Origin of the sequence: Acinetobacter populi, assembly GCF_002174125.1 — a bacterium.
Taxonomy (GTDB): Bacteria; Pseudomonadota; Gammaproteobacteria; order Pseudomonadales; family Moraxellaceae; genus Acinetobacter; species Acinetobacter populi.
This window is the reverse complement of record NZ_NEXX01000004.1, coordinates 57,672-115,342: the sequence shown is the minus strand read 5'-3', so window position 1 is coordinate 115,342 and position 57,671 is coordinate 57,672. Positions and strand designations below refer to the sequence as shown.

General features: G+C 40.1%; 55 protein-coding genes and 1 pseudogene. 43 read left to right on the top strand and 13 right to left on the bottom strand.

Annotated elements, in window-relative coordinates; all coding sequences use genetic code 11:
* Positions 1-37: 37 nt before the first annotated feature.
* The 6 genes from CAP51_RS17620 to CAP51_RS11670 all read left to right on the top strand — a co-directional run bounded on the left by CAP51_RS17620 (position 38) and on the right by CAP51_RS11670 (position 3,488).
* The gene (locus tag CAP51_RS17620) at positions 38-169 is read left to right on the top strand and encodes a hypothetical protein (protein ID WP_281249271.1); all 132 of its coding nucleotides are present in this window, start codon (positions 38-40) and stop codon (positions 167-169) included.
* A 79-nt stretch (positions 170-248) separates the two neighbouring features.
* Positions 249-1,070 carry an ABC transporter ATP-binding protein gene (locus CAP51_RS11690; protein WP_087620941.1) on the top strand — a complete coding sequence of 274 codons (822 nt, stop codon included), beginning with the start codon at positions 249-251 and terminating at the stop codon, positions 1,068-1,070.
* Positions 1,067-1,846, top strand: a complete 780-nt coding sequence (mlaE, locus tag CAP51_RS11685; protein WP_087620940.1) for a lipid asymmetry maintenance ABC transporter permease subunit MlaE — start codon at positions 1,067-1,069, stop codon at positions 1,844-1,846. Before CAP51_RS11690 ends, mlaE begins: the two co-directional genes overlap by 4 nt.
* Complete coding sequence (locus tag CAP51_RS11680) at positions 1,847-2,545, top strand: MlaD family protein (RefSeq protein WP_087620939.1); 699 nt, start codon at positions 1,847-1,849, stop codon at positions 2,543-2,545.
* Positions 2,546-2,558: 13 nt separating this feature from the next.
* A complete protein-coding gene (locus tag CAP51_RS11675) occupies positions 2,559-3,185 on the top strand; it encodes an MlaC/ttg2D family ABC transporter substrate-binding protein (protein WP_087620938.1) in 627 nt (208 codons plus the stop codon).
* 12 nt (positions 3,186-3,197) lie between these two features.
* Positions 3,198-3,488 (top strand): STAS domain-containing protein, encoded by a 291-nt coding sequence (locus tag CAP51_RS11670; protein WP_087620937.1) that lies wholly within the window; start codon positions 3,198-3,200, stop codon positions 3,486-3,488.
* 58 nt (positions 3,489-3,546) lie between these two features.
* Here the strand turns inward: CAP51_RS11670 and CAP51_RS11665 are convergent, their stop codons facing one another.
* Positions 3,547-6,132, bottom strand: coding sequence for a penicillin-binding protein 1A (locus tag CAP51_RS11665; RefSeq protein WP_087620936.1), 2,586 nt, complete (start codon positions 6,130-6,132; stop codon positions 3,547-3,549).
* Positions 6,133-6,290: 158 nt separating this feature from the next.
* On the opposite strand from CAP51_RS11665, the gene CAP51_RS11660 reads away from it, so the two are divergent.
* The 18 genes and pseudogenes from CAP51_RS11660 to CAP51_RS11575 all read left to right on the top strand — a co-directional run bounded on the left by CAP51_RS11660 (position 6,291) and on the right by CAP51_RS11575 (position 26,727).
* Positions 6,291-7,349 carry a pilus assembly protein PilM gene (locus tag CAP51_RS11660; RefSeq protein WP_087620935.1) on the top strand — a complete coding sequence of 353 codons (1,059 nt, stop codon included), beginning with the start codon at positions 6,291-6,293 and terminating at the stop codon, positions 7,347-7,349.
* A complete protein-coding gene (locus CAP51_RS11655; RefSeq protein WP_087620934.1) occupies positions 7,349-7,969 on the top strand; it encodes a PilN domain-containing protein in 621 nt (206 codons plus the stop codon). Before CAP51_RS11660 ends, CAP51_RS11655 begins: the two co-directional genes overlap by 1 nt.
* Positions 7,966-8,658: a type IV pilus inner membrane component PilO gene (locus CAP51_RS11650; protein ID WP_087620933.1), complete on the top strand. Its 693-nt coding sequence runs from the start codon at positions 7,966-7,968 to the stop codon at positions 8,656-8,658. The genes CAP51_RS11655 and CAP51_RS11650 overlap by 4 nt, the downstream gene beginning before the upstream one ends.
* The gene (locus CAP51_RS11645; RefSeq protein WP_087620932.1) at positions 8,655-9,194 is read left to right on the top strand and encodes a pilus assembly protein PilP; all 540 of its coding nucleotides are present in this window, start codon (positions 8,655-8,657) and stop codon (positions 9,192-9,194) included. Before CAP51_RS11650 ends, CAP51_RS11645 begins: the two co-directional genes overlap by 4 nt.
* A 12-nt stretch (positions 9,195-9,206) precedes the next feature.
* Complete coding sequence (locus CAP51_RS11640) at positions 9,207-11,390, top strand: type IV pilus secretin PilQ (RefSeq protein WP_425426803.1); 2,184 nt, start codon at positions 9,207-9,209, stop codon at positions 11,388-11,390.
* Between the two features lie 40 nt (positions 11,391-11,430).
* A complete protein-coding gene (gene aroK / locus CAP51_RS11635; protein WP_281249277.1) occupies positions 11,431-11,982 on the top strand; it encodes a shikimate kinase AroK in 552 nt (183 codons plus the stop codon).
* A gap of 11 nt (positions 11,983-11,993) precedes the next feature.
* Positions 11,994-13,079 carry a 3-dehydroquinate synthase gene (gene aroB / locus CAP51_RS11630; protein ID WP_087620930.1) on the top strand — a complete coding sequence of 362 codons (1,086 nt, stop codon included), beginning with the start codon at positions 11,994-11,996 and terminating at the stop codon, positions 13,077-13,079.
* 19 nt (positions 13,080-13,098) lie between these two features.
* Positions 13,099-13,968 carry a hypothetical protein gene (locus CAP51_RS11625; protein ID WP_087620929.1) on the top strand — a complete coding sequence of 290 codons (870 nt, stop codon included), beginning with the start codon at positions 13,099-13,101 and terminating at the stop codon, positions 13,966-13,968.
* A gap of 415 nt (positions 13,969-14,383) precedes the next feature.
* On the top strand, positions 14,384-18,868 hold the full coding sequence (gene gltB, locus CAP51_RS11620; RefSeq protein ID WP_171294786.1) for a glutamate synthase large subunit: 4,485 nt from the start codon (positions 14,384-14,386) through the stop codon (positions 18,866-18,868).
* 66 nt (positions 18,869-18,934) lie between these two features.
* Positions 18,935-20,356 carry a glutamate synthase subunit beta gene (locus CAP51_RS11615; protein WP_087620927.1) on the top strand — a complete coding sequence of 474 codons (1,422 nt, stop codon included), beginning with the start codon at positions 18,935-18,937 and terminating at the stop codon, positions 20,354-20,356.
* Between the two features lie 184 nt (positions 20,357-20,540).
* The gene (locus tag CAP51_RS11610) at positions 20,541-21,404 is read left to right on the top strand and encodes a metal-dependent hydrolase (protein ID WP_087620926.1); all 864 of its coding nucleotides are present in this window, start codon (positions 20,541-20,543) and stop codon (positions 21,402-21,404) included.
* 148 nt (positions 21,405-21,552) lie between these two features.
* A complete protein-coding gene (locus CAP51_RS11605) occupies positions 21,553-22,143 on the top strand; it encodes a LemA family protein (protein WP_087620925.1) in 591 nt (196 codons plus the stop codon).
* A 42-nt stretch (positions 22,144-22,185) separates the two neighbouring features.
* Positions 22,186-23,328, top strand: a complete 1,143-nt coding sequence (locus CAP51_RS11600) for a TPM domain-containing protein (protein ID WP_425426802.1) — start codon at positions 22,186-22,188, stop codon at positions 23,326-23,328.
* Positions 23,322-23,882: a TPM domain-containing protein gene (locus tag CAP51_RS11595; protein WP_087620924.1), complete on the top strand. Its 561-nt coding sequence runs from the start codon at positions 23,322-23,324 to the stop codon at positions 23,880-23,882. The genes CAP51_RS11600 and CAP51_RS11595 overlap by 7 nt, the downstream gene beginning before the upstream one ends.
* Positions 23,883-24,327: 445 nt before the next feature.
* A complete protein-coding gene (locus CAP51_RS11590; RefSeq protein WP_087620923.1) occupies positions 24,328-24,714 on the top strand; it encodes a prepilin-type N-terminal cleavage/methylation domain-containing protein in 387 nt (128 codons plus the stop codon).
* Between the two features lie 323 nt (positions 24,715-25,037).
* A pseudogene (locus tag CAP51_RS17705) lies at positions 25,038-25,092 on the top strand (hypothetical protein); the annotation flags it as partial.
* Positions 25,093-25,386: 294 nt separating this feature from the next.
* A complete protein-coding gene (gene tfpZ / locus CAP51_RS11580; protein WP_087620921.1) occupies positions 25,387-26,106 on the top strand; it encodes a TfpX/TfpZ family type IV pilin accessory protein in 720 nt (239 codons plus the stop codon).
* Between the two features lie 75 nt (positions 26,107-26,181).
* The gene (locus CAP51_RS11575; protein ID WP_087620920.1) at positions 26,182-26,727 is read left to right on the top strand and encodes a Uma2 family endonuclease; all 546 of its coding nucleotides are present in this window, start codon (positions 26,182-26,184) and stop codon (positions 26,725-26,727) included.
* 77 nt (positions 26,728-26,804) lie between these two features.
* Here CAP51_RS11575 and bfr read toward each other — a convergent pair whose 3' ends face one another.
* From bfr to gmk, 6 genes are all read right to left on the bottom strand, one after another.
* Positions 26,805-27,278 carry a heteropolymeric bacterioferritin subunit Bfr gene (gene bfr / locus CAP51_RS11570; protein WP_087620919.1) on the bottom strand — a complete coding sequence of 158 codons (474 nt, stop codon included), beginning with the start codon at positions 27,276-27,278 and terminating at the stop codon, positions 26,805-26,807.
* Between the two features lie 233 nt (positions 27,279-27,511).
* A complete protein-coding gene (locus CAP51_RS11565; protein ID WP_087620918.1) occupies positions 27,512-27,706 on the bottom strand; it encodes a bacterioferritin-associated ferredoxin in 195 nt (64 codons plus the stop codon).
* A gap of 206 nt (positions 27,707-27,912) precedes the next feature.
* Complete coding sequence (locus CAP51_RS11560; protein WP_087620917.1) at positions 27,913-28,296, bottom strand: RidA family protein; 384 nt, start codon at positions 28,294-28,296, stop codon at positions 27,913-27,915.
* A 45-nt stretch (positions 28,297-28,341) separates the two neighbouring features.
* The gene (locus tag CAP51_RS11555; protein WP_087620916.1) at positions 28,342-30,444 is read right to left on the bottom strand and encodes a RelA/SpoT family protein; all 2,103 of its coding nucleotides are present in this window, start codon (positions 30,442-30,444) and stop codon (positions 28,342-28,344) included.
* 146 nt (positions 30,445-30,590) lie between these two features.
* Positions 30,591-30,872 (bottom strand): DNA-directed RNA polymerase subunit omega, encoded by a 282-nt coding sequence (gene rpoZ / locus CAP51_RS11550; protein WP_087620915.1) that lies wholly within the window; start codon positions 30,870-30,872, stop codon positions 30,591-30,593.
* A gap of 93 nt (positions 30,873-30,965) precedes the next feature.
* A complete protein-coding gene (gene gmk, locus CAP51_RS11545) occupies positions 30,966-31,592 on the bottom strand; it encodes a guanylate kinase (protein ID WP_087620914.1) in 627 nt (208 codons plus the stop codon).
* 127 nt (positions 31,593-31,719) lie between these two features.
* Between gmk and ispH the strand changes: the two genes are divergently transcribed.
* The 12 genes from ispH to rplS all read left to right on the top strand — a co-directional run bounded on the left by ispH (position 31,720) and on the right by rplS (position 42,914).
* Complete coding sequence (gene ispH / locus CAP51_RS11540) at positions 31,720-32,670, top strand: 4-hydroxy-3-methylbut-2-enyl diphosphate reductase (protein ID WP_087620913.1); 951 nt, start codon at positions 31,720-31,722, stop codon at positions 32,668-32,670.
* Between the two features lie 105 nt (positions 32,671-32,775).
* On the top strand, positions 32,776-33,276 hold the full coding sequence (locus CAP51_RS11535) for a pilus assembly FimT family protein (RefSeq protein WP_087620912.1): 501 nt from the start codon (positions 32,776-32,778) through the stop codon (positions 33,274-33,276).
* A complete protein-coding gene (gene pilV, locus CAP51_RS11530) occupies positions 33,273-33,791 on the top strand; it encodes a type IV pilus modification protein PilV (protein ID WP_087620911.1) in 519 nt (172 codons plus the stop codon). The genes CAP51_RS11535 and pilV overlap by 4 nt, the downstream gene beginning before the upstream one ends.
* The gene (locus CAP51_RS11525; RefSeq protein ID WP_245809144.1) at positions 33,791-34,690 is read left to right on the top strand and encodes a PilW family protein; all 900 of its coding nucleotides are present in this window, start codon (positions 33,791-33,793) and stop codon (positions 34,688-34,690) included. The genes pilV and CAP51_RS11525 overlap by 1 nt, the downstream gene beginning before the upstream one ends.
* On the top strand, positions 34,687-35,475 hold the full coding sequence (locus tag CAP51_RS11520; RefSeq protein ID WP_087620909.1) for a pilus assembly PilX family protein: 789 nt from the start codon (positions 34,687-34,689) through the stop codon (positions 35,473-35,475). Before CAP51_RS11525 ends, CAP51_RS11520 begins: the two co-directional genes overlap by 4 nt.
* 121 nt (positions 35,476-35,596) lie before the next feature.
* Entirely contained in the window at positions 35,597-39,493 is a 3,897-nt protein-coding gene (locus CAP51_RS11515) for a PilC/PilY family type IV pilus protein (protein WP_425426810.1), read from the top strand.
* Positions 39,494-39,506: 13 nt separating this feature from the next.
* Entirely contained in the window at positions 39,507-40,019 is a 513-nt protein-coding gene (locus CAP51_RS11510) for a prepilin-type N-terminal cleavage/methylation domain-containing protein (protein WP_213062695.1), read from the top strand.
* Positions 40,020-40,024: 5 nt separating this feature from the next.
* Entirely contained in the window at positions 40,025-40,453 is a 429-nt protein-coding gene (locus tag CAP51_RS11505) for a type IV pilin protein (RefSeq protein WP_087620906.1), read from the top strand.
* Positions 40,454-40,742: 289 nt separating this feature from the next.
* The gene (rpsP, locus tag CAP51_RS11500; protein WP_087621147.1) at positions 40,743-40,994 is read left to right on the top strand and encodes a 30S ribosomal protein S16; all 252 of its coding nucleotides are present in this window, start codon (positions 40,743-40,745) and stop codon (positions 40,992-40,994) included.
* A 3-nt stretch (positions 40,995-40,997) separates the two neighbouring features.
* A complete protein-coding gene (gene rimM, locus CAP51_RS11495; protein ID WP_425426801.1) occupies positions 40,998-41,552 on the top strand; it encodes a ribosome maturation factor RimM in 555 nt (184 codons plus the stop codon).
* A 48-nt stretch (positions 41,553-41,600) separates the two neighbouring features.
* Positions 41,601-42,341: a tRNA (guanosine(37)-N1)-methyltransferase TrmD gene (trmD, locus tag CAP51_RS11490; RefSeq protein WP_087620905.1), complete on the top strand. Its 741-nt coding sequence runs from the start codon at positions 41,601-41,603 to the stop codon at positions 42,339-42,341.
* A 198-nt stretch (positions 42,342-42,539) separates the two neighbouring features.
* Positions 42,540-42,914 (top strand): 50S ribosomal protein L19, encoded by a 375-nt coding sequence (rplS, locus tag CAP51_RS11485; RefSeq protein WP_087620904.1) that lies wholly within the window; start codon positions 42,540-42,542, stop codon positions 42,912-42,914.
* A 72-nt stretch (positions 42,915-42,986) separates the two neighbouring features.
* Here the strand turns inward: rplS and CAP51_RS11480 are convergent, their stop codons facing one another.
* Positions 42,987-43,967 (bottom strand): esterase/lipase family protein, encoded by a 981-nt coding sequence (locus CAP51_RS11480; RefSeq protein WP_087620903.1) that lies wholly within the window; start codon positions 43,965-43,967, stop codon positions 42,987-42,989.
* A gap of 78 nt (positions 43,968-44,045) precedes the next feature.
* Positions 44,046-45,086 carry a lipase secretion chaperone gene (locus CAP51_RS11475; protein ID WP_087620902.1) on the bottom strand — a complete coding sequence of 347 codons (1,041 nt, stop codon included), beginning with the start codon at positions 45,084-45,086 and terminating at the stop codon, positions 44,046-44,048.
* Between the two features lie 140 nt (positions 45,087-45,226).
* On the opposite strand from CAP51_RS11475, the gene truB reads away from it, so the two are divergent.
* The 5 genes from truB (at position 45,227) to CAP51_RS11450 (ending at position 50,866) form a co-directional block, all read left to right on the top strand.
* On the top strand, positions 45,227-46,123 hold the full coding sequence (truB, locus tag CAP51_RS11470) for a tRNA pseudouridine(55) synthase TruB (protein WP_087620901.1): 897 nt from the start codon (positions 45,227-45,229) through the stop codon (positions 46,121-46,123).
* A 33-nt stretch (positions 46,124-46,156) separates the two neighbouring features.
* Positions 46,157-46,930, top strand: a complete 774-nt coding sequence (locus CAP51_RS11465) for a sulfite exporter TauE/SafE family protein (protein ID WP_087620900.1) — start codon at positions 46,157-46,159, stop codon at positions 46,928-46,930.
* Positions 46,931-47,062: 132 nt separating this feature from the next.
* A complete protein-coding gene (locus CAP51_RS11460) occupies positions 47,063-47,692 on the top strand; it encodes a TetR/AcrR family transcriptional regulator (RefSeq protein ID WP_087620899.1) in 630 nt (209 codons plus the stop codon).
* A 144-nt stretch (positions 47,693-47,836) separates the two neighbouring features.
* Positions 47,837-49,987, top strand: a complete 2,151-nt coding sequence (yccS, locus tag CAP51_RS11455; protein WP_087620898.1) for a YccS family putative transporter — start codon at positions 47,837-47,839, stop codon at positions 49,985-49,987.
* 90 nt (positions 49,988-50,077) lie between these two features.
* The gene (locus tag CAP51_RS11450; protein WP_087620897.1) at positions 50,078-50,866 is read left to right on the top strand and encodes a xanthine permease; all 789 of its coding nucleotides are present in this window, start codon (positions 50,078-50,080) and stop codon (positions 50,864-50,866) included.
* Positions 50,867-50,887: 21 nt separating this feature from the next.
* On the opposite strand, the gene CAP51_RS11445 is transcribed toward CAP51_RS11450, so the two are convergent.
* Together CAP51_RS11445 and CAP51_RS11440 are read right to left on the bottom strand one after the other, a co-directional pair.
* Complete coding sequence (locus CAP51_RS11445) at positions 50,888-51,853, bottom strand: hypothetical protein (protein WP_140404434.1); 966 nt, start codon at positions 51,851-51,853, stop codon at positions 50,888-50,890.
* Positions 51,854-51,978: 125 nt separating this feature from the next.
* Positions 51,979-53,388 carry an FAD-binding oxidoreductase gene (locus CAP51_RS11440; protein ID WP_087620895.1) on the bottom strand — a complete coding sequence of 470 codons (1,410 nt, stop codon included), beginning with the start codon at positions 53,386-53,388 and terminating at the stop codon, positions 51,979-51,981.
* A 90-nt stretch (positions 53,389-53,478) separates the two neighbouring features.
* On the opposite strand from CAP51_RS11440, the gene serA reads away from it, so the two are divergent.
* Together serA and CAP51_RS11430 are read left to right on the top strand one after the other, a co-directional pair.
* On the top strand, positions 53,479-54,711 hold the full coding sequence (serA, locus tag CAP51_RS11435; RefSeq protein ID WP_087620894.1) for a phosphoglycerate dehydrogenase: 1,233 nt from the start codon (positions 53,479-53,481) through the stop codon (positions 54,709-54,711).
* Positions 54,712-54,903: 192 nt separating this feature from the next.
* On the top strand, positions 54,904-55,764 hold the full coding sequence (locus CAP51_RS11430; RefSeq protein ID WP_087620893.1) for an EamA family transporter: 861 nt from the start codon (positions 54,904-54,906) through the stop codon (positions 55,762-55,764).
* Positions 55,765-55,805: 41 nt separating this feature from the next.
* Here the strand turns inward: CAP51_RS11430 and CAP51_RS11425 are convergent, their stop codons facing one another.
* Together CAP51_RS11425 and CAP51_RS11420 are read right to left on the bottom strand one after the other, a co-directional pair.
* Positions 55,806-56,252 (bottom strand): hemerythrin domain-containing protein, encoded by a 447-nt coding sequence (locus CAP51_RS11425; protein WP_087620892.1) that lies wholly within the window; start codon positions 56,250-56,252, stop codon positions 55,806-55,808.
* A gap of 193 nt (positions 56,253-56,445) precedes the next feature.
* The gene (locus CAP51_RS11420; protein WP_087620891.1) at positions 56,446-57,618 is read right to left on the bottom strand and encodes an acyl-CoA dehydrogenase family protein; all 1,173 of its coding nucleotides are present in this window, start codon (positions 57,616-57,618) and stop codon (positions 56,446-56,448) included.
* Positions 57,619-57,671: the final 53 nt, after the last annotated feature.

Below are 57,671 nucleotides of genomic sequence, written 5' to 3'. Positions count from 1 at the left end.
TGATAATATATACATTTTTATGTGTTAAGGAGGATTTGTGCCATATATTTTTGTTGCATTGGTGATGCTGAATGCTGTTTATCTCAGCTATTCGGTCATTAAAGAAAAACTTAGTTCAAATGATGTACAATATATTTTGCATCTTCATCAAGATGTAGATAAAAAGTAATTTTTATCATAATTATAACGATATTTTCGACATTTCTTTGTAAGATATGTCTTTCCTATAATGGATAGATAATAGAAATATGAATCCATCTTTCCAATCTAAAGATCAAGCACTGGTCGAAGTGAAAAACTTAAGCTTCAACCGTGGCACACGTATTATTTATGACAATATCAATGTCACGATTCGTCGTGGGCAAATTACTGCATTTATGGGGCCTTCTGGTACAGGGAAAACGACACTATTGCGCTTAATCGGCGGACAACTTAAACCGGATAGAGGTCAAGTGCTGCTTGATGGTACGGACATTGGCAGTATGTCGCGTAAAGAATTGTTTGAAGCACGGGCCCGTATGGGGATGTTATTTCAAAGTGGTGCTTTATTTACAGACATGAGTGTGTATGAGAATGTGGCGTTTCCAATTCGTGCGCATACCAAATTGCCAGAAAATCTGATTGGTGAAATTGTTGGTTTAAAGCTTGAAGCAGTGGGATTGCGTGGCGCAGAGAAATTAATGCCATCAGAATTGTCAGGCGGGATGAATCGTCGTGTGGCTTTGGCACGTGCAATTGCCTTGGATCCGGAATTGATTATGTATGATGAGCCCTTTGCCGGACAGGATCCGATTGTGATGGGTGTGTTAAGTCGATTGATTCGTTCATTACGAGAAGCACTGGATTTGACCACGATTATTGTTTCGCATGATGTCGAGGAAACACTCTCTATTGCGGATTATATTTATGTGGTTGCAGAAGGCATCGTTCAGGGCGAGGGAACACCTGAGGAACTTCGAGCACACCCGAATGCTTTCGTACAACAGTTTTTGACCGGTTCAATTGATGGTCCTGTCGATTATCAGTTTAGCCATACACCTTATTTGGCACAGCAAGGGGTAGCACAATGAATGCAATAGCTTTGCTTGGACGACGAGTGATTGAGAGAGTCCAGGGCATTGGTATGGCAACCCTCATGTTATTGCAAGTTTTTCTTTCAGTACCAACATGGCAAGGGGTACGTTTGTTTATTTATCAAATGTATCGCGTTGGCGTGATGTCTCTATTGATCATTAGCGTATCTGGGTTGTTTATTGGCGGTGTACTGGGCTTGCAGATGTACAGCATTCTGGTGAATTTTGGTAGTGAAGCAATGTTGGGTACAGCAGTTGCCTTGACCTTATTGCGAGAGCTTGCACCTGTGGTTGCTGCGTTATTATTTGCTGGTCGGGCTGGTTCGGCACTGACCGCAGAAATCGGATCGATGAAACAAAGTGAACAACTTGCCAGTATGGAAATGATCGGGGTTGATCCATTAAAGCAAATCATTTCACCACGGTTATGGGCAGGTATTGTGAGTTTACCGATGCTGTCTGTGGTTTTTGCGGCGGTAGGGATTATTGGCGGCAAATTGATTGGCGTTGATTTTTTGGGTGCGGATAATGGCTCGTTCTGGAATAGCATGCAGGCATCAGTCGAATTTGGACAAGATGTGTTTAACGGTACTATTGTAAAAAGTATTGTCTTTGCTGTGATCTGTACATGGATTGCAGTCTATCAGGGCTATGCTTGTGAGCCTACACCTGAAGGTATTGCAACTTCCATGACACGTACCGTTGTGTATTCGTCTTTATGTGTTTTGGGTTTTGATTTTGTGTTGACTGCGGTCATGTTCGGAGTGAATTAAATGAAATCGCGTACAGTTGAGCTGGCCGTTGGCGTATTTGTAATTCTATTTGCAGCAGCATTATTTTTACTGGCAATGCGTGTCAGTGGGTTGGCAGGCAGTAATTTAGGCGAAACCTATACTTTAACTGCCAAATTTGACAACATTAGTGGTTTAAAAGAGCGTGCAAAAGTGACAATTAGTGGGGTCAAGGTGGGACAAGTGCAAAAAATTGCATTTGATCCGATGGTTGATCGTGCCATTGTGACCATTGCTATGGATAAAAAACTCACCACCTTTACCCCAGAGCAATTAAAGCAGGTAGAAAAAAATGCGCTTGAGGATTTGAAATACAGCTATGAGTATGAGCAAGCCGATCCTGCACAACAAAAAGCTATGGAAAAGCAACTCATTGATAACATGAAGCACATCACCACCATTGATGAAGATGCTTATATTAAAGTAGCAACCAATGGCATTATTGGTGAAAAATATTTAAAGGTTGAACCAGGTGGTGCATTTACCTATATCGCCCAAGGCGGTAGTTTCCCGGATACCCAAACACAAGGTACGGTGGAAATTGAAGATTTGGTGAATAAGTTTATTACCAACAGTTCAACCTCACAAAATACCAGTCAGGCGGCAGAGCAACAACCTGCTTCAAGCCCAGCGACGACTGCATCACAACAATCAAGTGATGATGCATTATTTAAAGAATGATAGGAGATAGAGTATGACAGCCATGAATAAAGTATTACTTGCGACGGCAGTAACAAGTATGTTGGCTAGTTCATTGACTTTTGCTGCACCTAAAGAAGCACCGCCAGATTTTGTAAAACGTATTTCAGACCAGATGATTGCACAATTGAAGCAAAATAAGGGTCAGTTACAAAATCCTGCGGTCATCAATAAACTGGTTTCTCAAAATATTGAACCTTATGTGGATGAGCAGGGTTTTTCCCGCTTGGTGATGGGACAGTATTATTCCAACCAATATACGACTGCCGCACAACGTGGTCAATTTACCAAAAACTTTCGTGACAGTATTATTAAAACCTATGCAAAAGGTTTGGCACAATATAGTAATGAAGGCTATACCCTGCGCCCTTATAGAGACACAGGTTCGCAATATCCAGTGGTTATGATGGACTTCAAAGCCACCAATGGTAATAAAATTCCGGTTGGCTTCCAATTGGTAGATAAAAACAATGAATGGAAAATCCGTAATATTAATGTGAGCGGAATCGATCTTGCCTTGACTTTCCGTGATCAGTTTAAATCTACGGTACAGCAAAACGGTGGCAATATTGATAAGGCAATTGCCAGCTTTAAACCTGATGCGGATGTCGCTAAAAAATAATAGGACAGAGAAATGGCAACTGTTGAATTTAAAAACAATCAGCTTTATCTAAATGGACAGGTTGATTTTGACAATGCCCAGCAAATTTATCAGCAAGGACTTGTGCAACTTAAACAGCAGCAGTCATGGCCGATACAGGTGGATTTGTCTAATTTACAGCATGGTAATACGCTAGTTTTAGCTATTTTTATTCAATGGTTGCGTGCATGTCCAACTATGCAAAGCCTTAAGTTAACGGCTGTGCCTGAAAAAATGCGGGGCATTATCCGTGCCAGTAACTTAATGCAATTACTTGAAAAATAGTTTTTCTTTCTACGAAAAAAGCGAACCATGATGTGTTCGCTTTTTTTGTATATTGAAATTAGAAAATACTGTTGGGATGGATTTGTTCGCTATTGTTACCAGTATTTTGCTTGGCTTGTGGCGTGGACTGATTAATTGCTGGTGGTGTTGCACGGTCTGGAATAAGAATTTCTTCACCTGGCAAATCAGCAAAATCATTATCACGCGTATTATTTGGCGTATTGCTTATCACTGGTGGACGATAGATTGGACGTGCCAGAGGAGGCACTTCTTTTTGCTGACGTAGGTAGTCATCATCGACCATGCCATTATTCATCACCTGCTGATCAATGGTTTGATTGCCATTTTGGTCTAGTTTCACCCAAGCCGATGGTTGATTTTTTAGTGCACCACCCATGAAGTCTGTCCAGATCGGAAGTGCTGCAACACCCCCATATTCACGCCGACCTAGAGTGCTTGGAGAGTCAAAGCCAACCCATGCTACAGCAACTAAATTTCCATTAAAACCGGCAAACCATGCATCTTTTGCATCATTGGTGGTTCCTGTTTTCCCGCCAAGATCACTACGACCAAGCTTCAGTGCTGCACGACCTGTACCATGTTGAATGACATCGCGTAAAATATTGGCCATATCATAAGCAGAACTTGATTTTAAAATCCGCTGTGCTTTGCGATATTGTCCAGAAATCTTTTGATCCGGACTTGGACTTTGCTGCTTTGCAACCTGTTCAACAATGGCATTGTCTGCATTATTGTTGGTCAATACCGTGACATTTTCATCATCTTGTGCTGGTACTTCGGTGTTCGCTTGCTGCGTATTGTTCTCTTGTTCTATGGCACAACTAATACATGCATAGGCAGGGTTTGCCTTGAAAATGGTTTGACCGGAAGCATCAGTAATATGATCAATAAAATAGGGTTGTATCCGATATCCACCATTGGCAATCGCTGCATAGCCAGTTGCCATTTGAATTGGTAATACCTGAGGTGTTCCTAGTGCAATGGTATAATTTCTTGGAATCTGGTCTTCATGCAAGCCGATATCCATAAAGAATTGACGAGTACGCTCGATCCCTACATTTTGTAAAATTCGAACTGAAACGGTATTACGGGATAAATACAGTGCGCGGCGTAGGGGAATCATACCCAGATAACGTCCATCCGAGTTTCTGGGTGACCATTTACCAATGGTAATCGGCGCATCGCTAAGCATGGTATAAGGTGTCATACCACGCTCAAGTGCGAGTGCATAAACAAAAGGTTTAATGGTTGAACCCGGTTGACGCCAGCCTTGAACAGAACGATTAAATTTTGATTGATAGAAATTAAAACCACCCACCATAGCTTCAATCGCACCACTATTGGGATTCAGTGCGATCAATTGGCCTTGTACTTTTGGAACCTGAACCAGACTCCAGCTGGTTTTATCCGCATTGGGTCGGACGCGAACAATATCATTCACTTTAACAATCTGTGATGCACGACTTGCAGCAGGACCCGAATTATTAGCATTTCTATATAATCTGACCCAACTCATACCAGACCAGGGAATAGTAACAGTAGATCCGTCTTTGAGCTCTGCTTCAAAACTGCTTTGATTAACTTTGGTTACTTTGGCAGGCCACATATTAGCAAAAGTGATAAAGTCTTTTAATGGCTTGTCATGTGCTTCTGCACCCCGCCAGCCATGACGACGATCATAATCTTCCAGACCTGATCGAACTGCTTCTTCCGCCAGTTCCTGACGATAACTATCAACCGTAGTATAGACCTGAAAACCGGAATTAATCACTTGGGGACCAAACTGGTTAACCAGTTCTTTTCGTACCAGTTCTGCCAGATAGGGGTATTTTTCCTGAACTTTACGGTTATAGAGTTTTAATTGAATCGGTTCGGCAATGGCCTGTTCATACTGTTGTTGTTCAATGTAGCCCAGTTGCAGCATTCGACCAAGAATCCAGTTGCGACGTTCTAGGGCACGTTCTGGATTAGCGACTGGGTTATATTTGGAAGGGGCTTTAGGTAAGCCAGCAATCATGGCTTTTTCAGCCAGCGTCAGTTCACTTAGGGTTTTATTATAATAAATTTTTGCAGCAGCCTGAATGCCATAGGCGTTTTTACCCAGGAAAATCTTGTTCACGTAAAGTGTTAAAATTTCTTCTTTACTCAGGTTTTCTTCTATTTTTCGTGCAAGAAAAATTTCAGTCAGTTTGCGGCGCAGTGTTCGTTCAGGACTAAGATAATAGTTTTTTGCAACTTGCATGGTGATGGTTGAACCACCTGTTTGGGCTGACCCACTCAGGGTTTCGGTTACCGCCCGTCCCAATCCTTTAAAACTTACCCCGCTATGTTCAAAAAAAGATGAATCTTCAGCTGCTAAAAAGGCGTGAATTAAATCAGGTGGAATGTTTTGATATTGCACCGGAATAGAAAGACGATCGCCAAATTCAGCGATCAGCATTTGATCTTTGGTAAAAATCTGTAATGGTTTTTCTAATGGGGCCTTTTGTAGGCTACTCATACTGGGCAATGATGGCGCAATATACAAATACATGCCATAAAATGCCATGGGAACAGATAATAATCCTAAAATTATAATTGAAAAAAATGGATGAATCTGTCCATGAGATGATAGCTTTTTCATAATAACTGGGTTTTAATAAGCACGATGTATAGTGAAATTGGAAAGTACCTATAAGTATAGCGATAAGCTATGCAGATTGTTAGCAATAAAATGCTGCTAATACAAAAAATGGTACATACTCCATATTTCTCAGGGGATAAAAAAATAGGAAACGCATAGTGCTTAAATTAAATTCTAAAGCATCTAAGGGTGTTGTGGGTATAGATATTAGTTCGACTTCTGTAAAGTTAATACAGCTTAGTGAAAAAAATGGTAAGTTTCAGGTTGAAGCATACGGGGTGTTACCATTAGCCGAAAATGATGTAATGGATAAAACCATTATGCAGCCTGAAAATGTAGGGGAAGTTTTAGAACGTACTTATAACTTGGCCAACCCAAGTCTTAAGCAAGTTGCAGTGGCAGTACCTACGATTTCAGCCATCACTAAAATTATCGAAATGGATGCAGACATGAACGATGATGAACGTGAAGTTCAGATTCGTATGGATGCAGAACAATATATCCCCTACCCGCTAGATGAAGTCAGTCTGGATTTCGAAATTTTAAAAACCAATGATCGCAATCCCAATAAAGTGGATGTGCTTTTGGTTGCGACACGAACCGAAAATGTCGAAAAAAGAGTAGAAGTTGTTGAACTGGCAGGACTAAAAGCAAAAATAGTTGATGTCGAATCTTATGCCTTGGAACGTGCCTATGCCTTGCTGGCAGATAGCTTGCCAATGGGTGCAAATTTAGTGGGTGTGCTGGATATTGGTCATACTCAAACCACGCTTACCGTTTTAGATCATGGCAAGGTGATCTATAGTCGCGAACAAAGTTTTGGGGGGAAACAGCTGACGCAGGAAGTTCAGCAGCGTTATGGTTTATCCTATGCCGAGGCCGGATTTTCGAAAAAAGAGCGCAATCTGCCCGATGATTATGAAACTGAAATCCTTTATCCCTTTATGGATGCATTGGCACAACAAGCAGCTAGATCATTACAATTTTTCTTTTCTTCTTCACAATATTCGGAAATCGATCATTTGTTATTAGCCGGGGGCGGGGCAAATATTCAGGGCTTACCCAAGTTATTGCAAGATAATTTAGGCTATCGTGTAACAGTCGCAAACCCTTTTTTACGTATGAGCTATGCACCACAGGTTGATATAAAAAAACTGGAAAATGATGCTTCATCTTTACTGGTTGCCTCTGGATTGGCATTAAGGAGTTTTGACTGATGGCGAAGATAAACTTATTGCCTTGGCGTGAAGAACGCCGGGAACAGCGGAAAAAAGAATTTATTGCTGTCAGTGGTGGGGTGGCTGTATTAGGAATCGTTTTATCAGCATTAATCTGGATGTTTTACAACCATCAACTTGATGAACAAAATACAGCAAATGAAAGTATTGTGGCCGCCAACCAGCAACTAGATCAACAACTTAAAGCATTAGATGGTTTGCAAGTACGTCGTGATGAGATCGTGGAACGCATGAAACTTATTCAGGATCTACAAGGGGTGAGACCTGTGATTGTGCATGTATTTGATGAAATTTCAAAATTAACACCACAAAATATGTATTTAACGGGCTTTTCAAGACAGGGCGATAAATTTTCGATTAGCGGAAAAGCCCTAGATCCGAATGTAGTGTCAGATTTTTTAAGAAATCTTGGTGGATCACCTTGGTTTAGAAATGCGTTTATGAATTCTTTTGTTGCAGGTGAAATCAAGCCGCAGCAACAAGGTGCTGTGGCACCTCGTGCAGAAGATGCTTATGGTACTTTTTTGGTGACAGTCGATCTAGGGGATATGAGTACCATTCTTGTCGCACCACAAACAACTGAAGAGGTGGCGCCATGAGTGTAGATAATATGGATCAATTTGATCAAGAAGAAGGAAAAGCAAAAAAAGGTTTTTCTTTTGAACGCTATGTTCAGCAATTACAACAGATGGATATGGACAATATTGGTGCCTGGCCAGCTTCTGTCAAGTTTACCATGTATGTTTTTATCCTTGTTCTCATCTGTGTCTTGGCCTATTTTGTCTTGATTCGGGGCGTGCAGGATCGCATTTCACAAGCGGAAGCGCAGCAACAGAATTTATTAAACGAATTCCGTGACAAGGATTCCAAATTAAGAAACCTGCAACAATATCAGGCGCAGGTACAGTTGATGGAAGTTCAGTTTAATCAGCAACTGGATCAGTTGCCCAAAGAAACCGAAATTCCGGGGCTGGTTGAAGATATTAATATGGCAGGGGTGTCTTCAGGACTGGAATTTAAAAATATTCAGTTATTACCAGAAGTTAAACAAGAAGTCTTTATTGAGCAACCGATTGATATTTCGGTAACGGGGCATTATCACAGTATGGGTGGTTTTGTGAGTGCGATTGCGGCATTACCACGTATTGTTACTTTACATGATTTTGATATCAAGGCCGAAGAAGTAAAAGGCAGTGAAGTACCCAAGCTAGTGATGAATATGAAGGCGAAAACCTATCGTTATATGACTGAAAATGATAAAAGCAAAGCTGAGGAGAGCAAAAAATGATAGATAAACCTCGTCTCAGACTTGTTTTTTTATTTGGATTTGTAGCATTGGTCTTAGCGGGATGCGAATCACGTACAGAAAATGCAATGCTTAAAATGCAGGAAATTCGCAATCAACCGCCGTTACCGGTTGAGCCACCACCGACCTTTACGCCTGTGCCAAGCTATAGTTACAGCAGTTTCCAGCTAAAAAGTCCTTTTGTACCCACAAGTATTGCCAATGAGTTGAAAGTCATGTCGGGTAAACGTGTTTATCCGAATCTTTCTCGTCCTTTGCAGCCGCTTGAAAGTTATGCTTTGGAAGAGTTATTTATGAAAGGTACCATGCGTGGTGCCTCCGGCAAGATTATTGCCTTGGTACGTACGCCCGATGGAGAAATTGAGCAGGTACAAAAGGGCAGCTATATGGGTAAAAACCATGGTCGGATTGTGGGGATTACACCAAATGAAATCTCCTTGATTGAAGTTGTCCCAGATGGTCAAGATGGGTTTATTGAACGCCCACGCAATCTGGTTTTATATGGCAATGCTCAATAAGGGGTGAATACAATGAAAAAGATGAGTGTATTTGAAAAAATGGGATTGATGATGAATAGGGGCTTTACAATGAAAAAATTTGTAATGACAGCGGTGACAATGGCTGTTGTACAAAGTGCAAGTGCACAAGTTGGTATTACGCAAGTGATACCGATGCAACTGGGGAATCAGGGCACCGAATTACGAGTTGTATTTGACGGATTGCCTGTACAGCCAAAAGCCTATCATCTGGAAGCGCCTTCACGTTTGATTCTGGATTTTGAAGGTGCCAATAATCAGCTTGCCAATAATAATATTGCAGTCAATAGTGAAGAAATTTCTAATGTTGAGGCACAGGTTGATAATGTACGCTCCCGTTTGACGATCAATTTAAAACAACATGGTGCATTTACGACACGTACCGAAGGTAATAGTTTTATTCTTAAAGTGTCCCCTGAACTGGAAACTCCGGTTGCCGTGCCATCTAATGTTATTTCCCAGTCAATCACTACACAAGCTAATGGTTTATCCAATATTGGTTTTGAACGAGGGTCACAAGGCGAAGGTTTAGTCAACATTCAGTTATTGAGTTCAAGTACTCCAGTTGACGTACAACAACAAGGCAGTAAAGTTGTTATTCGTCTCTTGGGTTCCAAAGTACCCACGCATCTTGCCAGACGTTTAAATGTCAATGATTTTGCCACTCCTGTTTCTTCGATTGATGCTTATAATGAAGGTAGCAATGGTGTGATTGTGATTCAGCCGACTGGTAGCTATGAATATATGGCTTATCAGGCAGAAGATAAACTCACCATTAGCGTAAAACGCCCTGTTGAAAATGCTGCTGTTAAACGTAATGCTCAAAATTATAGTGGCAAAAAGATTTCTCTGGATTTTCAGGATATTGAAGTACGACGTGTTTTACAATTGCTGGCAGACTTTACCGATGTCAATCTTGTCGCTGCTGATTCGGTACAGGGACAGATTACCATTCGTTTAAAAGATGTACCATGGGATCAGGCACTTGATATTATTTTAAAAAGCAAGAATCTGGATAAACGTCGCAATGGTAATGTGATCTGGATTGCACCCGTTCCTGAGCTCATTAAGTCAGAAGAGGACGAAGCTAAAGCGCAAGCACAAAGTGTTAAACTGGCACCGATTCAGACCGATTATATCCAGTTAAATTATGCCAAAGTGGCTGATATCGAAAAGCTGATTACAGAATCGAAAAATCGTAAAGACTCGAATAATAATACAAGTAATACGAATAGTCTGGCAAATGATGAGCTGGCAGGTAATCTATTGAGTGCTCGTGGTTCGGTATCTACTGATTTACGAACAAACACTCTAATTATTAATGATACGGCCCAAAAGATTGATGAAATTCGTAAATTGATTGATTTGATAGATGTGCCGGTTAAACAGGTGATGATTGAGGCGCGTATTGTTCGGGCAACCAATGATTTGAGTAAAGAATTTGGGGTGAAATGGGGTATCTTGTCGCAAGGAATTACCAATAATAGTAATTTACTGGTTGGTGGTAGTGATACTACATTATGGAATCTAAGAACACCTGAGTTAGATACTACAACTGGGACTTATGAATACACCATTGAGCGTCCAGATAACCTAAATGTGGATTTAGGTGTCACAACTTCAGGTGCAAGTAAAATTGCTTTTGGTCTGATTAGTCTTTCGGATTTTATGCTGGATCTTGAATTATCTGCATATCAATCAGATGGTTTGGCAGAAATAGTTTCAACACCAAAAGTCTTGACTGCAGATAAACAAAAAGCAATGATTAAATCTGGTATACAAATTCCTTATCAATCTGTCTCTCAGGACGGAACGCAAACCGAGTTTAAAGATGCCGTTTTACTTTTAGAGGTTACTCCAAGTATCACGCCTGAAGGTAAAGTAAGTATGCAGCTTAATATTTCTAAAGATACGGTAGGACAAATTGTGCCTGGCGGCGTTGCGATTAATGTTAACCAGATTAATACCAATGTATTAATTAACAATGGTGAAACAGTAGTTTTGGGTGGCGTGTTTGAAAATACTACCAGTAATACAGTTACCAAAGTACCACTTCTTGGTGATATTCCATATGTAGGTGCCCTGTTTAGAAAAACGGAAAAAAGTGACAGTAAAAATGAACTGCTTATTTTTGTCACGCCTCGTATTGTAAATGACAATACTTCAACAAATCGTTAATATAGGGAAATGAACAATTTGTTGACATAGGTGGCACTTGATTAGCCATAATCATCGCCTGGATCTACCGAATATCTATTTGGTGGGTCCAATGGGTGCAGGTAAAACAACTGTAGGACGATATCTGGCAGAATTACTCAATCGTCAATTTATCGATAGTGATCATGAAATTGAATCACGCACAGGTGCAAGTATTCCTTGGATTTTTGAAAAAGAAGGGGAAACGGGGTTTCGTATTCGGGAAAAAGCGGTTATTCATGATTTAACCAATTTAAAAAATATTGTACTTGCTACCGGTGGTGGTGCAGTTACACAACATGAAAATCGACAAAATCTTCATACCCGTGGTGTTGTCGTATATCTATATACACCCGTTGAAATTCAATTGATGCGAACTAGCCGGGATCGCAATCGGCCTTTATTGCAAGTGGAAAATCCAGAAAAAAAATTACGGGATTTGTTGGAGATCCGGGATCCGCTGTATCGTGATGTTGCGCATTTTATTGTGGAAACCAATCACGGTTCTGCTCGTGATTTGGCACAAAAAATACTACAATTGATTCGTGAAAAACCGATAACATCAAATTTATGAATACTACTGCTATGCAAACTTTATATGTCGAATTGGGAACGCGCCGTTACCCGATTTTTATTGGTCAGTCTCTTGATAGTGCAGAACTGTTGGCACCTTATATTTCCGGGCAACAGGTGATGATTGTTACAAATACGACCGTTGCAGCATTGTATTTGTCCTATTATCAGGCGCAGTTTGAGAAATTAGGTAAAAAAATTGCAGTATGTATTTTGCCGGATGGTGAAAAATACAAAAATTTTGAACAGCTCCATTTAATTTTTGATGCGCTATTAGAAGCTGGTTTTAATCGTGACTGTACTGTGGTTGCACTGGGTGGTGGTGTAATTGGTGATATGGCAGGTTATGCCGCGGCATCGTTCCAGCGTGGTGTAAACTTTATTCAAATTCCAACCACTTTGTTGTCGCAAGTGGATTCGAGCGTTGGTGGTAAAACCGGTATCAATCATCCATTAGGCAAAAATATGATTGGTGCATTTAAACAACCTGAAGCTGTGATTGCAGATATGCGCGTCTTGGAGACTTTGCCTGAACGTGAATTATCAGCGGGTATGGCAGAAGTGATTAAATATGCCTTGTTATGTGATGCTGATTTTCTGCTCTGGCTAGAACAAAATATGCCAGCACTGATGCAGCGTGATCCGGCATTACTGGCTGAGGCAGTATATCGCTGCTGTGCGCATAAAGCCAGAATTGTTGCCAATGATGAAACCGAGAAAGGCGAGCGTGCTCTGCTTAATCTTGGGCATACCTTTGGCCATGCGATAGAATCTTATCTGGGCTATGGCGTATGGTTACACGGCGAAGCTGTAGCAACCGGTATGGTCATGGCGGCAACACTGTCTGAACAATTGGGCTGGTTAAACACTCAGGATGTAGTTCGGGTGAAACATATTTTAGCGCAGGCGAACTTACCCGTGACCTGTCCATATATTCCTGTTGAACAGTTTTTGGGTTATATGGCACATGATAAAAAAGTTCTGAATGGTCAGTTGCGTTTGATTCTACTGAAAAATCTGGGTCAAGCAGTGATTCATAATGAATTTACACAGGATGCCTTGATAGAATCAATTACTTCCAATCAGCTTCCTGCATAAATTTTAGATAGAGGTCTAAATGCTTACACCTAAACAAACATGGCAACTTATTAAAAACTCGACATGGATTGCTTTGGGTGTGGGATGCTTTGCGGTGGCCTTTGTCATCTGGATTTTGCAGTTTAAAGTTTCGGCGGTAGAGGAAGTGCCGCTCGAAGAAGAAACACAACAGGCAGCATTACGTCCGGTACAAACACAAAAAGTAACCTTTAATCAGGCGTTGGGGGCGTTTAGTACAGAAGTGCCTGCGATTGATTTATCACAGCGCACAGTTGTTCAGGGAAATCATGAACCTGAATTTCGGGGTGCCAAGTTTGTCAGTGAGCATAATAAACTCTGGACCTTACAGATCATGAAAGTCACTGAGGAGGATATTATTCGCTCCTATCTGGCCAAACGTGATGACCGTAAAAATTTTAATTATCTGCGCTTGAGTGATGGTAAAAATCCAGAACAATTTGTCTTGATTTATGGGACATATCAAAATGTGCAACAGGCGATGGACGCCTCCCAAAAGATTGATTTTGGGTTACCTGACAGTATAAAAATTCTGCCTGAAAAGATGTCTATATATACTGCCTTGGTCAATGATATGGGGAGTGATGAGCTATCTTCGGGGGTAGCTTTGAAGTCTGTGGTCTTAAGTAAAGCGGCTTTGCCGAAAATGGTAGACTTGTCGATTAAACCTGCTGAAAGCAATGCAGCAAATATGGCGGGAACAACCACGACAATTCAGCGCAAAGATGAACATGGTGAGATAAAAAGTACACATGTGGAAAACTCATCAGTCGCACCAAAAAGTGAAGAAATTAAGCCAAATTCTGAGCCAAAAGCTGCGCCTGCTGCAAAACAAACACAAACTGAACCACAAGTAATCGATCCATTTTAATTTTTGCACCAAAATGGATCATATTTAATTGTAAATTTATGGATGCATTGTGTTGGTGCAATTATTGTGACAAATGTGGTGCGAAATGATTTTACCTTATAAAAATAATGTTAAAAATCAACTGAATAAAACTTGATGTTAATGGCATGTTTTTTGCTTTAAGGAGAAAGTTTAATGGACTTAATTTCTTTATTTTGCATGAAATTTGCATTAAAAAAGGAAAAGATGGTCAGAAATGTACAAATTTAGTGCATTTTTTAATCAAATAAACATTGTGTGAAGTTTACTGTTTGGGGTTAAACTACACCTACAATCGCAGTTTTATTTGACCATCATCATTTAAAGTCTGTGCTTTGCTTGATTTAATTTGACTGTTAAAAAGGTCATCATTGGAATAGAAGGGTACGCTATGCACATGCCATCGCTCAATACTGTAGCTCCCACTGAACAGCCAAATCAGGGTTTGTATCAGCCGCATGAATTTAAAGACAACTGTGGTTTTGGTTTAATTGCACATATGCAAGGGACACAAAGTCACCATTTGGTCAAAACAGCCATTCATAGTTTGAGCTGTATGACGCACCGTGGTGGTATTGCAGCAGATGGAAAGACAGGCGATGGTTGTGGTCTGTTATTGGCGATGCCAAAACAGTTCTTTCGTGCAGAAGCAGAAAAATTAAATGTAACTTTGACTGACATTTTTGCTGTCGGTACAGTATTTTTAAATCTTGATCCTGCACTTGCTGCGAATGCCAAAACAATTCTAAATAAAGAAATTGAAGCGGAAGGCTTAACAGTTGCAACATGGCGTAAAGTACCGATTAATGTAGATATTCTAGGTGAAATTGCCTTACGTTCTTTGCCAGCATTTGAACAGATTTTGGTTAATTGTCCAGAGGGCATCACCGAAGTTGAATTTAACCGTAAATTATTTCTGGCACGTCGTCGTGCAGAACAGCAGTTGCAAAACGATCCATTATTCTATGTGACAACTTTGACTTCTACTGTCATCAGCTATAAAGGTTTGATGATGCCGGAAGCGATTGCTGATTTTTATACTGATCTGGCTGATGAACGTCTGGAATCACATATTGTGGTATTCCATCAACGGTTCTCTACCAATACTTTGCCACGTTGGCCTTTGGCACAGCCATTCCGCTATCTGGCACATAATGGTGAGATTAATACTATTACTGCAAACCGTAACTGGTCTGTGGCACGTACCCCTAAATTTGAAAACCCATTATTGCCGGGCTTATTGGACCTTAAACCATTGGTGAACCGTACAGGTTCGGATTCTTCCAGCTTGGATAATATGCTGGAAATTTTGGTCGGCGGTGGTATGGATTTGTTCCGTGCCTTACGTATGCTGGTACCACCAGCCTGGCAAAATGTGGAAACACTGGATGCGGACTTACGTGCATTCTATGAATTTAACTCCAAACATATGGAAGCATGGGATGGTCCTGCCGGTCTCGTAGTACAAGATGGTCGTCATGCCATCTGTATGCTGGACCGTAATGGCTTGCGTCCTGCACGCTGGGTAATTACCAAAAATGGTTATATTACGCTTGCTTCTGAAATTGGCGTATGGGGTTATGAACCAGAAGATGTGGTCTCTAAAGGTCGTGTTGGTCCGGGACAAATTTTGGTTATTGATACCTACACTGGTAAATTATTAGATACCAAAGATGTTAGCAACCATTTGAAAAAAATGCGTCCTTATCGTGAATGGTTGCGTGATCGTTCAGTCAAGCTTCAAGCAGATATGCAGCTGGAAGAAAATCTGGCCGAAAAAGGTCTGACTGGCGATGCCTTAAAAGCTGCACAAAAAATGTTTATGGTGACATTTGAGGAACGTGATCAAATGTTGCGTCCAATTGCCGAAAGTGGACAGGAAGCAGTTGGTTCGATGGGTGATGATACGCCAATGGCAGTCTTATCACGTCAGGTACGTCATGTGTCCGACTATTTCCGTCAGCAGTTTGCACAGGTGACAAACCCACCAATCGATCCACTACGTGAATCTATTGTGATGTCACTGGAAACTTGTTTTGGCCGTGAACAGAATGTGTTTGAGCAAGGACCTGATCATGCGGAACGTCTAATCGTTTCCAGTCCGGTACTGTCCAATTCAAAAATGTATCAAATTCGTCATGTCGAGCGTAAAGGCTACGAAAATGTAGAAATTGATTTGAACTATCCTGAAGCAGAAGGATTAGAAGCCGCAGTTCAGCGTATTTGTGAAGAATCTGCTCAGGCGATTCGTGATGGCAAAACCCTGATTATTCTTTCCGATAAAAATATTCGTGAAGGTTATTTACCAGCCAATGCATTAATGGTCACAGGCGCAGTACACCATCATTTAATTGATGTAGGTCTGCGTACCGATGCCAATATCATTGTTGAAACTGGTATTGCGCGTGATCCGCATCAATTTGCCGTATTACTTGGTTTTGGTGCAACAGCGATTTATCCATATCTGGCTTATGATGTGATTAATGATCTGGTTGCCAAAGGCGAATTGCTGGGTGATCCAATTCATTCTCAGGCCAATTTCCGTAAAGGTATTGATAAAGGCTTATTAAAAGTTTTATCAAAAATGGGTATTTCTACCGTTGCATCTTATCGTGGCGGACAATTGTTTGAAGCCGTTGGTTTGTCCAAAGCTGTTGTGGATAAGTGTTTTATTGGTGTACCAAGCCGTATTGAAGGTGCAACTTTTGAAGATCTAGAAAATGATCAGAAAAAATTGGCAGATTTGGCGTGGAAAGCACGTAAGCCAATTGATCAAGGTGGTATGCTGAAATTTGTCTTTGGCAAGGAATATCATGCGTTTAATCCAGATGTGATCAATACCTTGCATAAGGCGGTTCGTTCTGGCAAATATGAAGATTTTAAAGCATATGCTGAATTGGTAAATCACCGTCCGGTGGCAACCATTCGTGATTTATTAACGCTTAAAACTGACAATTCTATTGATATTAGTCAGGTCGAAGCCATTGAAGATATTTTGCCACGCTTTGACTCTGCTGGGATGTCATTGGGTGCATTGTCACCAGAAGCACATGAATCAATAGCGATTGCTATGAATACGATTGGTGGTCGTTCAAATTCCGGTGAGGGTGGTGAAGACCCTGCACGTTATGGCACGATTCGTAACTCAAAAATTAAGCAGATTGCATCAGGTCGTTTTGGTGTGACACCTGCATATCTGACTTCTGCGGAAGTGTTGCAGATTAAAGTAGCACAAGGCGCAAAACCGGGTGAAGGCGGTCAGTTACCGGGTGGTAAGGTCAATAGCCTGATTGCACGTTTACGCTATTCTGTACCGGGTGTGACCCTGATTTCTCCACCACCACACCATGATATTTATTCAATTGAAGATTTATCACAATTGATCTTTGACTTAAAACAGGTCAATCCACAAGCTATGGTGTCGGTGAAACTGGTATCTGAACCGGGTGTGGGAACTATTGCTGCTGGTGTTGCCAAAGCTTATGCCGATTTTATTACGATCTCTGGTTATGATGGTGGTACTGCGGCATCACCACTGTCTTCAATTCATCATGCCGGTTCGCCATGGGAATTGGGTCTGTCAGAAGCGCATCAGGCACTACGTGTCAATGATTTGCGTGGTAAAGTTCGGGTACAAACCGATGGTGGCTTGAAAACTGGTTTAGATGTGGTAAAAGCAGCCATTTTAGGTGCAGAAAGTTTTGGTTTCGGTTCAACCCCAATGATTGCACTCGGTTGTAAATACCTGCGTATTTGTCATTTAAATAACTGTGCAACCGGTGTGGCAACACAACAAGATCATTTACGTCATGAACACTATATTGGCGAGCCGGAAATGCTGATCAATTTCTTCCGCTTTATTGCCGAAGAAACCCGTGAATGGCTGGCTGCGCTCGGTGTAGCATCACTCAAGGATTTGATTGGTCGTGTGGACCTGCTTGATGTGCTACCAGGTGAAACATCCAAACAGGCGCATCTGAATTTACTGCCATTATTGCAATCTCATCCTTCGGCAGAAGGCAAGGCACAATACTGTCAGGTACAGGGCAACGAACCACACGACAAAGGTTTACTTGCAGAACGTATGGTTAAAGACATGTTACCTGCCATTGAAAATGGCACAGGTGGCGAGTTCTATTATCGTGTGGGCAACTGTGACCGTTCGATTGGTGCCCGTTTATCCGGTGAAATTGCCCGTCGTTATGGCAATTTGAGCATGGAAAGTTCTCCTGTTACCTTAAAACTTGAGGGTACTGCTGGTCAGTCACTGGGCGTATGGAATGCCGGTGGTCTGCATATCAAACTCGAAGGTGATGCCAACGATTATGTTGGTAAAGGCATGGCTGGTGGGCGTATTTCAATCTTCCCACCAAAAGGTTCACCATTCCAGACTCAAAATACTGCGATTGTGGGTAATACCTGTATGTATGGCGCAACTGGCGGTAAGTTGTTTGCAGCTGGTACAGCAGGCGAGCGTTTTGCAGTACGTAACTCTGGTGCATTTGCTGTAATTGAAGGTGCAGGTGATCACTGCTGTGAATATATGACTGGTGGTATTGTGACTGTACTGGGTAAAGTTGGTCATAACTTCGGTGCAGGGATGACAGGTGGTTTTGCTTATGTATTAGACTTGGACAATGACTTCGTCGATTATTATAATCACGAACTGATTGATTTAACCCGTATTTCAACCGAGTCTATGGAAGAACACCAGCAATTCCTGATGAAAATTCTCGATGAGCACATCCAGGAAACAGGTAGTGCATGGGCCTACAAAATCCGTAACGAGTTTGATTATTACAGCCGTAAATTCTGGTTAGTCAAACCAAAAGCTGCAAATTTACTGACTTTGCTTAAAACGACTCAAGCTGATCCACAATAATCTAACTGCATTGACATAGGCAGGTGCGTAACTCAAAAGAGTACGCACTTACCCACGGAGAGACACATGGCACAACGCCTTAATAATGACTTTCAGTTTCTGGATGTTCCACGTCAAGATCCAGAGAAAAAAGATATTACTGTCCGCAAAGCAGATTTTGTGGAAATTTATAAGCCATTTACTGCGGATGTGGCCACCAATCAGACACATCGCTGTTTAGGCTGTGGTAACCCATATTGTGAATGGAAATGTCCTGTACATAACTATATTCCAAACTGGCTAAAGTTAATTGCAGAAGGTCAGATCTTTCGTGCTGCGGAACTTTGTCATCAAACCAACACTTTACCAGAAGTTTGTGGTCGTGTTTGTCCACAAGACCGTTTGTGTGAAGGCGCCTGTACCTTAAATGACGGATTTGGTGCAGTCACCATTGGTAATGCCGAAAAATATATCAATGATACTGCGTTTGCACTGGGCTGGCGTCCAGACATGTCTGCCGTTAAATGGACCGACAAAAAAGTTGCGGTGATTGGTGCTGGTCCTGCTGGTTTGGGCTGTGCGGATATTCTGGTACGTAATGGTGTAAAACCGGTCATTTTTGACAAACGTCCGGAAATTGGTGGTTTGCTGACCTTTGGTATTCCCGAATTTAAAATGGAAAAAGACGTGATGAAACGTCGTCGTGAAATCTTTACCGAAATGGGTATGGAATTCCGTTTAAATACCGAAATCGGCAAAGATGTCACCATTGATCAATTGCTTGCAGAATATGATGCTGTGTTTATGGGCATGGGTACTTACACCTATATGAAAGGTGGTTTCCCTGGTGAAGAGCTTGATGGTGTCTATGATGCACTGGATTTCCTGATTGCCAACGTCAATCGTTGCCAAAACTGGGAAAAGGATCCAAGTGAATACATCAGCATGGAAGGCAAGAAGGTGATTGTGCTTGGTGGTGGTGATACTGCCATGGACTGTAACCGTACTTCAATTCGTCAAGATGCAGCATCAGTGACTTGTGCTTATCGTCGTGACGAAGCCAATATGCCAGGTTCACGTCGTGAAGTGAACAATGCCCGTGAAGAGGGTGTGGAATTCCTGTTTAACCGTCAACCGATTGAAGTGGTCGGTGAAAATGGTAAAGTCACTGGTGTAAAAGTAGTAACCACACAATTGGGTGAAGCAGATAGCCGTGGTCGTCGCAGTCCTGAACCAATTCCCGGCTCAGAAGAAATTTTACCCGCAGATGCAGTATTACTGGCATTTGGTTTTCGTCCGAGTCCGGCCGATTGGTTTACTGATGTAAACATTGGTCTGGATGGTTCAGGTCGTGTTGTAGCACCAGAAGAACAGGAATTTATGTTCCAGACATCTAATCCAAAAATCTTTGCCGGTGGTGACATGGTTCGTGGTTCGGACTTGGTCGTAACAGCGATCTGGGAAGGACGTAAAGCTGCCGAAGGAATTTTAGATTATCTTGATGTGTAAACTGAAATTTAATTAATTGTGTAAAGCCCATAGTTTTAGAATTATGGGCTTTTTTATTGCTTTTGAAATAAATCATTATTTTTTCAGTTGAGCATTTTTGCCAATATGTGCATATTTTCGCCATAGTTTATCCTTGAACATTAAACAATAATCATGGGTGAGATTTCATGATGAGATATAAGCGATGGCTTTTGCAGCAGCGGCAACAGGAAAAAATTATTTAAATCGCCCGAAAGCATTCGGTATTACGGTACGTCGACCACAGTTTAATCCAAGGGCAATTACTCGGTATTATTTTGCCAACTCTCCAGTGATGTCACATATGTTGACTGCACTGTCTTCTACTTTTCCAATTGGTGAACAATTTTTTGTGCATAGCGTACGTAATGTACGGGATCGTGTGGATGATGAACAATTGCAGGCAGATATTGCTGCTTTTATCGGTCAGGAGGCGATGCATTCCAAAGCTCATGCAGAGTTTAACGACTCATGGCGCAAAGATGATTACCAGCTGGATCGTTTTCAGGCATGGCTTGTGCGGCAGGATCAAAAAGTACGTGAATTGCCTTATAGTGTTCAGTTAGCTGTAACCTGTGCGTATGAGCATTTTACTGCATTACTGGGCGGTTATATTTTAAAACATCCAGAAGTTTTACAAACACTTGATGAGGATGCAATCAAGTTATGGGTATGGCATGCGCTTGAGGAAATAGAACATCGGGCAGTGGCTTACAATACTTATCAGGCAGTATATGGCAATCATAAATTGCGTAAAAAAGTCATGCGTACCGTCACAACAGGCTTTATTAGTTTGACATTTTATGCAACGTCACGTTTATTTATACAGGATAGAAAAGACAGTGTGGTGAAAATTGGCGGTAATGTATTTGGCCTGTATTTGCTTGCAAAAATGTTTATACAATTATTGCCGGAATATCTGGCTTACTATAAAAATGATTTTAACCCTGCCGAAATTGACTACAGCCGCGAAGTGGAATATTGGAAAAATAAACTGGCAAATGATTATCAGATGACCGGCTTTGCTTAAAACGGATCTTCCGTAATTTAACAAATGTGTAGTTTCGATGAACAAGAGTTAACGCATTATTTTATACAAAAAGACATAAAATCGTGATAATAATTGCGTAGAATGTAAATCAATACAATAGGCTAAATGCTATATTTGGGTGAGTAGAATGAAATTATTGAAAAAAACATTATTAACAGCAACCGTTGTGCTGACACTTAATTTAACTGGTTGCGGTTATAACACTTTGCAAGTTAAAGACGAAGCAGTGACTGCTGCATGGTCGGAAGTCGAAAACCAATACCAGCGCCGTGCCGATCTGGTGCCTAATCTGGTCAATGTAGTAAAAGGTTCTGCGGCACACGAAGAAAGTGTACTTACCGAAGTCACACAGGCACGTTCCAATGTTGCAGGCTTGAAAGTCGATAAGGAAGTATTGGAAGATCCTGAACTGTTTAAAAAATATCAGGAAGCGCAAAGCCAGTTAACCGGTGCATTATCACGTTTGATTGCGGTATCGGAAAATTATCCGGATTTAAAAGCCAATCAACAGTTCCAAGAATTACAGGTCCAGCTTGAAGGCACAGAAAACCGTATTGCCGTTGCCCGCAATCGTTATATTACCACCGTACAGGATTACAACAGCTACGCACGTCAATTCCCTCAAGTAATGACGGCAAAAGTCATTGGCATGAAAACCAAACCGAACTTTAGTGCAGAAACCGGTGCGGAAAAAGCACCTACTGTGAGTTTTAACTGATCATCATCTCATTCATTGTTGATCATAAAATAAGGTTGAGGCATGTTAACTAAGCTGGATATAACTGCGGATAAGCATATAGACACATTGATGCACTGGATGGTGCGGGGATTTGTAGGTTTTGCCCTGTGTTTTTGTCTGCTTTGCACATCTGTCTTTAGCGCATCTGCCTCTGCCGAAACAGCGACTGCAACTGCATCTGATGATAGTGCGGAAGCAGTTGTACTCAATAAAATCATTAATAATCAAAAGCAGAACACGCAACAGCAAAGTACACAAAATTCGGTGAGTCAAAATAGTACAGCTCAATCAACCACCACCGCAACAGCCCAAGCACCGACATCGGCTGATAACACCGATGAAAATCTAGTACAACGTGATATTCCACAGCTCAATCAACCGATTATTGATCAGGCAAATTTACTGACAGCTGAACAAAATCAGAGCTTAAGTCAATATATCCGTCAGATCTATGACTCGGGCAAAGCGCAAATCGGTATGGTGATAGTCCCGAGTACCGGACAGGAAGATATTTTTAGTTATTCCATGCGTATTGCCGAGAAATGGCAACTCGGAACAGCCAAGCATGACAATGGTCTATTGATTGTGGTTGCAGTCAATGATCGTCGTATTCAGATTTTAACCGGTTATGGACTGGAAGGTGTGCTGCCTGACATCATGACCCACCGTATTATCCAGAATCAAATCACGCCGTATTTTAAACAGGGACAATATGCACAAGGTTTACAGGCTGGACTGGAAGAAATCAATCGTATTTTAAGTCAGGATCCCGATGTTGCCCGTCAGGCAGCGGAAAGTTTAAAAGAACAGCAAGCTGCTGCCCACCAAAAACAACAAGGCATGCAAAGTGCATTGGGTATTTCCATTGTTATTCTGGTGATTGCAGTGGTTTTATCGGCAGTGATTGGACGCAAAATTTCTGCATTGGGTGCAGGCGTTGCAGGTACGGCACTGGGCATGTTAAGTGGACTGGGACTTGGCATGAGTTTATTACTCGGTGGAGGTTTATTCTTCCTAGTAATTAGTTCGCTGGCACAACTGCTATTCCAGATTTTTGCCAGTTCTGGTGGTGGACGAGGCGGTGGTGGTGGCTTTGGAGGCGGCGGTGGTTATCGTGGCGGCGGAGGCGGCTTTGGCGGTGGAGGAGCATCAGGTTCATGGTAAAGCAAATCGAAACGCAAACGGTGATTAGCACCAAACACATCGATGTAACGAGTAAACCCAGCTTAAAGCGTTGGTTGAAACATGTTTTGTATTTTAAATCTGCCAAACATGCTTTAAATACCGATGACTGTGACAAGATTGCCGAAACTATTGCTCAGGCAGAAAATGGCCATCGCGGTGAAATACAGGTGATTGTTGAGGGCAGCTTGCCTAGTCATTTTGCCTTGCAACATACCACTCAGCAACGTGCAGAATATTTATTTGCCAAATACCGGGTGTGGGATACCCAATTCAATAGTGGGGTTCTGATCTATTTAAATCTATGTGAACATGCGGTGGAGATTGTTGCAGACCGAGGCATAGATGGTGCTGTACATGAAACTTGCTGGCAGGAGATTTGCCAGAGTATGTTACCGTTATTTAAAGCACAGCAGTTCGGTGATGGGCTATGTGTCGCTATTGAACAATTAGGGCAATTGTTTAGCCAGTATTATGGCAATAATACCCATGATCCCGAAGGTAATGAATTATCGAATCGACCACGGTTGATTTAGTTTCTATGTTGTTTTAAATCAGATAGAAATTTTCATGACTGCCTAATTTGAGCAGATACAGTGTTATTGCTGAGTAATCTATTCATTTATTTTAAGATATATTGGGCAACTTTCAGCGAATGATCTGGCACGCTTGATTCAACATCTCGATCTAAAATAAAAACAAAAAAATAGAATACATTTCATTATAAATTGCTTTAAAGCAGTGAATTTTTGATCGAAATACGATACTTAATATTTCTGCTATTAATTGACAAATATTGTCATTTTGTAACGATTGTAAACACATAAAAAGCTCATAAATCTAAAATCTTAGTTTTAATATTTCTTAATTATTTGTTTTTAATATAAAAATTTTATGCCATAAAGTTGGCATAGCTTATGCTATAAATAGATTAAGCGAAATAAAGCAAACAAATCTTAAACAAATTTCGAGGAGAAATTTATGAATGCTCAAAAGGGTTTTACCTTAATTGAATTGATGATTGTTGTTGCGATTATTGGTATTTTGGCAGCAATTGCTTTGCCTGCATATCAAACTTATGTGCAAAAATCTGCAAATAATGCATGTTTAGGCGAAGCAAAATCAGCAGTAAATGCTGCGATTGCAGAACAAGCTTCTGAAGGTGAGTTAGTCAATACTTATGCTCCGGCTGCTTGTGATTCAGATGGTGCTGGTACAAAAACATCAGTTGGAGTGCTTGAAAAAGGTAAAGTGTTTGATGCTGATACAACGGCTACATTAACATTCAATCCTTTACAACGTGGTTCATCAAGCGATGTGAAAGATACAGAATGTAATGCTAAAACTGGTACTTGTGAGCTTAAATAATTTTTATTATTTTACTTCTAATTTTAAAAACGCACCTTTTAGAAGGTGTGTTTTTATATAAAAATGGAAAAATTAATTTTTACTAATTAAATATTATAAAAATAAGTACCTTAATAATATTTAAAGAATTAACGGAAATTTTTATTTTCATGGGATTTTCATAAGATCATATAATTGCATGGGTTTTTAGATGAAGAGTGTAATTAATAAAGTATATTATATTTTTGTGTTAATAAGTATTATCTATATAATAAGTATTAATTTATTTAGAATATAAATATAAGAAGGAAGAATATGCAAAAAGGTTTACTTTAATTGAAATTATGATTGTCATATCTATTATTGGAATATTAGCTTTAATTGCTATACCTTTATATTTAGCAGTAGTAAAAAAGTCGGCAGTAAATGCTTGTTTTTATGAGGTCAGAACATATAGTAACATTGTATATATCAGTTTATCTGACTTGGCTTCATCTATTAGTTTACCAAAATCATCATTGAATTCATGTGTATCAGTTACAGATGCATCAACTTGGACAAATGGAAATGCACAAAAAATTGTCGCAAAAGTGAAAAATTATAATGATGTTACGATAGAATGTGACCTTATAAGTGGTAGTGTTCAGTGTATTGTGGATTGAAGAGTTCAGCTGTTAAAGGACAAATTACAGAATGTCTAAACGTTTTAAATTTTTTATTGGTCATTTAACAATTTCAGCAATTATTGCTCTTATTGCAATATGTATCGTTTTCCTCTTTTGGTATCCATCACCATTGGCAAAAGCATTAGGCGTAACGCATTTATTTTTTATGCTTATTATTATTGATGTCATTGTAGGTCCTCTTTTCGGATTGCTAGTCTATAAAGAAGGTAAAAAAAACTTAAAAATGGATTTGGCAACGGTCATTATTCTACAAATTTGTGCTTTTTCTTATGGTTTTTATACCATTGCACAGGGGCGTCCAGCATGGATTGTCTATGATTCTTTGACATTTAATATTATAAAAAATAGTGATATTGAAATGAGCAATATTGAGCAGGCTAATCCTGAATTTCAACATCCATCATGGTTTGGTCCACAATTTGTTGCTTTAAATGCTTTACCAAAGCAGTTTTTAATTAATCCAGTACCTAAAAATACGATTGCATTAGATCATCCAATGTATTATACAAATATTTCTAATGCCAAATTAAGATTACAAACAAGTGCATTTCCAGTGGAATTACTTGAAAAATATAATGATCAGCAACTTGTGGGAAAAATACTTAAGAAATATCCTCAGGCAAATGCTTGGCTAGGGCTATCTGCCCCTGCTATAGACATGGTGGTATTAATTAATAAAGATCAGGGCAATGTCGTGAAGATTGTTGATTTAAGACCGTGGAATTAGGATCAACTCGCAGACATAAAAATATAGAAAAGCTATGCTATAGTATAAAAAATCAAAATGACTAGAGGCTAAAATATGGTCTTTGCCAACAAATATAGACTCAATCAACAAGAATATTTGCAGGGCGAGTTAAATAGTAATATCAAGCATGAATTGATCAATGGTGAAGTTTTTGCTATGGTCGGTGCAAGTTCTGCGCATAACTTAATTTCTGGAAATATTTTTGCCGATCTTCGTTTACATCTCAAAGCTAAACCATGTCGTCCTTATATCAATGATATGAAAGTGCGGATTGAAGATAACTTTTATTATCCCGATGTTGTAGTGGATTGTAGCCAGATTGCCAATGATGCTTATTTTGTTGAAACACCGATTTTGATTGTGGAAGTACTTTCTGCATCGACAAAAAGCTATGATAAAACCTTTAAACTCCAGCAATATAAAAAGATTCCGACCTTGCAGGAATATGTGATGATCGAACAGGATACGCAGCTGGTTGAAGTATTAAGCCGGCTGGACAACTGGCAACCGCATTATTATGAAGCGGGCGAAGATTTTATCTTGCAGTCTGTCGGCTTAAAACTCGCGGTTGCTGATGTCTATGATGGGCTTAAATTATAATTTTTATGCGTGCTAAGAGATAAAAAATTCCTTCAAATAAATTGAAGGACTTTTAAAATTTAGAAATTATTCGCTGTTTAATCGTCTTCAAGCTGGCTTTGGATATAATTTTCAATGCCGACTTTACCAACTAGATCAAGCTGGGTTTCCACCCAGTCGGTATATTCCTGTTCTTTATCCAGAATGCCTTTTAGCAGATCACGGGTGACATAATCCATTTCTTGCTCAGCCAGAATAATTGCCTTGTTTAAAGACTCCATATTCTCATAAACTTTACGTCGATCGCATTGCAACACTTCCTGCGTATGCTGGCCGATATATAGTTTACCTAGATTTTGTAAATTAGGCAGACCTTCTAGAAACAAAATCCGTGCGATGACTTTATCGGCATGTTTCATCTGGCGGATAGATTCTTTATATTCTGCTTCACCTAAGTTCTCGATACCCCAGTCATTGAACATACGAGAATGTAAAAAATACTGGTTAATGGCTGTGAGTTCGTGATAAAGCACTTGATTCAAAAGTTGAATCACTTGTTTATTACCTTGCATCGCACTACTCCAGAAAAATATAAGAATTTACATAATTTCAACATTGTAAAAGTTTAAAGTTTTTTTGGCGAGTTATTTTTAGAACAGCAAATGAGAATAGCAATGAATATAGCGTCTGTTGGCAATTCATTTATGAATTAATTCTTAAGTACTCACTTTAGAAAAAGAAACCCGCCTTGAGTCGTGGCGGGGAGGAGAAGTACTTGCTTTTAATAATTTCTTGTTATAGGAATTTAGGCAGCGACGGAAATCCTAGCAGCAATGAGTGATAGCTCTTCTGAGATAATGGATTTCGCTTCTGGCGCACAGCGTCCGCAGCAGGTGCCTAAATCTAACATTTCGCGCACTTCACGGTAGCTTTGAGCACCGTTTTGCATTGCGTCTTTAATGTCTTGGTCGGTAATTCCACGGCATAAACAAACGTACATCTGGGAAGTCCTGATGTTGTGAATACGATAATTGATATTATTGATAATTGTTATCGTTTGTCAATAAGTTTCATTCGAAATATCGAAAATATTAATTGGAAAAAAAGATGATAATTTGAGTTTTAATTGAATGCAGGGATAAGAAGGTGTGCGGGTTAATCATGATATCCTTCTGTGAGCGAAGGATATCATTCATTTTTAAGGAATTATTTTTCGATACAAACAATGCCATCCATTTCGACTAAAGCACCTTTAGGTAGGCTGGCAACACCTAGTGCAGCGCGGGCAGGGTAAGGCTGGGCAAAATATTCTCCCATAATCTGATTAACCAACTGAAAGTGTGAGAGATCGGTGAGATAGATATTAAGTTTGGCAATGTCGGCAAATGTTGCATCTGCGGCTTGACATACTGCCTTGAGATTGTCGAAAACACGACGGATTTGTGCTTCGATTCCATCAACAAGTTCCATGCTATACGGGTCCAGACCAATCTGTCCGGATAAATACAGGGTATTTTCAACCAGGATCGCTTGAGAGTAAGTACCGATTGCAGCAGGTGCATGTTCTGTATGGATCACTTGTTTAGACATTAAAAATCGTTCTCCCATGGATATATTAAAAAAATAATGTGTGAATTAGCTTACCTTTGCACTTTGGTGCGTTGCAAGTGGCATATGTAACCGGGTAATGCGTGGAAAATTAAGCGTCATGCGTAAATCGCGAATAATTTGTGCAATATGGTTACGATCAGTCACCACAATATTAAAATAGGTTTTTTCATTTTCATGAATGACCGATTCCACCCCAGCATTATCCTTACGCGCCTGATAAATGGCTTGAGAAGATTCTTCATCATCGAGGTTACCATCAATCTGCAAATAGGCATGAAAACGAATGCCTTCATGGTTACTGCTTTGCCATAATAACGGCATGATGCTTTCTGGATGCTGACGCTGTTCATGCAGCAAATTCTGGCATTGGGTGCGATGGACAATTAAACCACGGCGGGTTAAATGACCAAGAATCGGGTCGCCAAAAACAGGATTGCAGCAATGTCCATATTTGACTTCTACGCCTTCTGTGCCTTGAATCAGCGAATCTGATTCAAGTACAATCTGATCGGTCAGATTAAGCAGTTTATTGGCCACTAACTGAGGTAGTAAATCGCCTACTGCAATTTGCTCGAAAATTGCCTCCTTATCGGGGAGGTGGTGCCATAATAATAGACATTGCCAGTCGTTGTCACTGAGTTCCTGAATCGATTTATGATAGGATTTTAATGCCCGATTCAGTGCTTGTTGTCCGATTAGGATTTGTTCATCATAATCCTGTTCGCGCAAGATATTCTGGATGGCGCGACGAGCCTTTTGTGTATTGACAAAACTTAACCAGTCTGGATTGGGTGTGGCCAGTACATCAGTAATGACTTCGACCACCTGACCATTGGTGACAGCTGTAGACAACGGCTTTTGTTCGCCATCGATTTTACAACCCACCGCATGATTTCCGAGAAATAAGCTTGCTGCATAGGCAAAGTCGACTGCTGTTGCACCACGAGGTAATTCATGTACATGTCCATGCGGTGTATAGGCAATAATTTTTTCCTGATGCAAATAATCCAGCAAGTCACTAAAGGTGGTTTTGGCACATTCTTCATCAATCAGGTCATTCAGATTATGTAAAGATGCCTGAATAGCCGAACGGCAGGCTTGTGGTGCTGCTTCACCGAGCACGACACCAAAACGCGCAGCTTTACGCATCAGTTCGGTTTGAATGGTGACGGATAAATAGGTTTTTTCACCTTTTAAACGTAGTAATAAGGCCTGATTGCCACCCGGCATCGGTTTGCGAATATGGTCGGTATAGCTGATGATGCTAAAATTCTGAGCCAGCAGCTTGACCAAGTCATCACAGTCCTGAACCGTTTTTAAAATAATTTCAAAAGCATGGCTATGGGTAAGCTGGTGTAAATCAAGTTCATTTTTCACAAAGTGACGGAGTAATTCGGTATTGTTATTTTTCTTTTTAACGCGTCCTTCAATATGGTGTTCTTGTAATATCTGATTGAGGCGTTGTTCCCAGATGGTTTGATATTCACAGCGTTTGGGTTTGGTTTCGGTCAATGCCTGCTGGATGGTCGCATACATATCTAGATCAAGATTCTGATAGCAGAGATTTTCCAGCCAGTCTGCCATTTCATTCATACCGACCAGACGAGCCATCGGTACATAAATATCAAAGGTTTCTTGCGCAATACGTTTGCGTTTGTCGGGGCGTAATGCTTCAAGCGTGGTCATATTATGATAGCGATCTGATAGCTTGATAATAATGACTCGCGGATCTTGCAAGGTTGCCTGTAAAAACTTACGGAAAGAGGCAGCTTTATTAAACTGTTTATCGCTGGAACTGGTCAGTTTGGTGACGCCATCAACCAAATGGGCAACAGTTGGATTATAGCGCTCGGTAATTTCTTCTTTGGTAATGGGCGTATCTTCAATCACGTCATGCAATAACGCAGCCATTAGGGTATCGGCATCCATACGCATATGGGCCAACAAACAGGCGACCGCGATCGGATGCAAAATGTAAGGCTCACCACTTTTACGGGTTACACCGGCATGTGCTGCATCTGCAAAGTCGCTCGCATCCATCACTTCACGAATTTCATCGGAAGAAAGATAGGGCTCTATGATGGTTTTGAGCTGAAGCTTGGCATGACTGACTGCATCACCTGGCATAAATGAACTCATCCTAAGTGGGTCGTTATAGATAAAGTAGCTAAACGTATAATGAAAAACAATTTGAAGAAAATGTCAATGTATTCTCTTCATTTTAGATTATTTTTTTAGATGACGAGGGTGAACGTATCACCCTGCTGGAAGAATTATTGAAAACTAAAATTTTCGAGATTAAGTGCGTTGGCAGACAGTGCCAAATCAAGATTAGAATGATGTAAATCCTGATCACGTTGTTTCAGGATTTCTTTGGTGATTGTACCTGCTGCGATTTCACGTAAAGCCACAACAGAAGGTTTGTCGTTATCCCAGTCCACAGTTGGATCAATGTTTTGACGAGCCAATTGACGAGCACGTTTACTTGCAACTAATACCAACTCAAAACGATTATCGACGTTTTCCAAGCAATCTTCAACGGTTACGCGTGCCATTTTTAGCCTTATTAAATGATTAAAAATAATCCTCGATTATATCCATCTTGAGCATCTCACTCAAGCATCAAACTGTACAGAGCAGCAAAAAGCCTAAATATCTTTGCTCGGTGTAAGGAGTTTGTAAATCAGCTCTTCGTGTTGCAGAGCTTGTTGGGTTAAAGTCAGACGGTTGGCAGTAATAATGGCTTCTAGTTCATGCAATGCACGATCAAAGGAATCATTAATAATTACATAGTCAAAATTAACATATTGTTGCATGTCTGCCACGGCGCAACTTAAGCGTCTTTCGATCACTTCAACGGTATCTGAGCCTCGATTGGACAAGCGCTGACGTAGATCGTACTGGCTAGGGGGCAGAATAAAAATCTGAATGGAATGCGGAAATAATCTACGTACCTGATCGGCACCTTGCCAGTCGATTTCAAGCAGGACATCATGGCCATTTTTTAATTGCTTTTCTACTTCTGCCTGAGAGGTACCATAATAATTGCCAAAAACTTCGGCATATTCAATAAAGCCATTTTGTCCAACTTGGGTTAAAAATTCTTCTTTTTCAATAAAATGATAATGTACACCATTCAACTCACCCGGACGCTGCGGACGCGTGGTATGTGATACAGAAACATGCAAATTGGTGGTGCGGTCAAGTAATGCCTTTACTAATGATGTCTTTCCCGTGCCCGAAGCCGCCGAAACCACAAAAAGTAAACCAGACATAATTATTTTCCTGTATCATCGTCATTGGATAGTCAAGATTGTAGTAGAATCTGACACTAAACAAAACCCAAATTCCTCGTAGACTACTGGTCTTGTCGTTTTAGGTCATAAATTTAGGTGCATGACAATGGAAATTCTTTTAGCCAATCCCCGTGGTTTCTGTGCAGGCGTGGATCGAGCCATCGCAATTGTCAATCGGGCATTAGAATGTTTTGGTGCGCCAATTTATGTGCGCCATGAAGTTGTGCATAATAAATTTGTGGTCAATGACTTAAAACAACGCGGTGCCATTTTTGTCGATGAACTGGATCAAGTACCTGATGATGCCATTGTGATTTTTAGCGCACATGGTGTTTCCAAAACCGTTCAAAAAGAAGCGGAAGAGCGGCAATTAAAAGTATTTGATGCGACCTGTCCTTTAGTTACAAAAGTACATCTGGAAGTCACCAAATATTCCCGTGAAGGCATCGAAGCGATTTTGATTGGACATCATGGACATCCGGAAGTTGAAGGCACCATGGGTCAATATGATCGCAAACATGGTGGCAATATTTATCTGGTCGAAGATGAAAATGATGTGGTGCAATTACAGGTAAGTAATCCGGATCAATTGGCATTTGTGACACAAACCACACTGTCGATTGATGATACTGCAAAAGTGATCGAGGCATTACGCAGCAAATTCCCTAATATTCAGGGACCACGTAAAGATGATATTTGCTATGCCACCCAAAACCGGCAGGATGCAGTACGTGATCTGGCCTCACGCTGTGATGTTGTACTCGTGGTGGGTTCGCCTAACTCATCCAACTCCAATCGACTACGTGAACTGGCCGAACGTATGGGCAAAAAAGCCTATTTAATTGACAATGCCGATGAAATGCAACAACAGTGGTTTGCCAAAAATCAAAAAATAGGCGTTACAGCGGGAGCATCAGCACCTGAAATTTTAATTAAACAAGTATTAAATCGACTTCAAGAATGGGGGGCAAAAATCCCCGAAGAACTGGCAGGGCGGGAAGAGCACATCACCTTTAGTTTGCCGAAAGAGTTAAGAATAAAAGCGATTGAAGTTTAATAAATTACCCTTTATCTGCTAGATGATGACGTTAATCCTAAAATATATTTAATTGTGTTTAAAATGTATTATCTTTGTACTGAGTAAAAGGGGGTTGGTATAAAGATGATGCGGCTTAAATTTTCACGGGGATTTACACTTGTTGAGCTGATGGTGACTATTGCTGTCATGGCGATTATTGCTAGTATTGCTGCGCCTTCGTTTTCTGCAATCATGAATTCTTATCAACTCAATCAAAGTGCCAAGCAAATGATGTTGGCTTTAAAAGAAGGTCGTAGTCGTGCTGCAACAATAAATGCTGCGGTTGTTGTTTGTCCGAATAAGAATACTTCTGGTCAGGAAGTTACTAAAAATACATGCTTGTCTGGCGCTGATTTAGGCTCGGAAATAAATACTTATATTAATGAAAATAGAGTGATTTTGGCGAATATTACAAAAGATGTCAACATTAGTGCTACGAACAAATCATTTGTTATTTTTACTGCGAAGGGAACAATAAAAGATGAAACCTCCAGAACTTATACTTTGTGTTTAGAAAAAGAAGCCCGTGAAATTAATGTATCAATATTGGGTGCAGTTTATATGGAAAAGGGAACATGCGCATGAGTTATAAAAAAAAGCAATTAGGCGTAGGATTAGTTGAGGTATTGGTTGCATTGATTATCTTGGCAATTGGCGTTTTAGGCTATACGGCATTGCAGTTAAGAGCAGTGGATGCTACGAGTGAAGCATTAACCAAGTCTCAGGCAACTCTTATTCTTCGGGGATTAACCGAGAGTATGCGGGCAAATGCTTTAGGACAAAGTTCTTATCCCACAGCAGTAGCGAGTTATGTAGGGTTTAATAAAAATACAACAGCCAAAAAAAATTGTTTCTCAGCTGCATGTACACCAGCAGAAATGGCAAATTATGATGCTTTTAGTGCTGCTTCAGCTGGATTTAATGAGGGGATCCACCTGATGATGGCGAAGTGTCCTGAAGTAAGCACTATAATTAATAGACAATGTTTATTTGCAGCTTGGGGTGAAACAGAGCTTAAAGCAAATGATTATAGTCAATGCATGGATTCTAACGGTGTTTATGCCACAGCATCACAATGCTTGATGATGGAGGCTTATTAATGTATTTACATCGATATCGTTTGAATACATATAAAAATAGTGGCTTTACTTTGGTTGAGTTAATTGTTGCTTTAGCGATTGGTTTAATCGTAAGTGCAGCAGCCTTGCAGTTATTTACCGGTGGATTAATTACGACCAGAATGCAGGATGCCAGTGCAGAACTACAAGATAGCGGCGTTTTTGGTTTGGAATATATGGCGCGAGATATTCGATTGGCGAATTATGGCAATATCAATAACCCTATATTAAATGATAAGACATCATTGGGTGGAATTGTTTTTACAAGTGGGGATCCGGCAAAGGTACAAGCTAATTTGCCATTGGCTGGTGTGGATGCCAGTTTGTTGACTAAAACAGGAGGAAGCTCCAATGTGGGAACTACCAGTGATCAATTGACCATTCAGTTTATTGCTCCCAATGCCATGGTAAATTGCGAAGGCGGAAAAGTAGCGTCAGGCCAGTTTGTAATTCAACGATATTTTTTAAGAACAGACAATAATGGTTTGGCTTTGGCCTGTAAAGCAAATACTACAGGCTACCCACCTACTACAGCTGCTGGTTTGGTAGGTAATGGCGAAATTATTATGCCACGAGTAGATCAATTACGTTTTTATTTTGGTGTTAAAGACGGAAGTAATCTTCGTTATTATACTTTGGCAAATTATAAAACAGCTGCCGCTGCTTCAACTGATGAGAAAGCATTTCAGATTGTTTCAGTGAAAATCTATGTTTTGGTCCGTTCAAGAGATACTACAGAAAGTAAAGATATTGATCCATCAAAAGAAAGTTTTAGTTTTCCTGATGGCGCTGTCATACCTAGCGATACCAAGACAAAATATATGCGTCGTATGTATAGTACTACAATTGCCATGCGTAATGGTTTAGGGGTGAAAATATGACAAAAATATATAAATCTCTGAAATCAGGGCAAAAAGGGTCAACAATTATTGTAGTCATGATTATCTTATTAATGCTAACCATCGTTGGTGTATTTTCAATACGTACTGCGATGACTACCCTTAATATTGCAACAAATGCTCAGGTTGAGCAATTTTTAAGCCAGACTGCTGATACACCGATTAATAAAATATTAATTGATGGGCCAGGTGAGCAAACTAGTTTGGCAAATGCGGTTGGACAAGCTATAGCAGATAGTAAAGTTGAGCCAGGTAAGGAATATGTTTTTTGTTATAAGCCTAAGTCGAATGTAAAATTTGCTTCCGCGGCATCGATGGCTGTATTAAGAGTAGGAAGCGGTGGAGCTGCTTCGCTTGCAGATGGTAGTGGTCTTGCTTTTTGTGATTTATCAAGTGATTTTGGAAGTGCAAGAGAGGCTGTTGTGACTCAGGTTGCTGTCAAAATACCAACTGATACATCAGAGTTTGAGGATTTAGCATTAATTGCCCGAGGCAATAATGCGAGTTTGGGGCAAGTATTGCCAACCGGGGTTACGGAACAACAACGTATTCGTATTACAACAACATCGGTGGTTCCCGCTTTTGCAAAAGATAGAACAGCAGCACAAAATTGTATGAAAAACTATATCAACGATGACACAGATCAAGTCACCCGAGGAATGCAAACAGTTGCACAATGTCTCGCTAATCTTGGGGTGCCTGTAACGAGCCAGATGCAGGAGCTAAATTTACAGACTATGTCGACAATGCAGAAAGAGCCCACCTGATTGAGAGGAATAGAAAATGAAAAGTTTAAAAAAATTAACCTCGAAAAAATTTGGTGCTAAACAATTGCGATTAAATCCCATAGCAATTGCATGTATCACTTTTACAGGTTCGATTGTGTTGATGTCATCAATCGCCAAGGCAACAGATTTACAGATTTATGCAAAACCAACTGCTGGTCAGAAAACCATTGTCATGATGCTGGATACTTCGGGGTCAATGGGATCGGTAAACTCTTCTGGTTATAGTTATCGGGATGATTACAATTTAAATTGTGGTACCTCTGGTCAAACGGTTGAAGCGACCAATGGTAACAATCTTTCTTCATTTAGTAATAACTCTGTTTATTACATTAATTCGACAACGACGCCTTCTTATCGACGTAGATTTTGTTATGTTTCCTCGGATACTAGTAATTCACAAGTGACCAATACAAGTACTGGATGTGAAAAGCAAAGTAATGGAGCATATCGGTGTTATGACCGTTTGACACGATTAAAAGATGGTATGTTTACATTTTTGAATAGTGCAAATTCACAACTTAATTCTGTTCGTGTCGGGTTGGGAAATTATTCTGTTGATACCAATGGCGATGGCTATGCAGATGCAAATGCAGGTAGAATTATTGTGCCAGCAGTTGAGTTGGGATCGGTTGACTCTTCTCATCGTACTAGATTGAGAGAGGCTGTAGCTGGTCTAACAGCATATAATGGTACGCCAACGGCCAATGCTTACGCTGAGGCGGCTTCATATTTAATGGGAACCAGTACACTGGTTTATGGTGATGTGAAAAAAGATATATATAAAAAAATTACAACACAATCTACTGTACGTGATCAATGTTTAAATCCGTCATATCCATATCTTCGAACATATAGTAATCAGAATAATAATAGATGTTATGCAAACGCTAACTTATCTGGTAGTTATATTGCTGCAACTAGCCGTACAGTTTCTACGGATAATTATTACCAATGCAGAAGCTGGCAGAGCACAGATTTTGATGATTTGATTCAACAATGTAATGGACGTGCAGGAACAAGTTCATCTTATTGGACAAATCTAGGCACTTCTGCTCCTAATTTAAATGGCTTACAGGAAGAAACTAGTGGTAGTACCGTTTTCTATACATCCTTAGAAACGCAAACTGAAACAAATAGTTATAGTGGTTTTTCAGTTTCAGATAGAAGTACTCAAAATGATTCTGGAACATTGTATAAGTCTCCCTTGCCTTCAGCAGATAAGCGACAAAGTTGTGACGGGCAAGGTGTTTATATTCTTTCCGATGGTGTTCCGACGAATACGGTAAATACCAGAGTTCTTGCTACAGCGTTGAATCAAACATCCTTTAGTTGTAGTGGAGGTTTGAGTGGTGGGACTAATTGGGATTGTATGAGTAATTTTTCAAAAAGATTATTTGATGCAAATCAAAATCCTTCCGGTGTATCTATTCAAACTGCATTTGTTGGTTTTGGTGCAGCAATGAATAATTTGGGGAGTAGTGATGCGATTAATGCTTGTAAATTGAGTTCTCGGACACAGGATAAGCGTTCTTCAAATGATGCTTGTTCGCCAGATAGTACAACTTACCCAGTAAGTAAACCAGGATATGGTAATGGAGGTTTTTTCATTGCAAATTCGGCAGATGATGTGACCAATAGTGTTATTACATTTATTAATAACCTAGATTCAGTTCCTATTGAACCATTATCGACTGGAGCAGTTTCAATCCCTGTTGATGCACTTAATCCAAGTGCTTTTCAGGAATACGGCTATTTGCGTGCATTACAGCCTAATCCCGGAACACAAAATATTATTTGGCTAGGTAATTTAAAAAAATATAAAGTAGAAAATGGTGTACTGGAGGCTGCCAATACTACTGTTTTTGATTCATTAGGCAAGTTTAATTCAAACACAAAAGATTTATGGAATAATACTGCTAATTCTGATGGTGGCGAAATTGAATTAGGTGGGGTGTATTCAAGAGTAATTTTACCAACTACAAATAGTATGGTCTCAGCTTATCGTCCTTTATTTACAAATATCAGTAGCGTGACGAGTGATGGCACAATTACTTCCATGAATAAAAAAGCTTCATTATTATCCATTGCTGCAACAGCAAATAATAGTACTGCTTTACTGGATCGATTTAAAAGTGATGATAAATTAAAGAATCTGACTTTAACTTTAAAATTGAAATTATTGAATTATTTTGGTTATGACTTAAATTTATCAACCACCACAGAATTACCTAAAACTTTAACTGCTCCAGATATGCCATTTAATGCAATGGGTGCCAGTATTCATTCTTTCCCTATACAAATGACTTATTCAGGTAAGCTGGATGAAAATGGAAATCTAGAATCTACACGGAGTCAATCTATACTCTATGGTAGTATGGAGGGTGCGCTGCGGGTGGTCGATGCCGCCAGTGGTGTAGAGCAAATGGTATTTATACCAGCAGAAATACTAAAAGATAATACTGCATCAAAAGCCCTTAGGAAGGGAGAGTCGGATGTTAATGGCGTTACTTATGGTGTAAGTGGTGCATGGGTCGCAGATTCAGCTTATCAGGTCGTGAGTGCGGATGATACTGGAACACAAGTCAAAGCAAAACAAATGAATGTGTACGGTGGCATGCGTATGGGTGGTAATAGCTATTATGGACTGGATTTACTTAATCCGACTTCACCAAAACTTTTATTTCGAGTGGGTAGCGATATTTCTGGTTTTGAACGTATGGGACAAACATGGTCTAAACCAGTCATCGCCAATGTTCGATATAATAATAAAATTACTCGGGTAATGATTGTAGGTGGTGGGTATGATATATGTTATGAAAATCCACGCTTCAGACTTGGGACTACAAATCCAACGGAATATGGCGGGGGATGTAATAAGTCTGAGGCTCTTGGTAATGCGATTTATATTATTGATGCTGACACTGGTGAACGTCTGTGGTGGGCAAGTAATACAGGTGCAAACACCAATAATACCAATATGAAATATAGTATAGTGTCTCGGGTAAGTACGTTGGATCGTAACGCAGATGGCTTGGTTGATCATTTGTATTTTGGTGATCTTGGCGGGCAAGTATTTCGTATAGATTTAAATAATGAAGAAGGGACAAGTGCAGCAAACTTTGGTAAGCGTGTAGTGCGTTTGGCAGATTTGGGGACTACTTCAACTGGTGCTGCTATTACAAATGGTGATCAGCCAAGATTCTATCAGCCACCTACAATTACAGTTCATGATGAGGGTACAGATACATTTGTTGTTGTAGGTCTTGCTTCGGGTGATCGGAGTACACCTTTAGATGTTAGCCCGGTAATTGGACGTGAAAGTATGTTACCTTCAACGGCATTAAGTAATAGACCTACCAATAAGGTATATGGTCTAATCGATAGAGATATTTCAAATAAAGATATTATCAAAGGCAGTTCGATTACATTAAAAACTGAAAATATTAAATTAAATCAATTAAAAGAGAACCCTCAAACGGTTACTGGACAAAAGATATCGAGTTTATTTTTCCCTTATACACAGAGTGGTATGCAAGGATGGTATCGATCATTGTCGAGTAATTCCTCTGGAAAAGAAGTAGCAGGTCGTACAGCAGGTGGGATGAAAGCTTTTGAGGAGGAGCCTATCGCAATTACAGGACGTTTGATTATGCCTGTGTATGATCCAGAGGGGACAGGGATTGCGGAAGGAGATCCTTGCCAGCCACGGATTGTTGGGGAAACGGATGTGCAGCAATTTTGTTTGCCTTATGGTGCATGTTTAAATTCTAATGGCTTTGTAGATAGTGGTTCAGAAAGTAAAACAGGCTTCCAAATTTCTGATGGTAAAAATCAGAATATTCTGGGTGCAGGTATTCGTGGTATCTCATTTGCTCCAGGTTCTGGTAACTCTAATAGTTTTACTATTGTAGGCAATATAGAGGGTAAGGGAGAATGGTTAATAACAAAAATCTTAAATCCAACCCGATGGTATGAAAAATATGTTGAAGCAAAATAATAAGCATATGATCATGGCTTATAGAAATATAAGTCATGATCATAGAAATAAGATTAAAGGATTTACTTTAATTGAAGTTATGGTTGTTGTAATTATCATTGCAATTATAGCTGCTATTGCATTTCCTAGTTATCTTGAATATACACGTAAAGCGGTAGCAGCTCAGGCAGAACAGGAAATGCAGAAAATTGCAGAACAGCTAGAACGGCATAAATCTAGAAATTTTACCTATCGGGGTTTTGATCCGAATTATATATATGGACAAAGTGATGCGTTAACAGAAGTGAATGTACCTATAAAATCTACGGGAGACAAAGTAAAATATAAAATTACGATTAGAGATCTCGATGATACCAATAGATTACTTACCGACGGTAATGCTAGAGGAAGAGGATGGGCAATTCAGGCTACCGTTCAAAATGATCCCAAAAATTATAATCTGTTGATGACAAGTGAAGGTTTACGTTGTAAAAATACCAGCACGATTAGTTATACAGGGTGTGGTAGTAATTCTATAGCATGGTGATAATTATGGAACAGAAAGGTTTTACCTTGATTGAATTACTTATTGTTGTAGCAATTGTAGGGATATTGGCTGCAATTGCATATCCTTCATATTCAGAATATATTATTAAGACAAACCGTGTGGATGCTCAAACTGAAATGCTTCAGATTGCACGTAATTTGGCAAATTATAAAATGGCCAAGAATACTTTTGAAAATGCAAAATTAAGTAATGGCAGCAATTCTGAGACTTATCCAACTACAGGTAATGCACAATATACGATAACGCTGAGCATCCCAGCTGATAATTTATCGTGGTCTTTAAAGGCAGAACCAATACCTGACTCAAAACAGAAAGATAATGGTGAAATTGGATTGAATAGCCAAGGACAAAAATGCTGGACGAAAGGTTCTTCCTGCACTCCTTCTGCTTCTACTAATTGGGACGGAAACTAACTGCAGCGGCTTATCTTTATATTTAAATCGTTCGCTGACGTGATCGTTATCTTTGTTTGACTTTGCTATGTCATTTGCCAGCAAGGTAATCTTGTTTTGATATTTTTAGTGGTAATATAAGGTTCACCATGATTCGTATCCCAATCATTGAATTGTTGTTTTGAGTATCAATATTTCTGCTTTCTTTTGTCTAAAATTTAACGTAAAATACCGCCCTCTATGAAAGGGGTTTGAAATGCTACCGATGGTCGGTGCAGGGATAATCCGTAAAAATTATAAGGTTTTTCTCATGGTAGTTATTCGTTTAACTCGTGGTGGCGCAAAAAAACGTCCGTTTTATCAAATTGTTGTAACTGACAGCCGTAATGCACGTGATGGCCGTTTTATCGAACGTATTGGTTTCTTTAACCCGACTGCACAAGGTCAGGCAGAAAAAGTTCGTTTGGATACTGCGCGTTTTGATCACTGGGTTGCACAAGGTGCTCAAGCATCTGATCGTGTTGCTGCATTGGCAAAACAAGTTCAAAAAGCAACTGTTTAATAGATGAGTCAGGCTTCCATGCAGAATGTACCGGAAGATCGTATTCAGATTGGACAGTTACGTTCACCGTATGGTTTGAATGGCTGGCTTTGGGTCTTTTCCAATACAGACCCAATTAGCAATATGTTTGATTATTTGCCTTGGTATATCAAGACCAAGGCAGGTTGGCAAACAGCCGATGTAAAACGTTGGAAACCACAAGGTAAAGGCTTGGTTGTTGCACTCAAAGGTGTGAGTGATCGCACTGCGGCAGAGCAACTGGTCGGTGCCGAAATCTGGATTGAAAAATCACAATTGCCACAGGCAGGCATGGATGAATATTACTGGTCAGATTTAAAAGGTCTGATCGTGATGGGACTAGATGAATCAGAAAATGAAGTCATTCTAGGCAAAATCCATGAATTGTTTGAAACTGGTGCCAATGATGTAATGGTGGTTCACGCTACTGCTGACAGTGTTGATGCCGAGGAACGTATGATTCCATGGCATAAAGATGTGGTACAGCGTGTAGATCTAGAAGCAGGTCGTATTTACGTCAATTGGGGCGTAGATTATTAAGCATTCATTATTTATCTTTGGATAAATAAAACAGGAAGGGAGCCTGCGATGTTTTTTGCAGTGATTACATTATTTCCTGAAATGTTTGATGCGATTACGGCTTATGGAATCAGCGGGCGTGCAGCAAAACGTGAGGTGATACAGGTGACCTGTATCAATCCACGGGATTTTGCCAAAGGCAACTACAAACGGGTGGATGAACGTCCATTTGGTGGTGGGCCGGGTATGGTGATGATGGCAGAGCCTTTGGCACAAGCAATCGATCATGCTAGGCAGTTGGCACAGCAAGCAGGGTGTGTTCATACTCCTGTGGTGTATATGTCACCGCAAGGCAAAACCTTAAATGAGCAGGCAGTACAAGATTTTGTCGAATATGATGGCTTGATTGTACTGTGTGGGCGTTATGAAGGGGTGGATGAGCGTTTAATCCAGTTGTATGTTGATCAGGAATGGTCAATTGGCGATTACGTGTTATCTGGTGGTGAACTGCCTGCAATGGTTTTACTTGACAGTATTATTCGGCGTTTACCGAATGTGATGTCAGATGATCAATCGGCGGAACAGGATTCTTTTGTGGATGGTTTACTGGATTGTCCACAATATACCAAGCCCGATCATTTTCAGGGTTTAGATGTTCCAGAAGTTTTAAAATCCGGACATCATGCCAATATTGAAAAATGGCGGTTTTTGCAGCGTTATCAACGCACTTTACAACGTCGTCCAGAATTGGTCGAAAAAGTTGAGTTGAGTCCGCAGCAAAAAAAATGGGTAAAAGATTTGGATTCGTAAGATGAGCGAGGGTAAGCAAACATTAAGTATGTTTGCCCTGAGGAACGAAAGTTCCGCAAGTAGACGAGAAGCTGTGCTTCGAGTATTAAGCGTGCTTTAAATCATTCAGGTTTAAGGTGAAATATAAACGGGTTGATATGCGTTTTTAGCCTCTGTCCCCAGCGAAACCGAAAATTTCGCATCATGGAGATTCCCACAATGAGTGGCAAACATCCTTTAATTCAAGCAATTGAAAACTCTCAATTAAAAACTGATATTCCTGCATTTGCACCAGGTGATACAGTTATTGTACAAGTTAAAGTAAAAGAGGGTGAGCGTGAACGTCTTCAGGCATTTGAAGGTGTTGTTATCGCTAAGAAAAACCGTGGTTTAAACTCGGCTTTTACTGTACGTAAAATTTCTAGCGGTGTTGGTGTTGAGCGTGTATTCCAAACGCATTCTCCAATCGTTGCTAAAATTGAAGTGAAACGTCGTGGTGATGTTCGCCGTGCTAAACTGTACTACCTACGTGAATTGTCTGGTAAAGCTGCACGTATTCGTGAGAAATTGCCTGCACGTAAAAAAGAAGCTTAATTGCTGCTTTTTGAGTGAAAAATGCGCCGATTATGGCGCATTTTTTTATGGCTTAAAATTTCGAAGCCTTCTTTATAAACCCTGTAGTTTTAATCGATTGGCATGTTGACGATAGATCGAAACCGGATCGGGGGCAAAGAGACCACGTATGCCCAAGACCTGATTGACTTCATCAAGATGATTCCAAGCATAGTCATCACGAATGGTTTTACCAAACTTGGCACTACAGCGCGAAACCAGTCCATCATTGGCATCTTTTGAGGTGGTCAGGCTGGTAATTTGTAGGGCATAGTCGATTGGATCAAGTATATTGGTAAAAGGTTTTACACCGGTAAAGGAATAAAGATAGATCCCTTTTTCCTGTGCTGCACCTTCTCCACAGGCAGTACTTGGAATACCTATGGGGAATTTGCTATTAAAGGTATTAGCACCTGCTGTGGTTAAACTTTTGCCTGCACTTAATGCATCACTTGGAAAAGTATTGGGATTTAGAGTTTGTGCAAATAAGACCATTTGTGAGAATAGATTGATGACACCGACCAATGGGCCTTCAACAATCGTTCCTTCTGCGGACACAATTAAATCGGCGGTACCGGAGCCTTTATGTGGGCCGGCTACAGCAGTGAGAGAAGCGACTTTTTCCGGAGCGACACCAGCGACATAACGAATGGTTGGCCCACCATGGCTATGACCAATCAGATTGACTTTTGGTTGCCCGGTAATGGCAATGATTTCATCGACCTGTTGTAATAATTGCTCACCACGAATTTCTGTTGAATTAAATGGTGATACACGCGTGGTCCAGACATTGGCACCATTGCGGGCTAGATCGGGAATGATCTGATACCAGTAATCCAGACCCAGTAAATCAGTCCCGACACGATTAAATCCAGCCATGCCATGTGCAAAAACCAATGGATATTTGGTTTGGGCATAGTTTGAGATGACAAAACTACTTTTATATTGTGCGGTATTACTGGCTTGAGCTTGACTTGTTATGCATCCGGCAGCAAGTGCAATGACACTCAGAGCAGTTAAAAATTGATGTTTCATATCCAACCTCTTTTATTTTATCAATATGATCAATACAAATCCTTGTGTTGACATGTTTTTTAGCCAAAACAGCCGAAGCTATTCAGCAAATGGTAATGCTCCTCCCTTATCGTGTATTGATTCGAATGTCTGTAAACGTAGTTGTTCCTGTTCGGTTGTGAATTGCTGCGTTTGTAGCTGTGTGATCGCTTGTTGCTTGCCTGAGTCACTTAAGCCACTGTTGAGAATGGAATCTCTATCTGTAAGATATTGATTGACCCGAGTTTTCCAGTCTTGACGTTCTACATCCAGATGTTCCAGTCGGCTTGTTGCGTCAGGACCAACCAGATTTAAACGCATCTGACGAAGTTCATTGGCTGTACCGCCTCGAGCTTTAAGTTCTGCTGTGAGTTGTCTTAAATCCTCCAAAACTGAAAGCTGTTGAATATTTTCCTGCCAGTCTTGTGGGAGTTCTTGAAAGAGTGCATTTAATTGTTTGGCTTTTTCTGCTTCAGATAATGTGGTTTGCTCTAGAATTGCCATTCGATCCAGTGTGTATTGATCATAAACATTTTGCGTACTAAAAAGACCGGCTATTTCAGACGTAGAGAAGAATTTTTTGCGTAAATTTTCTGTAGCAGCAAATATTTCTCTCAAATATTTCGCACTTTGCGGATCGCCAGCGGGTGGTTTTAATTCACCAAGTTGTTTGCGATACTCGATATAACGTGTCCATAAATCGATAATTTGTGCTAATGCAGGCTGTTGATAGCTTTGCTGTGCATAAGCAATAAAATGTGCTTTGATCTGATCCAGTGGAGCTTCGCCATACTGTGAAATAAAATACTCGAAACAATCCCGGGTTTGTGCATTAACAATCAGTCGATTGTTGGCATCGAGCTGGAGCTGGCAATTAATTTCGGTATCTTGCTGGCTTGGACTTAGCATGTTGGCGGTCTGATGCTGAGCAGCTTGAATAGCTTGAGCTGTTCCATGCGGTTGCTGCATTGATTGAGGGGTATGGGTAAACAGGGATTGCTGGCTATTACCGGGTCTAAGCCAGAAAATAACTGTGATCAGGAGAGCAAGAATAAAAATGACAACGTATAGGAAGGTGCGGCTACGCTTTTTGTTCGACATACAAACGATCCTTGTTTGAGTCAATTCTGTATAAATTTTTTAATAATTTGCCATAAAAAGTAGCATGGTGAAAGTAAAATTCGCAAAACATCGGCATAGATTTGTTACCATAGCCATTCAAAGATTGATATCAATTTACCATGTCAAAAAACACTCGTCGCCATGTCCATGGCGTTTTTCTGTTAAATAAACCTTTAGGCATCAGTTCCAATGCTGCTTTGCAAAAAGTTCGCTGGCTGTACCGTGCACATAAAGCCGGACATACGGGGGCACTCGATCCATTGGCAACTGGGCTGTTACCGATTTGTTTGGGGGAAGCCACCAAATTTTCGCATTATCTGCTTGATGCAAGTAAACGTTATCAGACCACAATTACACTTGGGCATAGTACAACAACTGGTGATATTGAAGGTGAAGTGTTTGAACAGGCGGATATTCCGACGTTGAATGAAGACATGATTCAGCAGGTATTGAGCCAGTTTACTGGTGATATTTTACAGATACCACCGATGTATTCGGCACTGAAAAAAGATGGCCGACCATTGTATGAACTGGCACGTCAAGGCATTGAAATTGACCGTCCGGCACGTCCCATCACCATATATAAAATTGAATTACTGGGTTTTAATGAAAATAGTTTAACGCTGGATGTGACCTGCTCAAAAGGAACATATATTCGGGTGCTGGGTGAGGATATTGCCAAAGCACTTGGAACATATGGGCATTTAACCTATCTGCATCGGGTGCAGACAGGGCATTTTGAGTTAAATCCGCAAATGACGATTGAATATCTGGAAAGTTTGCAAGAATCTGAGCGTGATGCATTATTGTTGCCGGCTTTTGCTCCGGTACAAGATTTACCGCGGCTGGAACTTGCCGAAGAACGGGTTAAATATTTCCGTAATGGTCAGGAAAGTAATGTTGATTTTCCCGAAACCGAAGCTGTACTGGTATTCTTTTCTGGACTGTGTCTCGGGTTGGCAAAAGTGAATCAGTATGGACGATTAATTCCACAACGGGTTTTAAATCTGGCCTAAGGTCAGGCATATGAGTTCAGAATTGAGGTGGTTGTGGATTTTGTAACGGTTATATCTTTGGTATTTTTTGCTTTTGCCGCAGGGCTGATTGATGCTGCGGTCGGCGGCGGCGGATTGATTCAAATTCCCGCGTTGATGAACTTCTATCCCAATACATCTGCGGCAACTATCTTTGGGACCAATAAACTGGCGGCAATTTTTGGTACAGCAACATCCGCATTTAATTATGCACGTCGGGTACCGTTTAATTTCAAGCTGGTAGGTGTCGTTGCAATATTTGCCGGTGCATTTTCCCTGCTTGGCGCAAATTGTGTCAGTCTATTGCCACAACAAGTATTACGTCCTTTTGTTTTGATCATGCTGATTGCGATTGCAATCTATACCTTTAAGCAAAAGCAATTTGGCATTTTGCATCAACAATTTGTATGGTCTAAAAAAAGCTGTATTCTTGCTATGCTCGGTGCCGCCAGTATCGGATTTTATGATGGGGTTTTTGGACCCGGCACAGGCAGTTTCTTTATCTTCTTTTTTATTCGTTATTTAAGTTTTGATTTTTTACATGCTTCGGCATTGTCTAAAATGGCAAATCTCACGACTAATCTGGCAGCATTGTCTTTCTTTATTCCTACAGGTCATATTTTACTGCAAATGGGCTTGATCATGGCGGTTGCCAATATGGCGGGTTCGGTGATCGGGGTCAAGATGGCATTTAAATATGGGACACATTTTATTCGTAAGCTATTTTTGGCTTTACTGGTGGTGTTGATTGGGCGACTGGTCTGGCAAACATTTTCCGATTTTTATTGACCGCATGATGCTGATGATTTGTATTTGTATAAATTGAATGCATATATTTTATGGTATCAATACTTGCGATAAGCATATCATCTTAAAAAATGCTATATTTCAGCATTAGGTCTTTGGGTATTCGGATTGTGTATGAAACTACAACGGCAAGAAATTTATAAGGAAAGAGAGCAACAGATTGTCAGTGTTGCGGAAAGTTTGTTATTGGAAAATCAGAATTTTACACTGGATGAAATCGCCAAAGAGTTGGACCTTGCCAAAGGCACGCTCTATAAACATTTTTCCAGTAAAAATGAATTATTGATGCATTTGATTATTGAAAACGAAAATAAAGTATTAGAAATATCCAAAGCATATAATCATGATATTAAGGAATATATTCCGCGTTATATGCTCTATCATTTACTTGATCCGAAAAAAACTATTATTTTACATCAGATTGAAGAACATTTGACCATGACGGTATCGCAGTCGAGTCTGGCTTTTGACGAGTTGTATCGTGTCCGTCAGGAACGGATTCTGTGTATTCGTGACATGATTGAGCAATATCTTAAAGTGATGAATTATGATATTTCGATTCGTGATTATTCATCATATGTCTGGTCATTAACTTTTGGTGCAAGCCTGTTACTTAATTCCAGTTTTTATCAACGCTCGATTGGTTCACGTAAAAAACTGATTAATTTATATATTAATCAGGCACTGGCTTTTCCACAAAATCAAATTAATACCGACAGCTTTTTGGATGAAGAAATGTCCTGAAGCGGACAGGGTGTGGATAACTTCTATGTTATACACAATTGGAATGACATCATTTTCGGTCATGACAAAGCATAAATTGACAGACCGAATAAAACAGTTCAGGCTGAGATCATCACAGCAATTGACTTTGCATCGTATTCTATCGTGAATAGTTTAATTCAGTTATTTCAGCAATTTAAATCAAACTCTACTTTGATTTACTGTCTACAGATTTTGATTGTTCTGACAGGGACCACACTTGGGCTGTATTTTTCCGGCTATGTGGAATGGATTGTTCCGGTCACACTCGGTGCAATTGCTACAGCATTAACAGATTTTGATGATCGCTTGAGTCTACGCTTACGTAATTTGGGTGTTGTCTGTGTTTTATTTTTTACTGTCAGCACCATTTTACATTTTCTTTATCCCTATAAATTTCTATTTATTGTTTATCTCTCTTTGTCCAGTGCAGCCCTAATTCTAATGGGTGCTTTAGGGCAACGCTATGCAACCATTTCTTTTGGTACCATTCTGTTATCGATTTATACCATGTTTGGTTTGGGTGAATATCATGTCTGGTATTTTCAGCCGCTATGTTTTGTTGCAGGCGTGATCTGGTATGGATTTACGTCGGTTATTTTCTATTTGATCAAGCCGACACAGGCGGTGCAGGATAATCTTTCACAAAGTTTTGCACATATTGCCGAATTATTATTTGCCAAAGCCAAGCTATTTGATCCAGACAATAAGAACAATGTTGAGGCTTTGTTGTTTGATTTATCCATTAAAAATGCTGATGTGGTACAAAGTTTTAATCGCACCAAGGCCTCTTTATTGACACGTTTAAAAGCCTCTCGTGCCAATAAGCATACCATTTACTGGCTGAATTTATATTTTCTGGCACAGGATATTCACGAACAGGCGAGTGCCAATTATCTGCATTATGAGCAGATTCAGCACAATTTTAGTCGAACTGATTTAATTTTCCGTATTCAAAAAAATGTGCGTTTACTGGGATTGGCATGTCAGGAACTGGCGCAAAGTATTGTGCATAATCAACGCTATCAGCCCAGTATCGATCAAACTGATGCCTTACACAATCTGGAAAGTTCCATGGCTGACTGGATTCGGCAGAATCCACATAATATTGAAGTAAAAAATTTACAGCTGATTTTAAAAAATTTAAAAAGTGTGCATGCTGATTTATATAATTTTCAGGATTTATCGCATAGTCAGCAGCAGCGTTATCAACAACATATTGATAACTTAAATTTGCTCGATGATGATATTCATGATCGCCACGATTTATGGCTGAAATTAAAACAACACTTAAGTCCGGAATCGGCATTATTCCGGCATGCGGTACGTATTGCCTTTGTCTTTGCGGTAGGGTCATTGATTTCCTTATTGCCGTTTGCCAAAAATGGCTACTGGATTTTATTGACCAGTTTATTTGTTTGTCAGATGCGATACTTTGCCACCAAAAGTCGACTGAAAATGCGTACGCTGGGTACGTTATTGGGGGTGATTTTAGGTGTTCCAATTCTGTATTTTGTGCCGAGTGTAGAAGGGCAATTATTCCTTACCATTATTTTTGGGGTATGTTTTTTCTACCTCAGTGCAAAAAAATATGCCATTGCCACTTTGATGGCGACCCTCATGGTGCTCTTGATCTTTAACCTTAAAGGGGCAGGCTATGCGGTGATCTTGCCTCGTATTATTGATACCATTCTTGGCTGTTTAATTGCATGGTTTGCGGTGAATTTTATCTGGCCGGATTGGAATTTTCGAAATATTTCCAACACCATTAAAAAAAGCAGCAAAGCCACACTGGATTATTTTGATGCAGTGGTGGAGCAATATCAGCATGGCAAAACCAATAGTATTGATTATCGTAAAGCCAGACGTTATGCACATGATGCACAAACCGAACTGTCTTCGATGATTTCTAGTTTAAGTACCGAGCCGAATCCCGATCAGCAATTGATTCATTCTGCATTTCGTTATCTGGTTTATAGTCATAGCCAGTTAAGCTATGTATCGGCTTTGGGGAGTGATCGTGAGCGGATCGAGGATCAACAGGTTTTGGATTTGATGATCTGGTGTAAAAATACCTTAATCGCAGTATTACTCGAACAACAGCCTTTACCGGAGCATGAGATTGGTGAAAAATTACAGAAAATTAAGGATTTAAGTACACAGGACAATTTATCTGAACATATGCTTTTGGTACTAAAACAAATCAGTTTATTACTGGAAACTTTACCTGAATTATTAAATCTACGTCGTACATTACTGGCATTGGAGATTAAATAATAATTGTAAATTGATCGATAAATGCTGACTTTATCTGGTGTCTATAAGTGATTACTATAAACATATAATAATGAAATAAACAGGGCGTCTATGCAGCTTACAGAATTCGGAAAATCTTTCATTGTTTTGTTCATGTTGTTGGTGATCTGGTCAATCTGGCTCAGTCAGAAATGGATAAAGCGATCAAGCAATGGCGAAAAAGCTGGCTGCTTGGGTTCTGGTTATTTCTTTTTAATAGTATTTTCAATCAGTTCATTATTTTTTACTTTTGCTTATGTTGTTCCGCAGAGTTTATATCATTTATGGTCAAAACCGAGTTTTGATGCAGTCATTACTGGCTATCATTCGGAATGGGTGGATGAAACACGTACCGATTCAAATGGGCATAGTTATACCACGCAGGTATTGATGCACACGCCACAGGTTACTTTTGTAGATCAAAACCATCAGCAGATTACATTGGATAATTCTATTCGTTCGGGCAGGGTACCTGTGATCGGAGAACACATTCAGATTGTTTATGCAGTAGGTGATGATCATGCGCAGGAAAAAAGTATGCGTAGTGTGTTATTACTGTTGTGTGCATTGTTTATGGTATTTCTTTTGGGCTTTGTCTTGTTGTGTATTTTTGCCTATTCATTAGGGAAGGATATGCAACCTTATCGCACAGCAGCCCTTTTTATTCTCATGAAAATTGTTATACCACTTGGCACAATGGCAATGTTTTCAATGCTATGCTATAGCATCTTTGCATATTTCTATTTGGGTAATCCAAATGAATTGCCATTCTGGGTGATTGGACTGTGCGGTTTTTTTGCAATGATGTTATTACCACTGCTTTACCATATTTTGACTGGATGGAAAGCTTATCAGAAGTAATACAATCACATGGAACCTGATTTAATCAGCATAACAGCAGGGAATTTTTTGCCATGTATCTCCCTGTTTTTCATATAGTATGCCATTACCGAAATTCAGTTGTTTTTTGTGCGGATAACGTGTGGGTGAACCTGTACTTTGTTCAAAAAATAACTCACGTTTAAAGTTCTGTTGTTTGGGCTGGTAAATATAATATTGATATTTCTGTTCTTCTACAGTTTTTCCCACATTGATTTGTAGATCAAAATAGCCATCGTAATTTAAATCTAAGTATTCAACCATATAGGCTTGTGCTGTAAATCCGGAGAGGCGTTGTACCAGTTTTTGCGTTTTTTTATCCAGAATATCAATGCGGGTAATCCATTCTTGATGCCATTCTGGATTTTTAAAACCATAGTATTTAAACATAAATTGTGGTTGTGGCATGGTTGTGGGAATGGCAGGGTAGAATATTGTTTGACGAGTAGTTTCATCTGGATAGTGTGTGATATTGGCAGTAAAAGTATTTTTGTCTGTGTCCAGCAATCCTTCAATACGATATTCAGCAGGAGCTTCCAGCCCTTTTTCAGCATCAAAGGATTTCAGTTTAATATTTTTTCCTTTTTGGAATCCTTCCAATGAAACGCCACCGCGTCGTTCCAGATAGAATAATGTACCATTGGGGTTCCATACGCCTGTACGTAACTCCAGAAAAAATAAACCGTCATCAGAGATCCAGTCACGCCAGACCCATGTTCCTAGCGTAGGTTGAATGGTGATTTCATTTGACGATGCTGTTGATGAAGTGATGGACGGATTTTGATTGGGAGCAGGAGATGTTGTGTTTTGAGATTCATCTATTTGGGGTTTTGTTGTTTCAGGTTTTGATGCGACTGTTTTTAAAGCAGTGCCAAAAATATGGGGCAGATCATTACGCTTAATCGCAATGATTAATAAGCTGACGAATAAACCTAGAATAATCAGGATGAAAATATTTTTTTTATTCATTATTAAAAATAATAAGATGGAAATTAGAACTGACATTATCATAATTTTAATGGATTGTATCGTGTCCAGTTTTTAAGCTTTATATACTGGACACGATAGCAACGATCTAATCAGTCTAAATTTAATTAAAGATCAAACAATTTCCCTGGATTCATCACATCATTGGGATCAAAGACTTTTTTCAGGGCTTTCATATAGTCGATTTCTTCTGCACTGCGGCTATAACCTAGATAAGGTTTTTTGGTCATCCCAACACCATGTTCGGCAGAAATCGAACCATTGTATTTTTTCACGGTTTCAAATACATATTTATTGACGACCTGACATTTGGCAAAGAATTCATCCTTGTTTAAATCGGCAGGTTTTAAAATATTTAAATGCAGGTTGCCATCACCAATATGTCCGAACCAGCAGATTTCAAAATCAGGATAATTGGCTGTTACGATTTCATCAATTTCTTTGATAAAGGCAGGAACATGGGTAATCAATACCGAGATATCATTTTTGTATGGGATAAAGGGTGCGATTGATTCGGAAATATCTTCACGCAAACGCCACAAGTTATGTAACTGTTCCAGATTCTGGCTCATCACGCCATCAAGTACCCAGCCCTGTTCCATGCAATGTTCAAAAATTTGCATAGCTTTATCCATAATCGGCTCATATGGTGCTTCAAATTCAAGCAATACATAGAAGGGACATGCAGTTTCAAATGGGCGTTGTACATGGCCGTTATCCAGCACTTTTTGCATGGCAAGCTCACCAAAGAACTCAAATGCAGTCAAATCAATCTTGCTTTGGAAAGCATGGAGAATCGGCATGATGGCATCAAAATCGGGAACACCAAGCACCAACACCTGTAAATCATGCGGTTGACGTTCCAGTTTAATTTCTGCTTCGGTGACAATACCCAATGTACCTTCGCCACCAATAAATAAATGCTGCATGGCATAACCGGTGGCATTTTTAATCATGCCTTTATTGAGGTGTAAAATATCACCTTTACCAGTAACAACGGTTAAACCCAGAATCCAATTACGGGTCATGCCATATTTGATTACTTTAATACCGCCGGCATTGGTACCGATATTGCCACCTAACTGGCTAGAACCACTCGAGGCGAAATCAACTGGATAATAAAAGCCTTGTTCTTCGGCATAATTTTGCAATTGTTCGGTGATCATGCCCGCCTGAATATGGACCATGCGATCGGCTGGATAAAAATTCAGTATTTTATTCATGCGATCCAGACTAATCACCATCTCGCCATTGGCTGCAACAGCACCTGCTGATAAACCGGTACGCCCACCTGATGGGGTAATGGCAATATGGTATTGATTGGCCAGTTTAACCAATCCAGCAACTTCCTCAGTAGTGGCCGGAAATACCACGACAGAAGGGTTTGGGTCGAAATGCTTGGTATGGTCTTTGCCCCATGTCATCAAGCTATCATGATCGGTTTTGACACGTTGTTCACCAACAATGCTACGAATCGAGGTTAAAAAATCTTCAGAGATATGGACTGGGGCATTCATGACGTATGAACCTAATAACAATTAAACAAGTTATGAGCAATATGTTATCATACTGCGACTAAATAATTTGGCCTTTGTAGCGGAGCCGTAATGAGCCAACATCTTTCACTTCCAAAAGATAAAATCCGTTTCTTGTTATTAGAAGGCGTTCATCAAAACGCTATTGATACTTTAAACGCTGCGGGTTATACCAATATCGACTATCGTAAAACTGCACTTGAAGGCGAAGCTTTGAAAGAAGCCGTTAAAGATGCACATTTTATCGGTATTCGTTCACGTACTCAACTGACCGAAGAAGTCTTTGAGGCGGCAAATAAATTGATCGCTGTAGGTTGTTTCTGTATTGGGACCAATCAGGTGAATTTAAATGCTGCGATGATTCGTGGTATTCCGGTATTTAATGCACCTTATTCCAATACCCGTTCGGTTGCCGAACTGGTACTTGCAGAAGCGATTCTGTTGTTGCGTCGTGTTCCGGAAAAATCTACGACCACGCATGCAGGTGGTTGGGAAAAATCTGCGGTTGGTTCATTTGAAACCCGTGGTAAAACTTTGGGGATCGTTGGTTACGGTTCAATTGGTTCACAGCTTTCTGTATTGGCAGAAAGTCTGGGTATGAAAGTGATTTATTATGATGTGGTGACCAAATTACCATTAGGTAATGCACGTCAAGTGGGTTCAATGGGTGAGTTGCTTGCCAATGCCGACGTAGTAACGCTGCATGTACCCGATGTGCCATCTACACGTAATTTCTTTACCAAAGATCAATTTGCGCAAATGAAAGACGGTGCGATCTTCATCAATGCTGCGCGTGGGACTTGTGTGGTAATTGAAGATTTGGCTGATGCGATTAAATCTGGTCATTTGGCCGGTGCGGCAGTCGATGTATTCCCGAAAGAACCAAAAGCCAATGGTGAAGAATTCCAGTCACCACTGCGTGGTTTGGCAAATGTCATTTTAACCCCACACGTTGGTGGTTCGACTATGGAAGCGCAAGCCAATATTGGTCTTGAAGTGGCTGAGAAATTTGTTGCTTATTCTGATAAAGGTATGACTTTATCTGCGGTTAATTTCCCAGAAATTGCTTTACCATTGACCGAAGGCAAACACCGCTTATTACACATCCACAAAAATATTCCGGGCGTACTGTCTAAAATCAATAGTCTATTTGCTGAGCATGGCATCAACATTTCCGGTCAGCAATTGATGACTCGTGGTGATGTCGGTTATCTGGTAATGGATGTTGATGCATCTGCTTCACAAGAAGCGTTGGATACCTTACACAATGTTGAAGGTACAATTCGCGTGCGTGTATTGTTCTAAATACTTTTATCTGCTGTTTCAGCTAAAAATATTTGTACTTAAAACCATCTGATCTTTGAGTCAGGTGGTTTTTTAATTTGAGTTATTGACACTGAAAATAATAGGCAATTTCGATATACTGCATCAAAATATTGTGGCGTTAAATCTTGTGATGATTAAAACTCTGTGAACAGCTCCCATCAACTTGTTGCCATGTTGTGTATGCTGGTTTCCATGCTTGCATATCAGCTCAGTGCTTCCTTTGCAAAATATTTATTTACGGTGCTTGATCCCACTTCGGTAACGGTATTACGTTTATGCTTTGCCAGTATTTTTGTTGGGTTGATGCTGCGTTCATGGCGTATTTTTGCCAAATTAAAATATATTCAATGGCGTAATTTGTTGTGTTATAGCTTTGCTCTGGGCTGTATGAATATGATGTTTTATCATGCTCTGGTGTTATTGCCACAAGGGATTGCAGTCGGTCTGGAATTTGTCGGACCGTTGGGTTTGGCGTTATTTGCCGTGCAAAAGAAAAGCGATGTGATTTGGGTCATCTTTGCCATGATTGGTGTGGTTTTGCTGATGCCATGGTCGGGTCATGATAATATTTCATGGTTGGGCGTGGTGTTGGCACTGGGCGCTGGTTTTTGCTGGGCGCTGTATATTTATTTTGGACAAAAAGTGATTCGGCAAAATCTGGGCATGCACAGTTTGACGTTGGCTATTGGCCTAGCTGCACTGATCTGGCTGCCTATAGGTTTGTGGAATAATGCACAAGGCATTTTAAATGTACAGTATTGGGGATATGCTGCTGCACTCGCAATTTTGGCGACTTCAATTCCCTATGCACTGGATTTATACGCATTAAAATATCTGAATCGTTTGAGTTATGGCACATTTACCAGCCTGTCTCCGGCAGTGGCTGCGCTGGCTGGATTGTTATTATTAAATGAACATTTATCAATATTACAATGGTTTGCTTTATTTTGTATTATGCTGGCTTCGATTGGTATAAGTATCAGAAATTATTATCAAGTACCAAAGCAAGGGGAGGGTGGAGAAACTACATGACATGTTCGAGAACAATCATGTAGCGTTTGCGTAGAATTTAATCAAGCTTCGGCAAGATATTTTTCATATTCATTTAAATATTTTTTTGCCAGTTTTTCTTTTTCGCTATCATTGAGAATCTTCCCTGCCTGCTGAAAAAAGCCGTGTTCTTCTTCTTTTAAATGATGACGAACCACATCGGCCAATTGTTTGGCAATGGCTAACCAGCCAGTATTGCTAAATTCAGTTTGTTCCAGTTTTTCTACCAACTCATCCATTTCGTGATGTTCAGCCAGTGCATGGCGTGAGATATCCAGTCCGGTATCATTGAACATTAAAGGAATATACAAATAACGATCTTCTGCAACGGAATGGGCATAGAGTTCGTGTTTAAGTGCGGTAAAAATTTCATGTCGTTCTGTGGTATCGCCATGGGTTTCAACCAGTTTGTCACATAGGTCACGTTGGCGTTCGTGGCTTTCTCGTAAGGCTTCAAATATTGTGGTCATTATATTGTTCTCGCTTATGGCTAAAAATTAAAATGGCTTTAAGCAAATCATTCATTTTGCAATGATTCAATCATGAGTATAAAAAATAATCGGCGTTAGCGGTGTATAACAGTTACATCATTTATGTTAATGGCTGGTTATCAATGGATAACAGTGGTTTAGCGTGGCGATAATGACCACCGCCACACTAGGATTATAGACTGCGAGAAATCAATTCTTTCATGATTTCATTGGTCCCTGCATAAATACGATTGGCTCGATTGTCGATATAAGCCCGCGCAATCGGATATTCCAGCATATAGCCATATCCGCCATGTAACTGCACACATTCATCGACAACTTTGGAATACATCTCGGAAATCTTATACTTCGCGGCTGCGGCGGCTTCCACCGTAAGTGTGCCCTCCAATTGGAGCTGCATACAGCGATCCAGATAGGCCCGACAAAAATCAATTTCGGTACGCAGCTCGGCCAATTTAAAACGGGTGTTTTGAAAGGTGGCAATTGCTTTGCCGAATGCCTTGCGGTCTTTGGTATATTGTACCGTATGGGCAAAAGCTGCTTCTGCACCGGCTTGACAGATAATGGCAACAATCATGCGCTCCCAGGCCAGCTCTTTCATGAGCATAATAAACCCCATGCCTTCGCTGCCGAGTAAATTTTCTTTGGGAACATGTACATTATCGAAAAACAGTTCACAGGTATCCTGTCCTTTCATGCCAACTTTTTTTAATGGTTGTCCCTTACTAAAGCCTGCACGGTCCGCTTCGATAATGAATAAGGATAAATTGGCAGCGCCTTTCTCATGGTTGCCGGTTTTACAGACCACGATCACCATGTCACAGAGATAGCCGTTGGTGATAAAGATTTTTGAACCATTAATCACATAATCATTGCCATCAAGTACAGCACTGGTTCGTACGGCCTGCAAGTCTGATCCAGTGCCGGGTTCGGTCATGGCGATGGCAGTAACCACCTCGCCTGTGGCCATTTTGGGTAACCAAGCTTGCTTTTGGCTTTCGTTGCCAAAATTATAAATATAGTTGGCGACAATATCGGAATGTAAGGAAAATCCCGTACTTGAATCCATGGCATAGGCTTGTTCTTCAATCAGAATCATGCTGTAAAGACGATCTACACCAGAACCGCCATAGTGTTCCGGCATGGTGGTGCATAATAAGCCTAATTCTCCAGCCTTATTCCATAAATTACGGTCGACATGTTGCTGTTGTTCATATTTTTCGATATTGGGCACGACTTCTTTTTGATAAAAGCGGCGCACAGTTTCACGGAATGCCTCGTGTTCAGCATCAAATAGATGACGAGGTAACATATTAGCAAGTGGGCGAATCATTCCATCAGACATTGTTTCTTCCTGTATTGATCTAAGCGTATATTGAATTGCAGTAAAAAATACTT

What these genes read in the sequence shown, in the direction of transcription:
- CAP51_RS11690 (WP_087620941.1), top strand. Translation starts at nt 249, where the DNA reads ATGAATCCATCTTTCCAATCTAAAGATCAAGCACTGGTCGAAGTGAAA.
- mlaE (WP_087620940.1), top strand. Translation starts at nt 1,067, where the DNA reads ATGAATGCAATAGCTTTGCTTGGACGACGAGTGATTGAGAGAGTCCAG.
- CAP51_RS11680 (WP_087620939.1), top strand. Translation starts at nt 1,847, where the DNA reads ATGAAATCGCGTACAGTTGAGCTGGCCGTTGGCGTATTTGTAATTCTA.
- CAP51_RS11675 (WP_087620938.1), top strand. Translation starts at nt 2,559, where the DNA reads ATGACAGCCATGAATAAAGTATTACTTGCGACGGCAGTAACAAGTATG.
- CAP51_RS11670 (WP_087620937.1), top strand. Translation starts at nt 3,198, where the DNA reads ATGGCAACTGTTGAATTTAAAAACAATCAGCTTTATCTAAATGGACAG.
- CAP51_RS11665 (WP_087620936.1), bottom strand. Translation starts at nt 6,132, where the DNA reads ATGAAAAAGCTATCATCTCATGGACAGATTCATCCATTTTTTTCAATT.
- CAP51_RS11655 (WP_087620934.1), top strand. Translation starts at nt 7,349, where the DNA reads ATGGCGAAGATAAACTTATTGCCTTGGCGTGAAGAACGCCGGGAACAG.
- CAP51_RS11650 (WP_087620933.1), top strand. Translation starts at nt 7,966, where the DNA reads ATGAGTGTAGATAATATGGATCAATTTGATCAAGAAGAAGGAAAAGCA.
- CAP51_RS11645 (WP_087620932.1), top strand. Translation starts at nt 8,655, where the DNA reads ATGATAGATAAACCTCGTCTCAGACTTGTTTTTTTATTTGGATTTGTA.
- CAP51_RS11640 (WP_425426803.1), top strand. Translation starts at nt 9,207, where the DNA reads ATGAAAAAGATGAGTGTATTTGAAAAAATGGGATTGATGATGAATAGG.
- aroB (WP_087620930.1), top strand. Translation starts at nt 11,994, where the DNA reads ATGCAAACTTTATATGTCGAATTGGGAACGCGCCGTTACCCGATTTTT.
- CAP51_RS11625 (WP_087620929.1), top strand. Translation starts at nt 13,099, where the DNA reads ATGCTTACACCTAAACAAACATGGCAACTTATTAAAAACTCGACATGG.
- gltB (WP_171294786.1), top strand. Translation starts at nt 14,384, where the DNA reads ATGCCATCGCTCAATACTGTAGCTCCCACTGAACAGCCAAATCAGGGT.
- CAP51_RS11615 (WP_087620927.1), top strand. Translation starts at nt 18,935, where the DNA reads ATGGCACAACGCCTTAATAATGACTTTCAGTTTCTGGATGTTCCACGT.
- CAP51_RS11610 (WP_087620926.1), top strand. Translation starts at nt 20,541, where the DNA reads ATGGCTTTTGCAGCAGCGGCAACAGGAAAAAATTATTTAAATCGCCCG.
- CAP51_RS11605 (WP_087620925.1), top strand. Translation starts at nt 21,553, where the DNA reads ATGAAATTATTGAAAAAAACATTATTAACAGCAACCGTTGTGCTGACA.
- CAP51_RS11600 (WP_425426802.1), top strand. Translation starts at nt 22,186, where the DNA reads ATGTTAACTAAGCTGGATATAACTGCGGATAAGCATATAGACACATTG.
- CAP51_RS11595 (WP_087620924.1), top strand. Translation starts at nt 23,322, where the DNA reads ATGGTAAAGCAAATCGAAACGCAAACGGTGATTAGCACCAAACACATC.
- CAP51_RS11590 (WP_087620923.1), top strand. Translation starts at nt 24,328, where the DNA reads ATGAATGCTCAAAAGGGTTTTACCTTAATTGAATTGATGATTGTTGTT.
- tfpZ (WP_087620921.1), top strand. Translation starts at nt 25,387, where the DNA reads ATGTCTAAACGTTTTAAATTTTTTATTGGTCATTTAACAATTTCAGCA.
- CAP51_RS11575 (WP_087620920.1), top strand. Translation starts at nt 26,182, where the DNA reads ATGGTCTTTGCCAACAAATATAGACTCAATCAACAAGAATATTTGCAG.
- bfr (WP_087620919.1), bottom strand. Translation starts at nt 27,278, where the DNA reads ATGCAAGGTAATAAACAAGTGATTCAACTTTTGAATCAAGTGCTTTAT.
- CAP51_RS11565 (WP_087620918.1), bottom strand. Translation starts at nt 27,706, where the DNA reads ATGTACGTTTGTTTATGCCGTGGAATTACCGACCAAGACATTAAAGAC.
- CAP51_RS11560 (WP_087620917.1), bottom strand. Translation starts at nt 28,296, where the DNA reads ATGTCTAAACAAGTGATCCATACAGAACATGCACCTGCTGCAATCGGT.
- CAP51_RS11555 (WP_087620916.1), bottom strand. Translation starts at nt 30,444, where the DNA reads ATGCCAGGTGATGCAGTCAGTCATGCCAAGCTTCAGCTCAAAACCATC.
- rpoZ (WP_087620915.1), bottom strand. Translation starts at nt 30,872, where the DNA reads ATGGCACGCGTAACCGTTGAAGATTGCTTGGAAAACGTCGATAATCGT.
- gmk (WP_087620914.1), bottom strand. Translation starts at nt 31,592, where the DNA reads ATGTCTGGTTTACTTTTTGTGGTTTCGGCGGCTTCGGGCACGGGAAAG.
- ispH (WP_087620913.1), top strand. Translation starts at nt 31,720, where the DNA reads ATGGAAATTCTTTTAGCCAATCCCCGTGGTTTCTGTGCAGGCGTGGAT.
- CAP51_RS11535 (WP_087620912.1), top strand. Translation starts at nt 32,776, where the DNA reads ATGATGCGGCTTAAATTTTCACGGGGATTTACACTTGTTGAGCTGATG.
- pilV (WP_087620911.1), top strand. Translation starts at nt 33,273, where the DNA reads ATGAGTTATAAAAAAAAGCAATTAGGCGTAGGATTAGTTGAGGTATTG.
- CAP51_RS11525 (WP_245809144.1), top strand. Translation starts at nt 33,791, where the DNA reads ATGTATTTACATCGATATCGTTTGAATACATATAAAAATAGTGGCTTT.
- CAP51_RS11520 (WP_087620909.1), top strand. Translation starts at nt 34,687, where the DNA reads ATGACAAAAATATATAAATCTCTGAAATCAGGGCAAAAAGGGTCAACA.
- CAP51_RS11515 (WP_425426810.1), top strand. Translation starts at nt 35,597, where the DNA reads ATGTCATCAATCGCCAAGGCAACAGATTTACAGATTTATGCAAAACCA.
- CAP51_RS11510 (WP_213062695.1), top strand. Translation starts at nt 39,507, where the DNA reads ATGGCTTATAGAAATATAAGTCATGATCATAGAAATAAGATTAAAGGA.
- CAP51_RS11505 (WP_087620906.1), top strand. Translation starts at nt 40,025, where the DNA reads ATGGAACAGAAAGGTTTTACCTTGATTGAATTACTTATTGTTGTAGCA.
- rpsP (WP_087621147.1), top strand. Translation starts at nt 40,743, where the DNA reads ATGGTAGTTATTCGTTTAACTCGTGGTGGCGCAAAAAAACGTCCGTTT.
- rimM (WP_425426801.1), top strand. Translation starts at nt 40,998, where the DNA reads ATGAGTCAGGCTTCCATGCAGAATGTACCGGAAGATCGTATTCAGATT.
- trmD (WP_087620905.1), top strand. Translation starts at nt 41,601, where the DNA reads ATGTTTTTTGCAGTGATTACATTATTTCCTGAAATGTTTGATGCGATT.
- rplS (WP_087620904.1), top strand. Translation starts at nt 42,540, where the DNA reads ATGAGTGGCAAACATCCTTTAATTCAAGCAATTGAAAACTCTCAATTA.
- CAP51_RS11480 (WP_087620903.1), bottom strand. Translation starts at nt 43,967, where the DNA reads ATGAAACATCAATTTTTAACTGCTCTGAGTGTCATTGCACTTGCTGCC.
- CAP51_RS11475 (WP_087620902.1), bottom strand. Translation starts at nt 45,086, where the DNA reads ATGTCGAACAAAAAGCGTAGCCGCACCTTCCTATACGTTGTCATTTTT.
- truB (WP_087620901.1), top strand. Translation starts at nt 45,227, where the DNA reads ATGTCAAAAAACACTCGTCGCCATGTCCATGGCGTTTTTCTGTTAAAT.
- CAP51_RS11460 (WP_087620899.1), top strand. Translation starts at nt 47,063, where the DNA reads ATGAAACTACAACGGCAAGAAATTTATAAGGAAAGAGAGCAACAGATT.
- CAP51_RS11450 (WP_087620897.1), top strand. Translation starts at nt 50,078, where the DNA reads ATGCAGCTTACAGAATTCGGAAAATCTTTCATTGTTTTGTTCATGTTG.
- CAP51_RS11445 (WP_140404434.1), bottom strand. Translation starts at nt 51,853, where the DNA reads ATGAATAAAAAAAATATTTTCATCCTGATTATTCTAGGTTTATTCGTC.
- CAP51_RS11440 (WP_087620895.1), bottom strand. Translation starts at nt 53,388, where the DNA reads ATGAATGCCCCAGTCCATATCTCTGAAGATTTTTTAACCTCGATTCGT.
- serA (WP_087620894.1), top strand. Translation starts at nt 53,479, where the DNA reads ATGAGCCAACATCTTTCACTTCCAAAAGATAAAATCCGTTTCTTGTTA.
- CAP51_RS11430 (WP_087620893.1), top strand. Translation starts at nt 54,904, where the DNA reads ATGTTGTGTATGCTGGTTTCCATGCTTGCATATCAGCTCAGTGCTTCC.
- CAP51_RS11425 (WP_087620892.1), bottom strand. Translation starts at nt 56,252, where the DNA reads ATGACCACAATATTTGAAGCCTTACGAGAAAGCCACGAACGCCAACGT.
- CAP51_RS11420 (WP_087620891.1), bottom strand. Translation starts at nt 57,618, where the DNA reads ATGTCTGATGGAATGATTCGCCCACTTGCTAATATGTTACCTCGTCAT.